51 protein-coding genes and 1 riboswitch (1 of these 52 only partly in view) are annotated in these 56,365 nt (G+C 71.9%); of the genes, 23 read left to right on the forward strand and 28 right to left on the reverse strand.

Features of this window, described 5'->3' with window-relative positions:
* On the reverse strand, positions 1 to 353 hold a 353-nt coding region (locus ABD073_RS04020), incomplete at its 3' end, for an ATP-binding protein (protein WP_343872544.1).
* Positions 354 to 1,088: 735 nt separating this feature from the next.
* On the opposite strand from ABD073_RS04020, the gene ABD073_RS04025 reads away from it, so the two are divergent.
* The 7 genes from ABD073_RS04025 to ABD073_RS04055 all read left to right on the forward strand — a co-directional run bounded on the left by ABD073_RS04025 (position 1,089) and on the right by ABD073_RS04055 (position 7,051).
* The gene (locus tag ABD073_RS04025) at positions 1,089 to 1,790 is read left to right on the forward strand and encodes a hypothetical protein (protein WP_343872545.1); all 702 of its coding nucleotides are present in this window, start codon (positions 1,089 to 1,091) and stop codon (positions 1,788 to 1,790) included.
* A 64-nt stretch (positions 1,791 to 1,854) separates the two neighbouring features.
* The gene (locus ABD073_RS04030; RefSeq protein ID WP_343872546.1) at positions 1,855 to 3,054 is read left to right on the forward strand and encodes an MFS transporter; all 1,200 of its coding nucleotides are present in this window, start codon (positions 1,855 to 1,857) and stop codon (positions 3,052 to 3,054) included.
* Positions 3,055 to 3,127: 73 nt separating this feature from the next.
* Positions 3,128 to 3,706, forward strand: a complete 579-nt coding sequence (locus ABD073_RS04035) for a sugar O-acetyltransferase (protein WP_343872547.1) — start codon at positions 3,128 to 3,130, stop codon at positions 3,704 to 3,706.
* A 388-nt stretch (positions 3,707 to 4,094) separates the two neighbouring features.
* Positions 4,095 to 4,604 carry a hypothetical protein gene (locus tag ABD073_RS04040; RefSeq protein WP_343872549.1) on the forward strand — a complete coding sequence of 170 codons (510 nt, stop codon included), beginning with the start codon at positions 4,095 to 4,097 and terminating at the stop codon, positions 4,602 to 4,604.
* A complete protein-coding gene (locus ABD073_RS04045) occupies positions 4,520 to 5,296 on the forward strand; it encodes a type 2 periplasmic-binding domain-containing protein (RefSeq protein ID WP_343872550.1) in 777 nt (258 codons plus the stop codon). Before ABD073_RS04040 ends, ABD073_RS04045 begins: the two co-directional genes overlap by 85 nt.
* Before the next feature lies 1 nt (position 5,297).
* Positions 5,298 to 6,215 carry a carbohydrate ABC transporter permease gene (locus ABD073_RS04050; protein WP_343872551.1) on the forward strand — a complete coding sequence of 306 codons (918 nt, stop codon included), beginning with the start codon at positions 5,298 to 5,300 and terminating at the stop codon, positions 6,213 to 6,215.
* Positions 6,212 to 7,051, forward strand: coding sequence for a carbohydrate ABC transporter permease (locus tag ABD073_RS04055; protein WP_343872553.1), 840 nt, complete (start codon positions 6,212 to 6,214; stop codon positions 7,049 to 7,051). The genes ABD073_RS04050 and ABD073_RS04055 overlap by 4 nt, the downstream gene beginning before the upstream one ends.
* Positions 7,052 to 7,367: 316 nt before the next feature.
* Here ABD073_RS04055 and ABD073_RS04060 read toward each other — a convergent pair whose 3' ends face one another.
* Together ABD073_RS04060 and ABD073_RS04065 are read right to left on the reverse strand one after the other, a co-directional pair.
* Positions 7,368 to 7,517 carry a hypothetical protein gene (locus ABD073_RS04060; RefSeq protein WP_343872554.1) on the reverse strand — a complete coding sequence of 50 codons (150 nt, stop codon included), beginning with the start codon at positions 7,515 to 7,517 and terminating at the stop codon, positions 7,368 to 7,370.
* Positions 7,518 to 7,559: 42 nt separating this feature from the next.
* On the reverse strand, positions 7,560 to 8,975 hold the full coding sequence (locus ABD073_RS04065) for a beta/alpha barrel domain-containing protein (RefSeq protein WP_343872555.1): 1,416 nt from the start codon (positions 8,973 to 8,975) through the stop codon (positions 7,560 to 7,562).
* Between the two features lie 195 nt (positions 8,976 to 9,170).
* Between ABD073_RS04065 and ABD073_RS04070 the strand changes: the two genes are divergently transcribed.
* Entirely contained in the window at positions 9,171 to 10,625 is a 1,455-nt protein-coding gene (locus ABD073_RS04070; protein ID WP_343872556.1) for a DUF2079 domain-containing protein, read from the forward strand.
* A 7-nt stretch (positions 10,626 to 10,632) separates the two neighbouring features.
* Here the strand turns inward: ABD073_RS04070 and ABD073_RS04075 are convergent, their stop codons facing one another.
* Positions 10,633 to 12,927 carry a 6-phosphofructokinase gene (locus ABD073_RS04075; RefSeq protein WP_417498563.1) on the reverse strand — a complete coding sequence of 765 codons (2,295 nt, stop codon included), beginning with the start codon at positions 12,925 to 12,927 and terminating at the stop codon, positions 10,633 to 10,635.
* Between the two features lie 171 nt (positions 12,928 to 13,098).
* On the opposite strand from ABD073_RS04075, the gene ABD073_RS04080 reads away from it, so the two are divergent.
* Positions 13,099 to 13,533: a hypothetical protein gene (locus ABD073_RS04080; protein WP_343872557.1), complete on the forward strand. Its 435-nt coding sequence runs from the start codon at positions 13,099 to 13,101 to the stop codon at positions 13,531 to 13,533.
* Here the strand turns inward: ABD073_RS04080 and ABD073_RS04085 are convergent.
* The 3 genes from ABD073_RS04085 to ABD073_RS04095 form a co-directional block, all read right to left on the reverse strand.
* Positions 13,527 to 13,916 (reverse strand): hypothetical protein, encoded by a 390-nt coding sequence (locus ABD073_RS04085; RefSeq protein ID WP_343872558.1) that lies wholly within the window; start codon positions 13,914 to 13,916, stop codon positions 13,527 to 13,529. The two genes, ABD073_RS04080 and ABD073_RS04085, sit on opposite strands and share 7 nt — an antisense overlap.
* 72 nt (positions 13,917 to 13,988) lie before the next feature.
* Positions 13,989 to 14,270 (reverse strand): hypothetical protein, encoded by a 282-nt coding sequence (locus tag ABD073_RS04090; RefSeq protein WP_343872559.1) that lies wholly within the window; start codon positions 14,268 to 14,270, stop codon positions 13,989 to 13,991.
* A gap of 67 nt (positions 14,271 to 14,337) precedes the next feature.
* Entirely contained in the window at positions 14,338 to 16,206 is a 1,869-nt protein-coding gene (locus ABD073_RS04095; protein ID WP_343872560.1) for a Na+/H+ antiporter, read from the reverse strand.
* Between the two features lie 168 nt (positions 16,207 to 16,374).
* Between ABD073_RS04095 and ABD073_RS04100 the strand changes: the two genes are divergently transcribed.
* Positions 16,375 to 16,797, forward strand: a complete 423-nt coding sequence (locus tag ABD073_RS04100; RefSeq protein ID WP_343872561.1) for a cupin domain-containing protein — start codon at positions 16,375 to 16,377, stop codon at positions 16,795 to 16,797.
* Between the two features lie 56 nt (positions 16,798 to 16,853).
* Here ABD073_RS04100 and ABD073_RS04105 read toward each other — a convergent pair whose 3' ends face one another.
* Positions 16,854 to 17,741, reverse strand: coding sequence for a diacylglycerol/lipid kinase family protein (locus ABD073_RS04105; RefSeq protein WP_343872562.1), 888 nt, complete (start codon positions 17,739 to 17,741; stop codon positions 16,854 to 16,856).
* Between the two features lie 222 nt (positions 17,742 to 17,963).
* On the opposite strand from ABD073_RS04105, the gene ABD073_RS04110 reads away from it, so the two are divergent.
* Positions 17,964 to 19,088: a PLP-dependent cysteine synthase family protein gene (locus ABD073_RS04110; protein ID WP_343872563.1), complete on the forward strand. Its 1,125-nt coding sequence runs from the start codon at positions 17,964 to 17,966 to the stop codon at positions 19,086 to 19,088.
* Positions 19,089 to 19,173: 85 nt separating this feature from the next.
* Here the strand turns inward: ABD073_RS04110 and ABD073_RS04115 are convergent, their stop codons facing one another.
* The 6 genes from ABD073_RS04115 to sbnA form a co-directional block, all read right to left on the reverse strand.
* Entirely contained in the window at positions 19,174 to 20,004 is an 831-nt protein-coding gene (locus tag ABD073_RS04115; protein ID WP_343872565.1) for a DUF3618 domain-containing protein, read from the reverse strand.
* The gene (locus ABD073_RS04120) at positions 20,001 to 20,453 is read right to left on the reverse strand and encodes a phage holin family protein (protein WP_343872566.1); all 453 of its coding nucleotides are present in this window, start codon (positions 20,451 to 20,453) and stop codon (positions 20,001 to 20,003) included. Before ABD073_RS04120 ends, ABD073_RS04115 begins: the two co-directional genes overlap by 4 nt.
* The gene (locus ABD073_RS04125) at positions 20,450 to 21,484 is read right to left on the reverse strand and encodes a hypothetical protein (protein ID WP_343872567.1); all 1,035 of its coding nucleotides are present in this window, start codon (positions 21,482 to 21,484) and stop codon (positions 20,450 to 20,452) included. The genes ABD073_RS04120 and ABD073_RS04125 overlap by 4 nt, the downstream gene beginning before the upstream one ends.
* A gap of 151 nt (positions 21,485 to 21,635) precedes the next feature.
* A complete protein-coding gene (locus ABD073_RS04130) occupies positions 21,636 to 23,021 on the reverse strand; it encodes a type III PLP-dependent enzyme domain-containing protein (protein WP_343872568.1) in 1,386 nt (461 codons plus the stop codon).
* Entirely contained in the window at positions 23,018 to 24,553 is a 1,536-nt protein-coding gene (locus ABD073_RS04135) for an FAD/NAD(P)-binding protein (protein WP_343872569.1), read from the reverse strand. Before ABD073_RS04135 ends, ABD073_RS04130 begins: the two co-directional genes overlap by 4 nt.
* Entirely contained in the window at positions 24,550 to 25,572 is a 1,023-nt protein-coding gene (sbnA, locus tag ABD073_RS04140) for a 2,3-diaminopropionate biosynthesis protein SbnA (protein WP_343872570.1), read from the reverse strand. Before sbnA ends, ABD073_RS04135 begins: the two co-directional genes overlap by 4 nt.
* A 388-nt stretch (positions 25,573 to 25,960) precedes the next feature.
* Between sbnA and ABD073_RS04145 the strand changes: the two genes are divergently transcribed.
* Complete coding sequence (locus ABD073_RS04145; protein WP_343872571.1) at positions 25,961 to 26,812, forward strand: PadR family transcriptional regulator; 852 nt, start codon at positions 25,961 to 25,963, stop codon at positions 26,810 to 26,812.
* 103 nt (positions 26,813 to 26,915) lie between these two features.
* Here the strand turns inward: ABD073_RS04145 and ABD073_RS04150 are convergent, their stop codons facing one another.
* The 3 genes from ABD073_RS04150 to ABD073_RS04160 all read right to left on the reverse strand — a co-directional run bounded on the left by ABD073_RS04150 (position 26,916) and on the right by ABD073_RS04160 (position 28,780).
* Positions 26,916 to 27,338: an NUDIX domain-containing protein gene (locus tag ABD073_RS04150; RefSeq protein ID WP_343872572.1), complete on the reverse strand. Its 423-nt coding sequence runs from the start codon at positions 27,336 to 27,338 to the stop codon at positions 26,916 to 26,918.
* The gene (gene pdxH / locus ABD073_RS04155) at positions 27,335 to 27,967 is read right to left on the reverse strand and encodes a pyridoxamine 5'-phosphate oxidase (protein WP_343872573.1); all 633 of its coding nucleotides are present in this window, start codon (positions 27,965 to 27,967) and stop codon (positions 27,335 to 27,337) included. Before pdxH ends, ABD073_RS04150 begins: the two co-directional genes overlap by 4 nt.
* 81 nt (positions 27,968 to 28,048) lie before the next feature.
* Positions 28,049 to 28,780: a DUF72 domain-containing protein gene (locus tag ABD073_RS04160; protein ID WP_343872795.1), complete on the reverse strand. Its 732-nt coding sequence runs from the start codon at positions 28,778 to 28,780 to the stop codon at positions 28,049 to 28,051.
* A gap of 131 nt (positions 28,781 to 28,911) precedes the next feature.
* Here ABD073_RS04160 and ABD073_RS04165 point away from each other — a divergent pair, with 131 nt between their 5' ends.
* Entirely contained in the window at positions 28,912 to 31,674 is a 2,763-nt protein-coding gene (locus tag ABD073_RS04165) for an MGH1-like glycoside hydrolase domain-containing protein (protein WP_343872574.1), read from the forward strand.
* Between the two features lie 130 nt (positions 31,675 to 31,804).
* On the opposite strand, the gene ABD073_RS04170 is transcribed toward ABD073_RS04165, so the two are convergent.
* Positions 31,805 to 32,449 (reverse strand): class I SAM-dependent methyltransferase, encoded by a 645-nt coding sequence (locus ABD073_RS04170; protein ID WP_343872576.1) that lies wholly within the window; start codon positions 32,447 to 32,449, stop codon positions 31,805 to 31,807.
* A gap of 154 nt (positions 32,450 to 32,603) precedes the next feature.
* On the opposite strand from ABD073_RS04170, the gene ABD073_RS04175 reads away from it, so the two are divergent.
* Together ABD073_RS04175 and ABD073_RS04180 are read left to right on the forward strand one after the other, a co-directional pair.
* A complete protein-coding gene (locus tag ABD073_RS04175; RefSeq protein WP_343872577.1) occupies positions 32,604 to 33,473 on the forward strand; it encodes a hypothetical protein in 870 nt (289 codons plus the stop codon).
* A gap of 171 nt (positions 33,474 to 33,644) precedes the next feature.
* Complete coding sequence (locus ABD073_RS04180) at positions 33,645 to 34,694, forward strand: NAD(P)-dependent alcohol dehydrogenase (protein WP_343872578.1); 1,050 nt, start codon at positions 33,645 to 33,647, stop codon at positions 34,692 to 34,694.
* A gap of 598 nt (positions 34,695 to 35,292) precedes the next feature.
* On the opposite strand, the gene ABD073_RS04185 is transcribed toward ABD073_RS04180, so the two are convergent.
* Positions 35,293 to 37,146, reverse strand: a complete 1,854-nt coding sequence (locus ABD073_RS04185) for an MBL fold metallo-hydrolase RNA specificity domain-containing protein (protein ID WP_343872579.1) — start codon at positions 37,144 to 37,146, stop codon at positions 35,293 to 35,295.
* 310 nt (positions 37,147 to 37,456) lie between these two features.
* On the opposite strand from ABD073_RS04185, the gene ABD073_RS04190 reads away from it, so the two are divergent.
* Genes ABD073_RS04190 through ABD073_RS04210 form a run of 5 tightly spaced genes read left to right on the forward strand, consistent with a single transcriptional unit; the run spans position 37,457 to position 42,241 of the window.
* Complete coding sequence (locus tag ABD073_RS04190; protein WP_343872581.1) at positions 37,457 to 38,140, forward strand: energy-coupling factor ABC transporter permease; 684 nt, start codon at positions 37,457 to 37,459, stop codon at positions 38,138 to 38,140.
* On the forward strand, positions 38,133 to 38,489 hold the full coding sequence (locus ABD073_RS04195; protein ID WP_343872582.1) for an energy-coupling factor ABC transporter substrate-binding protein: 357 nt from the start codon (positions 38,133 to 38,135) through the stop codon (positions 38,487 to 38,489). The genes ABD073_RS04190 and ABD073_RS04195 overlap by 8 nt, the downstream gene beginning before the upstream one ends.
* Positions 38,470 to 39,240 carry a cobalt ECF transporter T component CbiQ gene (gene cbiQ / locus ABD073_RS04200; RefSeq protein ID WP_343872583.1) on the forward strand — a complete coding sequence of 257 codons (771 nt, stop codon included), beginning with the start codon at positions 38,470 to 38,472 and terminating at the stop codon, positions 39,238 to 39,240. The genes ABD073_RS04195 and cbiQ overlap by 20 nt, the downstream gene beginning before the upstream one ends.
* Before the next feature lie 2 nt (positions 39,241 to 39,242).
* Entirely contained in the window at positions 39,243 to 40,097 is an 855-nt protein-coding gene (locus ABD073_RS04205; RefSeq protein WP_386751659.1) for an energy-coupling factor ABC transporter ATP-binding protein, read from the forward strand.
* Positions 40,097 to 42,241, forward strand: coding sequence for a VWA domain-containing protein (locus ABD073_RS04210; RefSeq protein ID WP_343872584.1), 2,145 nt, complete (start codon positions 40,097 to 40,099; stop codon positions 42,239 to 42,241). The genes ABD073_RS04205 and ABD073_RS04210 overlap by 1 nt, the downstream gene beginning before the upstream one ends.
* A gap of 43 nt (positions 42,242 to 42,284) precedes the next feature.
* Here the strand turns inward: ABD073_RS04210 and cobN are convergent, their stop codons facing one another.
* The 8 genes from cobN to ABD073_RS04250 form a co-directional block, all read right to left on the reverse strand.
* On the reverse strand, positions 42,285 to 45,953 hold the full coding sequence (gene cobN / locus ABD073_RS04215) for a cobaltochelatase subunit CobN (RefSeq protein WP_343872585.1): 3,669 nt from the start codon (positions 45,951 to 45,953) through the stop codon (positions 42,285 to 42,287).
* Between the two features lie 40 nt (positions 45,954 to 45,993).
* Positions 45,994 to 46,101, reverse strand: a riboswitch (cobalamin riboswitch).
* A gap of 39 nt (positions 46,102 to 46,140) precedes the next feature.
* Entirely contained in the window at positions 46,141 to 46,986 is an 846-nt protein-coding gene (locus ABD073_RS04220; protein ID WP_343872586.1) for a transglutaminase family protein, read from the reverse strand.
* Positions 46,983 to 47,927, reverse strand: a complete 945-nt coding sequence (locus tag ABD073_RS04225; RefSeq protein ID WP_343872587.1) for an alpha-E domain-containing protein — start codon at positions 47,925 to 47,927, stop codon at positions 46,983 to 46,985. Before ABD073_RS04225 ends, ABD073_RS04220 begins: the two co-directional genes overlap by 4 nt.
* A 1-nt stretch (position 47,928) precedes the next feature.
* The gene (locus ABD073_RS04230; RefSeq protein ID WP_343872588.1) at positions 47,929 to 49,527 is read right to left on the reverse strand and encodes a circularly permuted type 2 ATP-grasp protein; all 1,599 of its coding nucleotides are present in this window, start codon (positions 49,525 to 49,527) and stop codon (positions 47,929 to 47,931) included.
* Positions 49,528 to 49,580: 53 nt separating this feature from the next.
* Positions 49,581 to 49,955, reverse strand: coding sequence for a VanZ family protein (locus tag ABD073_RS04235; RefSeq protein ID WP_343872589.1), 375 nt, complete (start codon positions 49,953 to 49,955; stop codon positions 49,581 to 49,583).
* A 46-nt stretch (positions 49,956 to 50,001) separates the two neighbouring features.
* Positions 50,002 to 50,499 (reverse strand): MarR family winged helix-turn-helix transcriptional regulator, encoded by a 498-nt coding sequence (locus ABD073_RS04240; RefSeq protein WP_343872590.1) that lies wholly within the window; start codon positions 50,497 to 50,499, stop codon positions 50,002 to 50,004.
* Positions 50,500 to 50,640: 141 nt separating this feature from the next.
* On the reverse strand, positions 50,641 to 51,510 hold the full coding sequence (locus ABD073_RS04245) for a D-hexose-6-phosphate mutarotase (protein WP_343872591.1): 870 nt from the start codon (positions 51,508 to 51,510) through the stop codon (positions 50,641 to 50,643).
* A gap of 845 nt (positions 51,511 to 52,355) precedes the next feature.
* Positions 52,356 to 53,591: a cytochrome P450 gene (locus tag ABD073_RS04250; protein WP_343872592.1), complete on the reverse strand. Its 1,236-nt coding sequence runs from the start codon at positions 53,589 to 53,591 to the stop codon at positions 52,356 to 52,358.
* Positions 53,592 to 53,666: 75 nt separating this feature from the next.
* Here ABD073_RS04250 and ABD073_RS04255 point away from each other — a divergent pair, with 75 nt between their 5' ends.
* Entirely contained in the window at positions 53,667 to 54,518 is an 852-nt protein-coding gene (locus ABD073_RS04255) for a DNA-3-methyladenine glycosylase family protein (protein WP_343872593.1), read from the forward strand.
* A gap of 88 nt (positions 54,519 to 54,606) precedes the next feature.
* Here ABD073_RS04255 and ABD073_RS04260 read toward each other — a convergent pair whose 3' ends face one another.
* Entirely contained in the window at positions 54,607 to 55,098 is a 492-nt protein-coding gene (locus ABD073_RS04260) for a DUF456 domain-containing protein (RefSeq protein ID WP_343872594.1), read from the reverse strand.
* A 199-nt stretch (positions 55,099 to 55,297) separates the two neighbouring features.
* On the opposite strand from ABD073_RS04260, the gene ABD073_RS04265 reads away from it, so the two are divergent.
* On the forward strand, positions 55,298 to 56,098 hold the full coding sequence (locus tag ABD073_RS04265; RefSeq protein ID WP_343872595.1) for a PIG-L deacetylase family protein: 801 nt from the start codon (positions 55,298 to 55,300) through the stop codon (positions 56,096 to 56,098).
* Positions 56,099 to 56,189: 91 nt separating this feature from the next.
* On the forward strand, positions 56,190 to 56,365 hold the start of the coding sequence (locus tag ABD073_RS04270; RefSeq protein ID WP_343872596.1) for a thioesterase family protein. The gene runs 262 nt beyond the window's last position; the window shows 176 of its 438 coding nt (coding positions 1-176); the start codon lies at positions 56,190 to 56,192; its stop codon lies off the right edge, out of view.

Consider the following 56,365-nt stretch of genomic DNA (forward strand, 5'->3'; position numbering starts at 1 on the left):
TCGCGCTCGATGAAGGCCTTGATGGTGCCGAGCACGGCATCGGCATCGGGATGGCCCAGCTCGCGCACCGCCATGTGCAGGGCGGCGCCGAGCGGGCGACGGATGCCCTGGTCGGGACGGGCCTCGTACTTGCCGGTGCCCCACTTGGCGCGCACAGCCTGGCTGCGCAGGGCGTTGAGCAGCACGGTCTTGCCCACGCCCCGCAGGCCGGTGAGGATGATGGACCGCTCCGGGCGACCCTTGGCCGTGCGCTCCAGCACGACGTCGAAGGTGCGCAGCTGCTCGTCGCGACCGGCCAGCTCCGGCGGACGCTGGCCGGCGCCGGGGGCGTAGGGATTGCGGATCGGGTCCATGATCGCAGTGTATGGACTTGTCTAGGGAAAACCGGAGAAGTGGCTAGCGACGCGCAGAAGGGGGCGGGTTGCGGGGCGGTGCTCGGCTGGATGCGCTTGGTCGAGCCGTTGCTCCCGGGCCCTGGACGCAGGTCGCACCTCGTCGCGGAGTGCCCGCGGGATGGATCGCGGCTCGTCGCGCAGCTTCGCCCCCGGGCGGTGCGGATCGCGGCCGGTCGTGCCGCTTCGCCCCTGTTGCAACAGCCGCGAGGCGCAGCCAGCGGCCGTGATCTGCACGCAAGGGCCGTGATCTGCACTCAACTGCCGTGATCCGGAGCCAGTCGTTGCGGTCCACGGCCAGTCGTGGTGCTCGGAGGCGCGGGGGCCCGGATGGCGGATCGCGGCCGGTCGTGCTGCTTCGCCCCTGTTGCAACAGCCGCGAAGTGCAGCCAGCGGCCGTGATTGGCACGCAAGGGCCGTGATCTGCACTCAACTGCCGTGATCAGGAGCCGGCCGTTGCGGCCCCAGGTCCATCGCCGCGGCGTGAGGGCTCGCGCGCAGGACCACATGAGGAGTTGGGAGGGTGCAGGACCGGGATCTGGTCGGGGCGTCTGCCTGGCCAGTCTGGGGCCGTCAGCCCGATGAGCAGCTTGGCCTGGGCCGGATGGGCTGTGATCAAGGAGGAATTACGACGATTTGTAGGAATTGTCCGGCCCCGGCCTGTCGAACTGCCGGGGCACGGTCCAGAATGGGGCCATGAGCCAGAACGACGCCCGCCCGGTCAGCCGACGCCGCACCCATCCGCTGGTCCTCGCCCTGTTCGGGCTCGGCGCCCTCGTGGTGCTGGTCTCCGTGGCGCTGGCCTGGCGCTACCTCACCCCGTGGTTCGGCACCGCGCCCCGCTGTCTGGCCGAAGCCACCTGCACCCCGGCCGGGGTGGACCGTGGCCTGCGCAATGCGCTGCTGCTGGCTTGTGTGGCGGTGCTGCCGTGGATCATCGCCATGGGCCTCGACGCCGCGACCCGCGCTCCCAGCCCGGCGCGTCGCACCGACTGGTTCGCCATCACCTGCCTGATCGCCGCGCTCAGCCCCTTGGCCGTCTGCCTGGGCTTCCTGGTGATGTACGTGGCGGGTCTGGGTGCCGGCCTGATGGCGGCGCTGGCCGTCCTCCTGCTGCTGGCCCACCTGCTGATCAACCGGATGCCCGACGGGAACAACCCGCTGGTGCGTCGCCTGGTGCTCTGGTTCGGCACCCCGCTGGGCGCCGTGCTGGGTGGCCTGGTGGGCGTGGTCTTCACCCGTCCGGTGCTGCTGGGCGGCATCTGGACCATGCTGGTCTACGCGCTGTTCGCCATCGTCGGTCCCTTCGTGGTGGCTTGGTTCGCCCACCGGATCGGCGGCGACACCAACCGCGCGGCCTGGCGCATCCCGCGTCGCTTCCGCCCCGCCACCGACTGATCCCATCATCGGGGGGACTGGCAGCACCTGTCCCGACTGGTCGGTAGGTCGTAGGGTCGCCGACGTGCCCTCCCTCGCCGACCGACTGCAGCTGCCCACCGCCGCCCTGTTCTGGGGGCTGCAGTTCTCCTTCCTGTCGCCCTCGCTGGGCATCCTGCTGGCCGGCCTGTTCGGGGCTAGTGCCACCCAGATCGGCACCGTGCTGATGGTCTACAACCTGGCGGGTCTGGCCTGCTCGCTGGTGATCCCCACGATGGCCGACCGGCACGGCGACTACCTGCGCCCGCTGGGAACCTGCGCGCTGCTGACCGGCTCGCTGGCCGTGGCCCTGGCGCTGTCCGGCTCCCTGCGGGTGGCCGTGGTGGCACTGGTGCTGCTCGGGGCGCCCGCGAGCGTGGGCGGCACCCTCTTCTTCGCGCACCTGCGCGCCAGTGGCACCGGAACCCGTCGCATGATGGACATCCGCGCCATCATGAGCTTCGCCTGGGTCTTCGGGATGCCCCTGGCCACCTTCGTGCTGGGCCGCTTCGGCCCCCGCGGGCTGCTGGTGAGCCTGGCGCTGGTCGCGGTGATGAACATCGTGAACACCCTGGGGCTGCGCCGCAGTCATGCGGCGGCGCTGGCCCGGGCCGAGGCCGCCGGCCGGTCCAGGCCGCGTCTGGTCACCGTGCCGGCCTCACGACGACTGCTGGCGGTGATGGTGCTGGTCTTCGTGCTGCTGCAGGCCACCAATGTGGCGGCGGTGACGGTGACCTCGCTGCTGGTGACCGAGCGGCTGGAGCTGCGCGTCTTCTGGGCCGGCACCGCGCTGGGCCTGTCCGCCCTGCTGGAGATCCCGGCGCTGATGGCGGTGGGGCGGCTGGCGGAGCGCTACGGCAACAGCGCCCTGCTCTTCAGCGGCTGTCTGGCCGCGGTCGGCTACTACGCCGCGATGTCGCAGGCCCATCTGCCCTGGCAGCTGCTCGTGCTGCAGGTACTGAACGCCTGGGCAGTGGCCGTGGTCAGCGGGGTGGGGCTCACCTGGTTCCAGGAGTCGATCGCGCGGCCGGGGCTGGCGAGCGCCGTCTTCGGCAACACCCGGCTGGTGGGCGCGATCGTCTCGGGCCCCCTGGTGGCCTTCGGCGCGGCCACCTCCCTCGGTTATGCCGGGGTCTTCGCAGCCGCGGCTGTGGTCTGCGCCGTGGTGAGCGCGGTGGTGCTGCTGCTCTGGCTGGTGCGCAGCCGACGGGCCGGGGCTCGTCGAGCACAGTCTGCGGCTGTCTAGGCACAGAGCTAGAGATCCCAAGAAGAGGCGATCAACTGATCAACGCGGTGGCGCGGTTGGCTAGCGTGGAGTCATGAGCGAGCACTTCGCAGGAGATGACCGCAGCAACTTCCAGCGCATGGTCGACGGCGACCTCTACGTCGCCGACGACCCGGAGATCGCCCGTCGGGGGCGCCGGGCCGTCGAGCTCCAGGACGCCTACCACCGTGCCTACGTCGCGGGGGAGAAGGGTGCGCGCGAGATCCTGGCCGACCTGGTGGGGAGCCTGGGGGAGGGGGCCGACGTGAAGCCTCCCCTCTTCGTGGACTACGGGTCGAACCTGCACATCGGCGCGGGCAGCTTCGTGAACTACCACCTGACGGCGCTCGACGTGGCCCGCATCGAGATCGGCCGCGACTGCCAGATCGGCCCCAATGTGCAGCTCCTCACCCCGATCCACCCGCTCGAGCCGCAGGCGCGACGCGACAAGCTGGAGGGCGCCGAGCCGATCACCATCGGCGACAATGTCTGGCTCGGTGGCGGCGTGGTGGTCTGCCCCGGCGTGACCATCGGCGAGAACTCAGTGGTGGGTGCCGGTTCCGTGGTCACCAAGGACATCCCGGCCAATGTGGTGGCCGTGGGCAATCCGGCGCGGGTGCTGCGCGAGCTCTGACCGGCCGCAGGTGCGGCCACAGCTCCATCCCGCACGTCCGAGTCCCGCACTCCGTCCTCCGCGGTGCGCGGCTCGTGGCTGTGAGCCGGACCCCAGGCCCCGTGGCGGGTGACCGTGCGCGAGCGCGGGGCCACCACGGACATCGTGTGTGCATGGGGGTGTGGATGCACATCCCGTCCCGGAGACCACTTCCAGGGGAGCCGCCGATTGTCTCCTCTTGAGCCATCTAGGATGAATCCTAGAAACAGTGAGACAAGGTGATCGACCCGGGCCGGAGCATTGTGGCGACACCCTAGAGGTGTACCCGGCAGGGGGTGGTGAGCCGCTGGGGGTGGTGGATGAATGGTCCCGTCACGGCCGCGGGGGCTGTGGGGATCGGAGAACCACCGTGCTGAAGCACGTCCGAGCAGCCCTGGCCCTGGGGGCGGGCCTGTCCCTGCTGGCCGTCACCGGGTGCAATCCCGCCGGACCGGCTGCCGATCCGGCAGCGCCGAGCGCCAGCCAGGCGCAGGACTTCGCCGGCCCGGCCACCGGTGCGCTGCGCACCAGCGGCTTCAGCCCCTCCGACGAGGTGGGCAAGGCGCGTTCGGACCTGGCGCAGCAGAAGCTCGCCGACGTCACGGTCACCATGGACACCACCGACTTCGACACCCAGAAGTTCGCGGCCCAGGTGGCCTCCGGCTCCGCACCCGACCTGGTCCAGGTGGATCGGGAGATCATCGGAACGCTGGCCGACAAGGGACTCATCGTCCCGCTCGATGCCTGCTACACCCAGCACCAGGTGGAACCCGCCAGCGCTACTACCCGGCCGTCGTGCAGGACGTCACCTACGACCAGAAGGTCTACGGCATCCCGCAGTTCTTCCAGACCAGCCAGCTGCTGGCCAATTCCGAGGTGATGCAGCGTGCCGCCGAGAACGTCCAGGCCCTCACCTGGCTGAAGCAGCTGGTGGACGCCCAGGGCGGCTATGCCAAGGTCAAGTCCTTCAAGGACACCATGGACGTCTTCGGCGACCAGAACCAGTACGTGAAGGACCAGGTGGGCGTGCAGACCTGGGCCCAGTGGTACATCAACGTGCTGGCCAACACCTCCGACAAGGTCTCGGTCGAGGGAGTCCCGCTGCGCGACAAGGACGGCAAGGCCTTCGGCATGGCCGGCGGCAGCGCCTTCGCGGTCACCAAGGCGGCGAAGAATCCCACCGCTGCCTGCGCCTGGGCCCTCGAGGTGACCTCGCCCGAGGCCTGGAAGGCCGCCGGCGACGCCCGGGCCCAGACCGTCGAGCAGAAGAAGGCCATCAACACCGGCCTGTTCACCGGCTCGCCCGAGGCGGACCAAGAGGTGCGCACCAGCCACGTCAAGGCCAGCGGCAAGGCCGACTTCGACCAGCTCATCGAGACCTCCTACCAGGCGCTGGGAAACCCCGTGCCGCTCGGGGCCTCCCCGGTGGGCCAGCAGGTGGACAGCGCGCTCGGCAACGCCGTGATCATCGCGCTGGGTGGCGAGAAGAGTCCGCAGGTCGCGCTGGAGGAGGCCCAGGCCACCGCCATGCGCGCCTGGCAGCAGTCCGTCCTCGGCAAGAAGCTGGGCTGAGTTGGCCACCCGGCGGCCGATGAGCCCGGCCCGGCGTCGCGAGGCGCTGGCCGGGCTGGCCTTCATCTCCCCGTGGATCATCGGCCTGCTGGTCTTCACGGTGATCTCCATGTCCTGGAGCCTCAAGCTGTCCTTCCAGCACTACGACCTGGCCTCCGGCGTCGGGACCCCGGCCGGGATGGACAACTACCGCTTGCTCTTCGAGGACCCCAAGGTGGGCGTGGCCCTGCGCAACACCTTCGTCTACGCCCTGCTGGCCGTCCCGGTGGACCTGGCGCTCGCGCTGGGGCTGGCGTTGCTGCTGGCCGGCGTGCGACGCGGCAAGGGCCTGCTGCGCACCATCTGGTACCTGCCCAAGATGACCCCCAGCGTGGCCACCGCCGCCGTCTTCCTGCTGCTGCTCAACGGCAGCCATGGCGCCATCAACCGTGGTCTGGGGCTGCTCGGGATCCAGGGCCCGCAGTGGCTCTCCGACCCGGCCTGGGTCAAGCCCTCGATCGTGGTGATGGGGCTGTGGGGCGTCGGCGGCTCGATGGTGATCCTGCTGGCCGCGCTGCAGGGCGTCCCGCGTGAGCTCTACGAGGCGGCCATGGTGGACGGCGCCTCCGGCTGGCACCGCTTCCTCCACGTCACGCTGCCGATGATCTCGCCCACCCTGTTCTTCCTGGTGATCACCAACACCATCGCCGCGCTGCAGGTCTTCGACCAGGCCTTCCTGCTCTTCTACCGCGACGGCGGATCCAGTGCGCCGGATGCGGCGCTGTTCTACGGCGTCTACCTGTACCAGCAGGCCTTCCAGCAGTTCGACTTCGGCAGGGCCGCCGCCATGGCCTGGCTGCTCTTCGTGATCATCATGGCCATCACGGCGCTACAGATGAAGGTGGGCAACCGGACCGTCCACTACGGAGGTGGAGCATGAGGCGCTTGTGGCAGGTGCTGCGCTGGGCCGTCGTCGCGGCGGTCTCGGCAGCCTTCCTCTACCCCTTCTGCTGGCTGCTGGCGGCCTCCCTCAAGCCCCGCGGTGAGGTCTTCGACAACCGGCTGGTACCCCGCACCGTGCAGTGGAGCAACTATGCCCAGGTCTGGCGCGAGCTGCCGCTGCTGGACTGGCTGGGCAACTCGATCCTGATCGCCGTGCTCTCGGCCACCCTGGTGACGTTGACCAGCTCGATGGTGGCCTTCGGCTTCGCCTGGTTCCGCTTCCCCGGCCGGGACCTGCTCTTCCGGGTGCTGCTGGCCACCATGATGCTGCCCGGCGCCGTCACCCTGATCCCCAACTACCTGATCTGGAAGCACCTGGGCTGGTTGGGCACCAATGTGCCGCTGTGGGGCGGCACCCTGTTCGGCTCGGCCTTCTACATCTTCCTGATGCGCCAGTTCTTCCTGTCGCTGCCGCGTGACCTGTTCGAGGCCGCCCGGATCGACGGCTGCTCGTCGTGGGGCCTGTTCCGGCGCATCGCGATGCCGCTGGTGCTGCCCAGCGCGATCATCGTCTTCGTCTTCGAGTTCCAGGCCTCCTGGAACAACTTCACCGGCCCGCTGATCTACCTCAACTTCGCCGACCCGCACCAGTACACGGTGCCGCTGGGCATCAGCTATGCCATGACCCAGTACTCGCCCACGGCCGGCGGCCAGGGCGACTACCAGTACGTCATGGTGGCGGCGCTGCTGGTCACCCTGCCGGTGCTGGCGCTCTTCGCGGTGGGCCAGCGCTGGTTCATCGAGGGCATCGCCTCCGGCTCCGTGAAGGGCTGAGCGGGCCGACGGGTCTGCGGCAGGGACAGGTCAGCGCCCCGACGGCCTGACGGGCGATCCGGCGCGGGTGCGGCGCGAGTTCTGAGCCGGCCGGGCATCGGGCCGGCCGGGCGGCGCGGAGCACCGGGCTCGCAATGCTGGTGTGTATGGGGGTGTGGATACACACCTTTTACGACGGGGTGCTCTCCGGAGCCCAGAACGGTTGATCGCGGACTATCAGCTCTTCTAGCTCGTGCGCTAGAGATCAAGACGGACCAATCAACATCGCGGGGTCACGCCGACCAAGGGCGTGGAAGCGCGTCGCCACTGGAGCCGCTCAGGGGCGACGGCGATGAGCCCACATCGTGCCACCCATCAGCAGCACGAAGAGCAGCACCGGGCCGCCGCGCACCAGCAGGTTCGGGCCGTCTTCGGGCTCTGGCTCCGAGCTGCGAGCCGGGCCGGTCGAGGAGCTTGGAGGAAGCACGGACGAGCCGCCGCAGCGGCCGGCATCCGAGGTCGGGGCGGGTCAGCGCCCCATCAGGAAGTCGACGGCCTGGCGGGCGCTCCAGCCGCCGGGGTGCAGCTCCACCAGACGCTTCGCGCCCTCGAGGTCTTGGCCCAGGGTGATGCCCTTGGCCTCGACGTAGCCGTCCTTGCGCTCCTGGCCCAGGCCGATGTTGGCCATCAGGCAGTTGCACAGGCACTTGCGGCCCACGGTGTCCTCCAGCTTTCCGCCCTTCTTGAGGTAGGCGTCCACCGGCTCGGAGGGGCAGCGGTAGCCCACCGTCCCGTTCTCCCGCTTGTAGGGCTGGCGCAGGTAGGACAGGTCGCACAGCCGCGGCCGGGCCTGGTAGACCTCCGGCTCGCTGAGCGTGCCCGGGACCTGGGCGATCTTGAAGGGGAAGCCGGTGGGGGAGGCGCGCGGGTCGTTGCGCACGTCCAGCACCTCGCGCTCCAGCTCGTCGACCATCTGGTCGCGGATGTCGTCGGTGAAGCCGGACTCCTTGGCCAGCGCGAAGACGGTGCCGCACTGCACGCCCACCGCGCCGGCCTCGCGGGCCTCGCGCACCTTCTCCGGCGTCGCCCAGGCGCCGGCCACCCAGAAGGGCGAGCCGACGGCGGCCATCTTGGCCAGGTCGGCCAGGTCGCGGTCGTGGTAGATCGGGTCACCGGCCTCGTCGAGCTCCATCCGGCCGCGCGGCGGGGCGGAGTGGCCACCGGCCACCGGGCCCTCGACGACGAAGCCGAAGGGCTTGATCTTCTCGTCGCGGTTCAGGAAGTTGGCCAGCGAGTGCACCGAGATGATGGCCAGGAAGCGCGGCGTCTCCATCGGCTCCATGGCGAAGCCCAGCACCTCGGCCGGGTCCACGTGCGACCAGACCGGCTCGCCGCCGTCGACGTCGATGTGCACGCCGCCCTCGCGGCCGGCGGACAGGTCGCGCAGCAGCTGCGGGATCTCGCGCGGGATGCCCGCGCCCATCAGCACGTAGTCCACCCCGGCCAGCACCGCGCCCAGCGCCGCCGTCGGGGTGCCCATCTGGATCTTCTCCAGGAAGTTGATGCCCACCAGGCCGTCGTGGCCTTCCTTGGCCAGCCAGACCTCCACGAAGTTCGCCACCACGCACAGCTCGGCGGTGGCCTGGTTCGGCTGGATGGTCAGCGTCTGGTTGGGGCGGTAGGGGGCGCCCTGCCGGCCGCCCTCGCGGTAGTAGCGCTGCCAGATCCGCTCGGCCACCTCGGGCGCCGGGAAGTGGTCCATGGCGCGACGGCAGTGGCCGCCCGGGTCACCGTCCTGCAGCTTGCGGGCCAGCACGGCATCCAGCGCGGTGCCGGAGACGACGCCCAGCTCACCGGCCAGCGAGACCTCACGCGCCAGCTGCCAGGAGGAGACGGCCACGCCCATGCCGCCCTGGATCACGGTGGGAAGTGCTCGTTCGGTCATCGGGGTACCTCCGGGAAGCGGCAGCCGCAACCTACGACTCCGTAACCTACGTTAACGTAGGTTTGTTGGGTCTGCCGGTACGAATTCCCCCAGCAGGGCTCGGATATCTTGGAGGAATCCACAGTCGACGGTGCCCCGGACGGGCACCGGCCCCGGCCCCCTGCGGCCCTGCGAACCCCGTCGAAAGGACCGCCCGTGACGGCCCAGCCCAGCGCACGCCTGAGGGCCGTCGACCTCCGAGCCGGTCGTGCCTGGCTGCTGCCTGCCCTGGTCGGACTCGTGGTGGCCGCCCTCTTCGGCACAGTCAGCCTGGGCCTGCACGCCAACGGCCGCACCGGGATGGACCTGGCGATCTTCGACCAGGCGGTGCGCCACCTGAGCCGCTTCGAGCTGCCGGTCAGCTCCATGAAGTCGCCCGGCATGAACCTGTGGGGAGACCACTTCCACCCGCTGCTGGTGCTGGCCGCGCCCGCCTACTGGTTGTGGGACGACCCGGGCACCCTGCTGCTGGTGCAGGCCGCCTGCCTGGGACTGGGCGCGGCGCTGCTGGCGCACGAGGCCCGACGCCTGCTCGAGGGCCGAACCGGGATCGGCCGGGGAACGGCGCTGCTGGCCGGGCTGGCCGTCGGCTGCAGCTTCGCCGCCAACCCCGGCGTGCAGTACGCCGCCGTCTTCGACTTCCACGAGGTGGCGCTGGGTGTCCCGGTGCTGGCGATGGCCTGCCGCAGCCTGCTGCGCCGCCAGCCGCGCGCCTTCCTGGTCTGGAGCTGCCTGCTGCTGGCCGTCAAGGAGGACACCGGCCTGGTCGTGCTGGGCCTGGCGCTGTCCGCGGTCGTGATGGGCCTGCGCCGGATGGGCTCCCTAGTGGGCGTGCTGGCCGTGGCCTGGAGCGTGCTGGTGCTCAAGGTGGTGCTGCCGGCGCTCTCGCCCACCGGAGCCTGGCTCTATGCCACCGCGGTGCCGGGCATCGGTGGCCAGCTCCACAACGCCGCCTCCGCCTTCTTCGGCTCGGGCGGGCTGAGCCGGGTGCTGCTGGTGCTGCTCGGTTCGGGCCTCTTCCTGGCCCTGGGCTCACCGCTGGTGCTGGCGCTGCTGCCCACCCTGGGCAGCCGGGCGGTCACCGGCAATCCCGCCTACGAGGTGCTCTTCAACCACTACAACCTGTTGCCCTGCGTGGTGCTCGGCTTCGCCATGGTGCACGGCCTGGCCCACCTGCGCCGTCGCCCGGGGCTGCTGCGGGCCGCCTGCTGGCTGCTGCTGGTGCTCGCCCTGGTCAATGTGTGGCTGGGCCCGGCCCGCTCGCAGTACGCCGACCGGATGCCCGAGCCACGACGCCAGGCGCGCGCCCAGCTGCTGGCCCTGGTGCCCGTCGGGGCCTCGGTGGCGGCCGATCCCTACCTGACCCCGCACCTCACCCATGACCACCCGATCACCCAGCAGGTGCGCCCGATCCGCACCGAGCAGGGGGTCCGCTTCCTCGACGACCTGGGCAGGCCCCTGGTGGCGCGCTACCGACTGCTGGACCGCCAGTCCCATGCCAATGGCGACGACCCGGTCTGGGTGGGCCAGGCGTTGGAGCAGTTCCGGGCCCAGAGCTGCCGGCCGCTGGCCGAGCGCGAGGGCTTCGTGCTGCTGGACTGCGGCGCCTGAGCCGCGCTCAGAGCGTCGTGTGCTCCGGGGTGTCCGGCTCGTAGGAGACCTCGGCGAAGACCTCGCGCAGCATCATCCACCACTGGTCCAGCGGGCGCCGGAAGGTGGGGTCCACGTCCTCCATCATGTGCGCCAGCTGGCGGTGGGAGACGTCGCCGCCCACCAGGCCGATGTACCAGGAGGCGTCGGGCGTGCCCTTGGCCCAGCCCTCGTCGAACAGGTCGATGGCCCGCGAGACCAGGCGGGTGGCGTGCAGCCGGTCGAAGGGCGAGGGGGAGCCGCCCTGCTGGATGTGGCCCAGGATCGCCTCGCGCACGTCGTAGCTGCCCTTGCCCTCCTCCTGCAGCAGGCTGGCCAGGAACTTGGTGTCGTAGTGCTCGCTGGCCCGCTCGTTGCGCACCGCCAGGAACAGGCGGCGCCCCTTCTGGAAGGAGCCGCGCAGCCACTCCATGTCGCGGTACAGGTCGCCCAGGCTGATGCCGGTCTCGTGCAGGTAGACCCGCTCGGCGCCACCGGCCAGGCCGCTCATCAGCGCCAGGTAGCCGCAGTAGCGGCCCATGGTCTCCACCACGAAGGAGCGCTTGGTGGCCGAGCCGGACAGCTTGATCCGGTCGATGGCCTCCACGATCACGTTCAGCGCGGTGTCCGCGCCGATCGCCAGCTCCGTGCCGGGCACGTTGTTGTCGATGGTGGCGGGCACGCAGATGATCGGGATCTTGAAGGCGGGATAGCGGTCGCGCTCGGCGTGCAGGGTGTGCGCCGCCTGGTAGGCATTCCAGCCGCCGATCACCATCAGCGCCTCGACATTGGCCTCCTCCAGGGAGCGGCTGATGCCGTACAGGTGCTCCAACGGGGGGATGGTGCGACGGGTGCCCAGCTCGGCGCCGCCGTCGGCCACCCAGCCCTCCACCGCGTCCCAGCCCAGCTCCTCGATCTCGCCGTCGCGCATCCCGACGAAGCCGTTGCGCACGCCCAGCATGGTGTGGCCGCGGCTGATGCCCAGCCGCACCGCGGCCCGGGCCGCGGTGTTCATGCCCGGCGCCAGGCCACCGGCGTGCACCACCGCGATCCGTCGGGCGTCGCTCTCCGGATTCACCCGGGAGGGCTCGGCCATCTCGTGGAAGATGTTGCGCATCTCGGAGAAGGAGCCGCCGCGCAGCCGCATGGCGGCTTCGAAGTCGCCCGCGGCGATCAGCTTCGGCACCTCACGGGTCTGGCTCACCGCCTCCATCAGCGGCACCGGGATCACCCGGTTGCCGCGCAGGCCCATCACCATGCCCTCGCGCTCCGGCCCGGCCGCGAGCACCTCCTTGATCGCGGCATTGCCCAGCCAGGTGGAGGCCCAGCGGTCGTAGGCGCTGGGGGCGCCACCGCGCTGGACATGGCCCAGGATGGTCACCCGGGCGTCCTCGCCCAGCCGCTGCTCCAACGTGGAGCGCACGTACTCGCTGGTGATCGGGTTGCCGGCGCGGTCCTGTGCACCCTCGGCCACCAGCACGATGGAGTCACGCCGTCCCGCGTCGCGGCCGCGCTTCAGCTCGGCGCACATCCGCTCCTCCCAGCCCTCGGCGGGCGGGTTCTCCGGGATCAGGCAGTAGTCGCAGCCACCGGCGATGGCGGCCATCAGCGCCAGGTATCCGCAGTGGCGGCCCATCACCTCCACCACGAAGGAGCGCTGGTGGCTGGCCGCGGTGCTGGCCAGCGCGTCGATGGCGTCGACGATGCGGTGCAGCGCGGTGTCGGCGCCGATGGTCATGTCGGTGCCCACCAGGTCGTTGTCGATGCTGCCCACCAGGCCGGCGATCATCAGCACCGGGTGGGCGTCGGCCTCCGCCTGGCTGATCTCGCCGGTGGTGACCAGCTCGTCCAGCAGCCCGGGCCACTCCTGCCGGAAGGCGTCCAGGCCGGACAGCGACCCGTCGCCGCCGATCACGACGAGCCGGTCGATGCCGTGGTGCATCAGGTTGGCGGCGGCCCGCACCCGGCCGGCGCGCTCCCGGAAGTCCTTGGAGCGGAAGGTGCCGATGATGGTGCCGCCCTTGTGCAGGATGGAGCCGACGTCGTCCCAGTCGAACTTCTTGATCCCGTCGCCGCCGTCGATCATCCCCTGGTAGCCCTCGTAGATGGCATAGGGCTGGGCGCCCAGGCGGATGGCGGTGCGCACCACGGCCCGCACGGCGGCATTCATGCCCTGGGCGTCGCCGCCCGAGGTCAGGATGCCGATCTTGACCGGCTCGGTGCCCTCGGGCTGCTCGGGCGCAATGGGATCAGGGGCGGTCAGGGACTCGTCGGCGCTGCTCACCCCTCCATTCTTGCCCGGCGAGGGCAGCGCGGGGGAGGGCGGGGTGACAGTTGTCTTCGCGAGTTCACCCAGCCACCTGCTGCCGGCGCGACAAGTACGGCGGGGGCGGCACCCCGACGGTGGTCATCGTCTGCCTGCTTGGAATACTGGCCCGACGGGAGAGGAGCACCGATGGGCGGACGCTGGACCAAGGTCGTGGTGGTCGTGCTGGGCATCGCCCTGCTGGCCACCTTCGGGCTGAGCGCCCTGGGCGGACAGGTGGCGCAGACGGCTGACCGGACCGACGTGACGCCGCTGCTGCGCACTTATGACGCCAACTCGGCGCAGTACTGGAACACCGGCAGCTGTGACGATCCGGTGGTGGCGCAGACCCTCAAGGCCTCCCGCGAGGCCTTCGACGGGTACGCCCTGGGCGCGGTGCGGGTCGTCTCCACCGAGCAGGAGACCAGCACCGACGACGGACGGATCCGGGTGAGGGCCGAGGTCCGCACCAGCTGGACGGTCTCGGACGGCAGCGCCAGCAAGGACGGCGGCTCGGTGGACGTGCACCAGCTGGTCTTCGACCAGGGAACCGGCCGGCTGGTCTCCGACGACTTCGTTCAGTAGGAGGGCCCAGACCGGGCGCGGAACTCCGCGATCATCTGTTCGCGCTGCTCGATGGCGCTGAGCACCACCGGCCGGGGGTCCAGCTCGGTGGGCTCCCGGTCCCACTCCACCACCAACAGCTTCTGCTCGGCGCGGGTCTTGGCGCCGGCGAGGCTGTCGGACGACTCCCAGCTGGGCCAGAAGCCCTCCTCCAGCGGGCGGAGCTGGACGTAGAACCACCGGCCCCCGGGCGTCTGCTGGGCCTGCTCGCCCATCTCAACGCCGCCCTCACTGGCGGCCACCTCGTACCAGAAGTCGTAGTCGGCCTCGACGATCAGCACCGGCAGCCAGACCTCGGGCGCATACCGCCAGGCTCCCTGCGCCACCTGCCTCACCACGCTCATGGTTCGAGTCTGGCAGTGCTGGAGGTCGCGCGCAGGACTTTCTGCCCCTCATCAGGGTTGCCGGGAGCGTGCTCAGGGCTGGGGCGAGGACTCGCGGCCCCAGTCCACCGCCACCTTCTGCTCGACGGCCTGGCGCGCCTCGGCCAGGCTCGAGAAGCCAGGGCTGGCCGGCCAGAAGCCCTTCTTCTCCAGGGCGCGCAGCGCGTAGTAGTAGACCCGGCCCTCGGCGTTCAGCCGGGCCTCGCCGTGGCCCAGTTCGGCCCAGACGTCGCGGTCGCTCTCCAGCACCAGGGCCGGCAGCCAGACGCCCGGTGCGTACTCCCAGGCGCCCTGCGCCACCACGGTCACGTCCATGCCCCGATCCTGTCAGACCCGCCGTTCCACGTGGAACGGCCGGGCCCGCGGGGTGGGGGGGGGTGGCTCAGGCGCCGGCGCCCAGCACCTCGTCGACGAAGCACCAGCGCCAGTCCTCGCCGGGCTCGATGGATCGCATCACGGGATGGCCGGTCTCCTCGAAGTGGCGGGTGGAGTGGCGACCCACCGAGGAGTCGCAGCAGCCCACGTGTCCGCAGGTCAGGCAGAGCCGCAGGTGCACCGGGTCGGTGCCCTCCTCGCGACAGCCGGCGCAGTAGCCGGCCGTGCTCGGCTCCACCGCGCAGGGTGCCTGCGCCAGGTGCTCGCAGGGCTCGTCGGGCAGGTTGGGGCGCAGCGGGCTGTCGCGCAGCCTCTCGGCGGCCTCGGTGAAGCGCAGGATGCTCGCCTCCTCGGCGTCGAGTGCCGCGAGCACCCGGCTGAGCACCTCGTGCTCGGCCCGCCCGCTGTCGCGCATCGTCAGCACCTCGGCGCGCTCGCCCGCGATCGCCGCACCGCGGAGCCGTCGCCAGCTCTCGCTGGGCGTCTCCACGTCCGCCTCGGAGCGGCCCAGCCGCTCCCAGACCGAGTTGATGCGTCGCTCGCCCTGCTCCTGCAGCCGGGCCAGGGTGTCCTCGTCGCCGGGGCGGGCCGCCGCCACGGCCGCCCGGTGACCCGCCGCGACGGCGTGCTGGTAGATGGTGGCCTCCTGCAGGGTGTCCTCGCGGGGGTCAGGACCGTGGACGCCGGCCCGCCGCGCCAGCGCCGGCAGGGTGAGCCCCTGGATCAGCAGCGTGCCCAGGGTGACGGCCAGCGCCACCAGGATCAGCACCGAACGGTAGGGGGTCTCGGTGGGCAGGGTGAGCGCCGCCGCCAGTGTCACCACGCCGCGCATGCCCGCCCAGGAGGTGATCAGGCTCTCGCGCGCCGGGGTGGTGGACTGGGTGGGACCGATGTGCACCAGGATCCGGGTGGCGAAGATCCACACCACCCGCAGCACCATCACGGTCAGCAGCACGGCCAGGCAGAGGCCCACCACCTGCTGCCAGCCCAGGTCGCTGCCGCGGGCGTCGTCGACGATGTGGCGCACCTGCAGCCCGATCAGCAGGAAGACCGAGTTCTCCAGCAGGAACTGGATGGTGCTCCAGTTGACCCGCTGGGTGAGCCGGGTCTGGCCCGACTGGATGGTGGGCGACCGGTCACCCAGCACCAGACCTGCCACCACCACGGCCAGCACGCCCGAGCCGTGCAGCTCCTCGGCGGGCACATAGGCGGCGAAGGGGGCCAGCAGGCTGAGCGCGGTGGAGGTCAGCGGGTCGTCGAGCAGCTTGAAGCACAGCCCGATCACCTTGGCCACCAACAGGCCCACGACCACGGCCACCACCACGGCGAGCACGAAGTCGCGCAGCACGTGCGGCACCACCACGGCGGTGCCCATGGCGGCGATCGCGGTACGCAGCGTGACCAGGGCGGTGGCGTCGTTGACCAGGCTCTCCCCCTCCAGCACGGTCACCACGCGACGGGGCAGGCCGATGGAGCGGGCCACGGCGGTGGCGGCCACTGCATCCGGCGGGGCCACGACGGCGCCGATCGCCATGGCGGCGGGCCAGCCGATCCCCAGCATGGCGTTCACCACCGCGGCCACGCCCACGGCGGTGAAGAGCACCAGGCCGATGGACAGCCAGCCGATGGCCGAGATGTTGCGGCGGAAGTCCACCAGGGAGGTGTTGACCGCGGAGGCGTAGAGCAGCGGGGGTAGGGCGCCCACGATGATCAGCTCGGGCGACAGGTGCGGCTCGTGGATGAAGGGCAGGTAGCTGCCCAGCAGGCCCACCAGGATCAGGGCCAGCGGTGCGTTGACGTTGAGGCGTCGCGACAGGGTGGCGACGGCCAGCACCGTGAGGAGGAAGGCGGTGAGGCCGAGCACGAGATGTTCCATGCCGGGCATTGTGTCAGCCGCTGGCTGTGCCCCTGCTGGCGTCCGCGGGGCCGGACGTCCTCCCGGACGGCCGCGGCCGAGACAGCCTCGGCCGCGCCCGGTGCAGGGCCTGGAGCAGGGCTTGGGACGGCTGACTAGCGTGGGGGCAACCGAGGAGAGGAACAGGCGATGGAGCAGGAATCCGACCCCGGCGCGGAAGACCGCGTCTTCACCGACCCCACCGAGGGCCAGGTGGAGCAGTCGGCGCAACGACGCCGGGCCGGCACCGACCAGGGCACGGCCACCGAGGTGGCCGAGATCACGGGCCGCTCCACCACCCGGGGCGGGCGGCCGGGCGCCACCACGGTGCTCGACGTGGACACCGCCAAGATCGTCGCCTTCGAGTTCGAGACCGGCGACGAACTGCGTGAGCACGCCGCCCACCACCCGGTGCTGATCCAGGTGCTGCGTGGCCGGGTGGACTTCGAGCTGCCGGACCGGACCGTGCACCTGGTGCCTGGCCAGGTGCTGCACCTCACCCCGATGCTGCGCCATGCCGTCACGGCCCTGGAGCCCACCACGCTGACCGTGACCATGCTGCTGCCGCACTGACGGCGGCCCGCGGTGCGGCCTCGCGGTGGGCCGGCCGGGCCGGGTGTCCGGAGCCCTCAGACGCGCACCCGCAGCGCGGCCGGCTCCACGCGGAAGTCCATCCGCGAGCACTCGCCCACGGCGTCGCCGTCGAGCTGCACCAGCGCCGGGCGCTTCGAGACCACCGTGAAGCGCCGCCCCGCCTGGTGCAGCACCGAGGGGTGTCCGCCCCGACGCCGGGTGAGGATCATCCACAGCGCCGCCGTCCAGCCCAGCAGGCCGTGGGGCGCGAAGACCAGCAGGTCCAGCTGGTCATCGTCGACGGCGGCCTGCGGCATCAGCATCACGCCGCCCTGCACCTGGCCGCAGTTGCCCACCAGGACGCTACGGGCGTGCTGGCGCCAGCTGCCGGTCGCACTGGTGATCCGCACGTGCAGCCCCTTCGTGGCTACCCGCCGCAGGCCGGACAAGCCATAGGCCAGCCAGCCGATCCGCGCCTTGGTGGCCTCCGAGGCTCCGGCCATGGTCTCCGCGTCCAGGCCCATGCCGCTCATCACCAGGAAGATCTCCTCCGGCTGCGCGTCCAGCCGGACCCATCCCACGTCCACCGCCCGGTCGCTGCCCTCCAGCGCGGCGACGAAGGCCTCGTCCAGCGAGCTGGTGGGCAGGCCCAGGTTCAGCGCCAGCAGGTTGCCGGTGCCGCCGGGCAACAGGCCCAGGCTCGCCCGGCTGCCCAGCAGGCCGTGCGCAACCGAGCGCACCGTCCCGTCGCCGCCCAGGGCGCAGACCAGGCCGGCGCCCTGCTCCAGGGCCTGCCGGGTCTGTCCCCGGCCGGGGTCCTCGGCGCTGGTCTCCAGCCACAGCAGCCGGTGGTCGTGCTCGCTCGCCGTCCTGGACAGGGCCGCGCGCACCGCCTCGACATCATCCAGCTTGGTGGGGTTCGCCACCACGGCCACGGTCTGCATGGACAAACGGTAGTGCTGCCGCAACCCCGCCCACCATGCCGTAGAGGGGGTGCCGTCAGCCGATCGGCAGCCTGACGACCCGGCCTCGCATGCCAGCCGGGCGAGCCGATGACCCGGCCTCGCACGCGAGCCGGGCGAGCCGATGACCCGGCCTCGCACGCGAGCCGGGCGAGCCGATGACCCGGCCTCGCACGCGAGCCGGGCAGGAGCAAGAATGGCGCCATGACCGAAGCGTTGCAGCCCTCACCGGCACAGCTGTGGGACCAGTTGCGCGACCACGACCGCAGCGACCACGACCTGCGCGCCTGGGTGGCCGAACGGGTGCGGCGGCTGGAGGCCGACGCGCAGCGCTCGGCCGACACCCACCTGCTCAAGATGGACCTCCCCTCGGCCTGGGGCATCGACCTCTACGTCAAGGACGAGTCCACCCACACCACCGGCAGCCTGAAGCACCGGCTGGCCCGATCCCTGTTCACCTACGCCCTGGTCAACGGCTGGCTGCGCCCCGGCACCCTGGTGGTGGAGGCCTCCTCCGGCTCGACGGCGGTCAGCGAGGCGCACTTCGCCCGGATGCTGGACCTGCCCTTCGTCGCGGTACTGCCCCGGGGGACCAGCCAGGAGAAGATCCGGCTGATCGAGGCCGAGGGCGGGCGGGTGCACTTCGTGGAGCGCGCCAGCCAGATGTGCACCGAGAGCCGACGCCTGGCGGCCGAGCACGGCGGACACTTCCTGGACCAGTTCACCTACGCGGAGCGGGCCACGGACTGGCGCGGCAACAACAACATCGCGCAGTCGATCTTCCAGCAGATGGCCTTCGAGCCGCACCCGGTGCCGGCCTGGATCGTGGTGGGTGCGGGCACCGGCGGCAGCTCGGCCACCCTGGGCCGCTCATTGCGCTACCACAAGTTCAGCACCCGGCTGTGCGTGGCCGACGTCGAGGGTTCTGCCTTCTACGAGGCCTGGAGCACCGATGACCCGCAGGTCGACACCGGCCGCTCCTCTCGGATCGAGGGGATCGGACGACCTCGGCTGGAACCCAGCTTCGTGGGCAGCGTGGTGGACCGGATGATCAGCGTCCCCGACGAGGCATCTGTGGCGGGCTGCCGTTTCGGTTCGGCCCGGCTGGGCCGCCGGGTGGGGGCCTCCACCGGCACGAACCTGGTGGCCGTGGCCCGGCTGGTCACCGAGATGCGCCAGCGCGGCGAGCAGGGCAGCATCGTCACCCTGCTCTGCGACGCCGGGGAGCGCTATGCCAACACCTACTTCGACGACGACTGGGTGGCCGCGCAGGGCTGGCAGGTGGCGGGCTGGGTGGCCGCCCTGGAGGCAGCGCTGCCCCCGGCCTGAACCAGTCGGGACACGAAGGACCCCCGCACCGGTTGGTGCGGGGGTCCTGTCGTGCTGCCGTCCGGGCGGTGAGCCCGGGGGGCGATCACTTCTTGAGCTGGTCCTTCGACTGCTGGGCCTGGCCCTGGACGGTGTCCTTGGCCTGCTTGGCTTCGCCCTGGACGGTGTCCTTGGCCTGCTCGGCCTGCACCTTGACCTCTTCCTTGGCGAACTCGGCCTGGCCGGCCACCTCGTCCTTGGACAGCAGGGCCTGGCCCTGCACCTCGTCCTTGGCGTCCTTCGCGGTCTCGGTGACCACCTCGCGCTGCAGGTCGGCCTCGGCCTTGACGTTGTCGACCGCGGCGGCGGCGGTCTGCTTCACGCTCTCGGCGGCCTGGGTGGCCGGCTCGCGCAGGGCGCCAGCGGCCTCCTTGGCCACGTCCTGGGCCTGCTCGAGGTAGGGCTGCGCCTGGTCCTTGAGGTTGGACACGGCGCGCTTCTCGGCATCGCTGGCCGGCATCAGGCTGGACACCAGGGCGCCCAGGCCGAAGGCGGCCAGGCCGGCGGCCAGCGGGTTGCCGCGGGTGCGGCGCTTCACGGCGTGCGGGGCCTCGGCGACACCCTGACGGGCGGCGTCGACCTGCTCGCCGACGAAGCCACGGGCCTCGTCAGCCGCACCGGCCACGCGGTCACGGGCCTGCTCCGCGGTGCCGCGGGCATCGCCCACCAGGCCGTCGTCACGGAAGTCGTCCTCGCTGCCGAAGACCTTCTCCTTCAGGCCGGTCACCTTCTCACCCACCTGCTCCTTGACGGAGTCCACCTGGTTCTGCACGACGTTCTTCGGGTTGGCCTGGTCGGCCAGGGCATTGACGTCTTCGCTCAGCTGGGCACGGGTGCGCTCGATGTCGGCGCGGATCTTCTCGGGGTCGTTGCTCATCGGTTCTTCTCCTCATTGCCCTTGACGGCGTTCGGGATCTTGCTGACGGTCTCGGTGGTCTTCGGCATGCCGTTGACCTTCTGGAGTGCGGACTTGCCGGCGGAGGCCAGCACTGCGGCGACGATGCCCCACAGCACGGCCATGATCAGGCCGGCCCAGCCCAGGGCGGGATGGTCGTGGTTGCCGATCAGGATGGCCAGCGTCCACCACAGGCCCAGTGAGATGAAGAGCAGGGCCAGGTGGGCGGTGAGCGCAGCGCCCACCAGCATGCCGATGCCCTTGCCGGCGCGCTGGGCGCTCTGGGTGGCCTCGGCCTTCGCCAGATCCAGCTCTTGGCTCACCAGGGTGCTGAAGTTCTGGCTCAGGTCGGAGACGATCTCTGCGATGGAGCGCTCGTCCTCGGGGCCGCCGACGCGGCCGGTGACCGGCTCGTTGGGGGTGTGGCTCATCGGGCAGCACCACCGTTGTCGGGACGGCCCTGGGTCTGGCCGGGGACCTCGGTGGTGGTGTGCACGTAGCCCTCGGTCACGCGGGTGCCCTCGGGGGTGAACTCACCGGCATGGCCCGTGCCGGGCTGCGGGGTGTAGTTGGCCGGGTAGCCGGTCTCGTGGCCGCGACGCGGCTGGGCCACCTGCTGGCCGGTGGTGGCGTACTGGCCGGTCGGCGCGTACTGGCCACCGTTGTACTGCCCGGTGGCGTACTGGCCGGTGGGCACGTAGTCGGTGGGGTAGGTGAGCGGGTCCTGGCCGGCAATGCGATGCGGCTGCGACTCGTCGCGGGTGATCTCGCGGGTGCCACGGGCGACGCGGCCGGCGAGCATGCCGGCGCCGGCGGCCAGCGCGAGGAAGGCGACGGGGCGGCGGGCCGCGAAGCGACGGACCTCCACCAGCACGTCCTCGGGCTCGTGCCCCTGCAGCCAGCGGGTGAGGTTCTCGCCGCGGGAGGCGAGCTCACCGGCGAACTGGGCGACCGGGCCGTTGGTGGTCTCGCCGCGGGTGATGCGGCCCAGCTCGTCGGTCAGGCCGGCGAGCGTGCCGGTCAGGGCCTGCTGGCCCTCGGCGGCGCGGCTTCGCACCTCGGTGCGGGTGGTGTCCACCAGGGTGCGGATCTGGTCCACGGCCTCGGTGGCCACCTGCTGGGCCTCGGCCTTGGCGGTGCCACCCAGCTCGGCGGCCGCCTCGACGGTGGTCTCCTTGACGGCCTGGGCCTGGTCAGCGGCGGTCTGCTTCACCTGCTGGGCCTCGGCGGCCACGGTGTCCTTGACCTGGCCGGCCTGCTGCGCGGCGGTGTCCTTGACCTGGCCGGCCTGCTGGGCCGCGGTGTCCTTGACCTGCCCGGCCTGCTGGCTGGCGGTGTCCTTGACGGCGGCGGCCTCCTGCTTGCCGGTGCCGGCCAGCTTGTCGGCCTGCTGCTTGGCGGCCTCGGTACGGTTGTCCTGGTTCGAAGCGGTGCTGCGCTTCTCGTTGTTGGGCTGCGTCACGGGGTACTCCTCGATCTGCCGGTTGGTGACCGGGCATGTCCTGTCTGCCCCTCCACCTTCTCGATTGTCTCTCCTGCAGGAACAGCGAATTCACCGGCAGCGGAATCGAATGGCCCAATCCCACCCCTGCGGCTGTACCCCTAGGGCTAGGTCAGGTGTCCAGGTGAGGGAGGGCGTCGATCGGGTCCAGCTCGAAGCCCGACCGGCCAGCGGTTCGGGACAGGTTGCGCGCCAGCGGGATCTGGTGGGAGGCGCTCTCCAGGATGTGCATCAGGTAGCCCCCGGTGTTCGGGAAGACCACCAGGTCGCCGACGGCCACCCCCTCGGGGAAGGCCATCCGGCGCAGCGTCAGCAGTTCCGCCTCGATGCAGTAGGCGCCCACCAGGTAGGCCTCCACCGGCTCCGACGGCTCCCCGGCCGAGCCGGGCCGCAGCAGCAGCGGGTCCACCATGAAGTCGTCGGAGGTGGAACGGCACTGGGTGCGGTTCATCTCCAGACCCACCAGATGGGTGCCGTCGGAGGCCTGTTTGCGGAAGCAGACCCGCGCCAGTGTCATGCCGCAGCCGTCGAGCATGGCGCGGCCGGGCTCGCAGCGCAGCTCCAGGCCGCGGGCCACGAACTCCTCCGCCACCGTCGAGGTGCCGCAGGGCGAGGCCAGCAGTCCGGCCAGCCAGGCCCCGCGCACCGGGCTCTGGTGGTAGGGGTAGACCGTCTCCAGCCGATGGCCCCGCCAGGTGATCGGGTGGCCGGCGTCCAGTGCCTCGCGATGGGCCTGCCAGAAGGCCTCCCACTGCTGCGCGTCGTCCAGGTAGCTCATCGGCAGCCCGCCACCGATGTCGATGAAGTCGGCCCGGTGCCCGGCCTCGCGCAGGGCGTCCACCAGGGCCAGTGCCGGCTCCAGCATTCGCACCCGGTCCGCGGCGGCATAGCCGTGCAGGTGGAAGTGCACGCCGGCCACGTCGACCGCCTCGGTCGTGGCCAGCCAGGCGAGCCAGTCGGCCGGCAGCAGCCCGAAGCGCGAGGGCGGCAGGCCGGTGCCGGGCGCGGGGCAGATCCGCAGCGCCACGCGGGCCCGCACGCCCCGCTCGCTCGCCAGCGCGGCCAGTTCCCCGGCCTCGTCGAGGTTGTCCAGGGCCACCAGCACGTCGCGCTCCAGGCACAGCTGCAGCAGCCGGGTGGGCTTGACGGCCGCGGTGAGCACCAGCCGGTCGTGCGGCAGGCCGCGGCCCAGCACCTGGCGCAGCTCGCGCTCACTGCCCACGTCGACGCCCAGCCCCAGCCGGTGGGCCTCGTCCACCACGGCCAGCGCCTTGTTGGCCTTGCGCGCCACCTGCACCAGCAGCGGCACCCCGGCCCGCGCGGCCTGCTCGTGGAGCTCGCCGGCGTGGGCGGCCAACGGCGTGGTGTCCACCAGGTTCAGCGGGGAGCCGTGCTCGGCCAGCAGCGCGGCGCAGGCGTCGGGATCGGCCAGCAGGCTGTCCATCCACGGCTCTCGACGTGCGGTGAGCGGGCTGATGCCGCGCATGCCGACGGTCATCGGGCCTCCTCGGGTCGGGTGGCGTCCACCAGGCGGGTGGCCCACTGCTCGATCTCGTCGTGCAGGCCGTGGGAGAGGGTGTCGTGGCCGATCACCACGTCCTCCACCAGCCGTCCGACGGCGCTCAGTCCGGGCGTGGGCCGCCCGGAGGCGTCCAGGCACTGGGCGCGGGGGGTGACGTCCAGGCCGCGCAGCCCCGGCGCGGTGCGGGCCAGGCCGTCAGCCACCAGCCGGTCCACCAGCTGGTTGCGGGCGGTGGCGGCCCCGGGCGGGCTGAGCACGGCGTCCACCAGCACGTCGGGCGGGCCGTCACCGTCGGGCAGACCCTCGATCCGGTCGGTCACCCGGACGCCCGCCTCCAGCCAGGACAGGTCCACCTCGCCCCGCTGGCACAGCCCGGCCAGCCGGATGGCCTGGGACAGGGTGGGCCCGAAGGCGAACTTCTCCAGTACGGCCGCGGTGGCCAGGAAACGCTGCCAGGCCTCCGGGTCGGGTCTGCCGTGGGCCAGCCGGCGCACCACGGCCGGGTAGAGCGCCTGCCAGGCCCGACCCAGCATCGCGGCCGGTCCGGCGGGTGCGGCGCACTCCGCGACGGCGATCGAGACATGCAACTGGCGTACGGCGCGCCCGGGCCCGTCCAGCTCCGGCTCGCAGCCCCGGGCCAGCGTCACCGCCACCCGCTCCGCGGCGCTGCCGGCGGGCTCGCCGGCCAGCACCAGCATCTGGGTGGCCACGAGCCGAACCGCGTCCAGCGCACCGTCCGGGTCGGCCGGCAGGGTCTCGGAGAAGGCCTTGACCAGCTCCTGCTCGTCGGGCAACAGGTGCAGCGCGGTGGCCGGCTTGGAGGCCATCAGCATCCCGGTGCGCGCCAGCGGCCTGATCACCGAGGGGCGCTCGGCGGGAGCCCTGCCCTCGGTGAGGGCCAGGGCCACGTCGATGAAGGTGAGCGAGGCGCCGCGGAGGGCCACCACGCTGCCCGGGGGCACCGCCTCGAGCGAGAGCATCGTCTCGACCGGGTAGACGCCCGGCACCAGGCGCACCCGGGGATCGGCCCAGCGGTGGGCGAGCGCCAGGTCATGGTCGGGGGCGTGGCCGGTGGCCAGCAGCACCTCGTCGACCACCTGCGGCACCTCGGCCCCCACCAGCCAACCCTGGCCCGCCTGGTGGGAGAGGTAGTCGACGCGCGAGACGTGCGGCCGGACCGCGATCCCGGGGGCGGCGCGGCGCACCATCTCGTCGAGGGCCTCGGCCAGGTAGAGCCCCACCAGCCGACGCGGCACGTCGCCGTCGGGGGAGATGCCCCGCTCGCGCAGCCAGTCCACCAGGGGTGGCGCGGGCGGCTGGTGGACGATGCGCGGGTGGACGTTCAGGCGCAGGAAGTCGGGCTGGTCGACGCGGTAGGCGGCTCCGGCGCCCGGTGGGGAGGGGTCGTAGGAGTGCACCTCCAGCGGCTCACCGCCCGGCCAGCGGGAGAGCAGCTCACCCAGGGCCTGGATGCCGCGCGGGCCCTGCCCGATGATCGCGACCCTCATGCGCCGCCCGCCCGCGGCAGCTCGGCCACCAGCGCGTCCAGGGCAGGACGGTCGAGCCCGAGCTGCTCGTGCACCCAGGAGTCGTCGTAGACCGTCGGAAGATAGGCCATGCCACCATCGTGCAGCACGACGGCGACCTGCGCCCCCGCGTCCAGCTCCGGCAGCAGCGCTCCGAGCGCCCAGACCACCCCGCCGGCGGAGGCGCCGGCCAGGATGCCCTCGCGGGCGGCGAGCGCGCGGCAGCCCGCCACGCACTGCGCGTCCGAGACCCGCACCACGCGATCGGGCTGCACCTGCCCGGACAGCCTGGTCACCAGGCCTGCGCCCATGCCGGGCAACAGCCGGGGCCCGGCGGTGCCGTCGAACAGGACGCTGCCCTGGGCGTCGACCGCCACCAGCGTGGTGTCCATCTCGTGCTCGCGCAGGTAGGCCTGGCAGCCGCCGATGGTGCCGGTGGTGGAGGTGGCCACCAGCAGCACGTCGATGTCCTGGTCCAGGGCCTGCGCCAGCTCGGTCATGGTGCCGTCACGGTGGGCGCGGGGATTGGCGGGGTTGGCGTACTGGTCCAGGCTGATCGCGCCGTCGATGGTGGTCAGCAGCTTGCGGACCCGGGCATGGCGGGCGGTGAGCAGGTCACCGGTGACGGGGTCGGGCTCGCTCACCAGGCTGATCTCGCCGCCCAGCGCCTGGATGGTCTGGACCGTGGAGCGGTTGGCGCGGCTGTCCACGACGCAGACGAAGTGCACGCCGGCGATGGTGCAGGCCCGGGCCAGGGCAACGCCGAGGTTGCCCGAGCTGGACTCCACCACCGTGCCGCCGGGGCGCAGCCGGCCGGTGGCCAGCGCGTCGTCCAGCATCCCCTGGGCGGAGCGGTCCTTGGCGCTGCCACCGGGGTTGAGCGCCTCCAGCTTGGCGAACAGGCTCACGTCGCTCCGGTCGAAGAGCCTCGTCAGAGCGATGACGGGGGTGTTGCCGATGGCATCGGAGAGGGACGGATGGACCCGGGCAGAACTGGACACCCTTGCGACGCTACGCGCCGCTCCCGGCCCGCAGCACCCCCGCTGGTGTGGACGTGGAGGGGTCTCCACGTCGGCCGGATGGTGCCGCAGGGGGGCGAGGGCGAGGTGCTTGGTGGAGCGGGCGAGGGGGCTGGTGGCGCACACGAGGTGTGCAGGGACGTGTGCATGCCCATTTCCGCGGCGCACCCGTACCCGCCCTGCGTCCTCACCCGAACCGGGTCTGGCCGCCTCCTGGCTGGGCTGGCCGACTCCGCAGACTTGCATCGACGAATTGTTCTAGATACTATTTCGATATAACGATGACCTACCGAGATGAGCTGTGCAGAACCCGGCGGTCCGGGCCCGACGAGCGGGCGAGGTCATCACGACAGCTTTCAAGGAGCACACCATGAAGAACCACCACGATTTCGAGAACGTCGAACAGCGACGAGCCGACCGCAGCGGTCGACGTGGACACCAGGACGGCTGGCCCCGCCGGGGCGGTCGTCATGCCGGCCAGGGCGGCCAGCGCCCCGGCGGTGAGGGTTGGGGCGGTGACCGTCACGGCGGTCATCCCTTCGACGAGGGCCACGGGGGCTTCCCCGATGGTCGCGAGGATCGCCGTGACGAGCGTCGCGGCGAGGGTCGGGAGCAGCGCCGGGGCCGCGGACGCGGCCACCACGGTGGGCCCGGCTTCGGTGCCGAGGGCATGGGCCCCGGCTTCGGCGGCCCGATGGGCGGGCTGGACCTGGGCCCGATGGGCGAGGGGCGTGGCCCGCGGGGCGGCCGCGGCGGACGCCGTGGCCCCGGTCGCGGTCGTCGCGGCGACGTGCGCAATGCCGTGCTGGCCCTGCTCGCCGAGCAGGAGCTGAACGGCTACGGCATGATCAGCCAGATCGCGGAGAAGTCCAACGGGCTGTGGCGTCCCAGCGCGGGCTCCATCTACCCGGCCCTGGGGCTGCTGGAGGACGAAGGCCTGATCGAGCCCTCCGAGGCCGAGGGCAAGAAGGTCTTCCGCCTCACCGAGGCCGGTCGCCAGCACGTCGAGGAGCATGCCGAGCAGATCGGCAAGCCCTGGGAGAAGGTCGCCGAGCCGCACCGCGGCTTCCTGGACGTGCGCGGTGACATGCACCAGCTCGGCATGGCCGTGCAGCAGGTGGTCGTCACCGGCGATGCCGACCAGGTGGAGGCCGCCCGCAAGATCCTGGAGAAGGCCCGCAAGGACGTCTACCGGCTGCTGGCCGGCGACGCGGAGGCCTGAGATTGCCGCGTTCGACGCGAGCCATCACACAGCACGAGGCGCCCCTGTCGCAGGACGGGGGCGCCTCGCCATGTCTGCAAGGGCCGCGCCTGGTGTGGCGGGCTCAGTCCCCGGCGGCGCGCTCGATGATCCGGCGCGCCTCGCGCGGGCGCAGCTCGTGCTCGTCCAGTTCCGAGACCGGCACCCAGACCGGTTCGTAGCCGTTCTCCGCTCCGGCCCGCGCACGCTCCGGCCCATCGCCCAGCCGCACCCGGCCGCCGGTGCGGCGCACCCGGAAGAAGAACTGGGTGCGGCCCTCGTCGCGGAAGTCGTCCAGCAGCTCACCCACCTCGACGGTGAGGTTGACCTCCTCCAGCACCTCGCGACGGCACGCCTGCTCCGGACTCTCGCCCGGCTCCACCTTGCCGCCGGGCACCACCAGGTAGTCCTCACCCGGCTTGGTGCGGCGGATCAGCAGCACCCTGCCCTCGTCCAGCAGCACCGCCGCGGCGCGGTCCGGACGGTCCTCGCGCTTCTCGCGGCTCACGGGGCGAGCCGGTCGCGCTGCCAGGCGCCGTCGACGAGCTGGTAGCGCAGCCGGTCGTGCAGCCGGCTCGGTCGCCCCTGCCAGAACTCGACGCGATCGGGCACCAGGCGGAAACCGCCCCAGTGCGCCGGACGCGGCACCTCGTCGCCGAAGCGCTCCGCCGCGGCCCGCTCATTGGCCTCGAGCACCTCGCGACCGGCGATCACCTGGCTCTGCGGCGAGGCCCAGGCCCCGATCCGGGAGGCCACCGGGCGGGAGGCGAAGTACTCGTCGGAGACGGCGGCCTCCACCTGCTCCACCCGGCCCTCGATGCGCACCTGGCGGTCCAGCTCGCGCCAGTGGAAGAGCAGTGCGGCGAACGGGTCACCGGCCAGTTCGCGGCCCTTGCGGGAGTCGTAGTTGGTGAAGAAGACCACGCCGTCGGCGTCGAACTGCTTGACCAGCACGATCCGCGCCGACGGGCGGCCGTCGGCCCCCACCGTGGCCAGGGTCATCGCATTGGCGTCGACCACCTGGCTCTCGGTGGCCTGCGTGAACCACCGGTCGAAGAGCTCGAGCGGCTCTGCCGGGGCGGCCGACTCCTCCAGCGGGCCGGCCATGTAGTCGCGACGCATGTCTCGGATGTCCATGAGCCGATCCTAGGACCGTGCCTCGTGGCGGAGCTGGGCAGGGGAGTGGCGCCCGAACCGGGCTGAGGGGTCGCCGCCGGCTCACATGCCCAGCATCCACTTCAGGGTGCGGGCATTGCGCACCGCATTCCCGTCGCCGTCGTTGTTGAAGTAGGCGTGCACCGAACGGCTCTGCCAGGTCCACTCCCGGATCCGGTCGGCCCACCAGCCCAGCGACTCGTCGGAATAGCTGCCGCCGTAGAGCCAGTGCTCGTCGGGCCCGTGCAGCCGCAGGTAGACCAGCTGGTGGGTGGCGCGCAGCACGCACGGCAGGCCGGCGCCGCTGGTCACCACGTGCACCGCGCCGCGTCGCTCCAGCAGCCCGTAGACCTCCTCGCAGTTCCACGAGGCGTGGCGGAACTCCACCGCAGCGGTGATCCACGGCGGCAGCCCCGCCAGGAACCAGTCCAGCCGTGCGTCGTCGCGCTCCAGCGTGGGCGGCAGCTGCACCAGCAGGGTGCCGCGCCGATCGCCCAGCGCGTGCATCCCCGCCTCGATCCGGCCGGTCCAGGTCTCCGGGGCGAAGAGCCGCTTGGCGTGGCTGAGCCCCCGCGGTGCCTTCACCGTCATCAGGAAACCCGGCGGCAGCCGGCGGTGCCAGGAGGCGAAGGAGGCCTCTCGGGGCCAGCGGTAGAAGGAGGCGTTCAGCTCCACGGTGTCGAACTCGGCGCAGTAGGCCGCCAACCGCTCCCGGGCGGGCAGTCCGGGCCGGTAGAGCACGTGCTCCCAGTGGTCATAGCTCCACCCCGACGTGCCGATCCGGACCTCCACCATGGCCACCACGCTGCCACCTCGCCCGGCACGGCGCACAGGGCCGCCAGTGATTCGTCGGCGGGCTTTCCCCTGATGGCTGAACTTGCCGCAGGCATTGGCATCGAGGCCACAGCGGTTGAGAGGCTCGAGACATGCTCGAGAGCGTTGCGAAGACCGCGGAGGGCCAGCGGCTGGCCACCTCCTCCTCCCAGGACTCGGCCTGGCGCCGCTGGGGTCCCTACCTGAGCGCCCGGCAGTGGGGCACCGTCCGCGAGGACTACAGCGCCGACGGCGACGCCTGGAATGCCTTCGGTTTCGACCAGGCGCACACCCGGGGCTACCGCTGGGGCGAGGACGGCATCGCCGGCCTGACCGATCGCTACGGCTTCCTCAACCTGGCCGTCGCGCTGTGGAACACCCACGACGACCGGCTCAAGGAGCGCTGGTTCGGCCTCACCGGACCGGAGGGCAACCACGGCGAGGACGTCAAGGAGTACTACTGGGCGCTGGACGCCACCCCCACCCACTCCTGGGCCCAGCACCTCTACCGCTACCCGCAGGCCGCCTTCCCCTACCAGCAGCTGCGCGAGGCCAACCGCGAGCGGGGCTACGACGTCGACGAGTTCGAGCTGGCCGACACCGGCGTGCTGGACGAGAACCGCTTCTTCGACGTGGTGACCACCCACGCCAAGGTGGACTCCGGCGACATCTGCATCACCTACTCCGCCACCAACCACGGCCCCGAGGCCGCGCCGCTGCACCTGGTGCCGCAGCTGTGGTTCCGCAACACCTGGGTCTGGGGCCGCGACAAGCGCCGTGCCTCGATGCAGCAGACCCAGACCGAGCAGGAGCGCAACTTCGTCCAGGTGGTGGCCGAGCACGCCTGGCTGAACCGCCACACCCTGTCCGCCGAGGGCGCCCCGCGGGTGCTCTGGTGCGACAACGAGACCGACGAGGTGGCCGCCTTCGGTGCCGCCGAGAACACCGCCCCCTTCCCGAAGTCGGCGGTGGACCGGGCGATCGTGCACGGCGACGACAGCCTGCTCAGCCCGGACCCGAACGGCACCAAGGTGGCCTTCGACTACTTCTTCGAGGCGGTCCAGCCCGGCGAGACCGTGACGGTGCGGCTGCGGCTGTCCGACGGCGACGGGCCCTCCGAGCCCTTCGGCCCGGACTTCCAGGCCACCCTGGACAAGCGCCGCGCCGAGGCCGACGAGTTCTACGCCGCGGTGATCCCCGCCGAGACCAACGAGGTGGACCGCCACATCGCCCGTCGCGCCTTCGCGGGCCTGAACTGGAACAAGCAGATCTACCGCTACAGCGTCACCGAATGGCTGGAGGGCGACCCGGCCGGGCCGGTGCCGCCGCCGGAGCGTCGCGAGCCCTGGGCCCGCAATGCCGGCTGGAGCCACCTGGACCTGGCCGACGTGATCTCCATGCCCGACGACTGGGAGTACCCCTGGTTCGCCACCTGGGACCTGGCCTTCCACTGCGTGGCGATCGCCCACATCGACCCGGCCTTCGCCAAGCAACAGCTGCTGCTGCTCTGCCGCGAGTGGGCCCAGCACCCCGACGGCCAGCTGCCCGCCTACGAGTGGAAGTTCAGCGACGTGAACCCGCCGGTGCACGCCTGGGCGGCCTGGCTGGTCTACGTCGCCGACGGGCGCACCGACACCGACTTCCTGACCCGGATCATGAGCAAGCTGCTGCTCAACTTCGGCTGGTGGGTCAACCGCAAGGACGAGGCCGGCAACGAGCTCTTCGAGGGCGGCTTCCTGGGCATGGACAACATCAGCGTCTTCGACCGCTCGAACCAGGTGCCCGACGGCCAGCGGCTGGAGCAGTCGGATGCCACCAGCTGGATCGCCTTCACCTGCCTGTGCATGCTGCGGATCGCGCAGGAGCTCGCGGTGACCCAGCCGGCCTGGGGCGATGCGGCCACCACCTTCCTGGAGCGCTTCCTGTCCATCACCCAGGCGGTGGAGAACTTCGGCGGCCGCCACGAGAGCCTGTGGAACGAGGCCGACGGCTTCTTCTACGACATCCTGGTGGACGACCAGGACGCGGTGACGCCGGTGACGGTCCGCTCGCTGGTGGGCTTCGTGCCGCTGCTGGCGGTGGCCAACTCGCCGCGGCAGCTGCCCGGCCGGGTGCCGGAGCTGCAGGAGCGGCGTGCCTGGCTCAAGCGCAACCGTCCCGAGATGATGCGCTACATGCTCACCGAGGCCGGCCAGGGCAAGGACGACCTCGGCGAGCTCACCCTCAGCCTGGTGGACCTGGACCGCTACCCGCGCCTGCTGGAGCGGCTCTTCGACGAGGACGAGTTCCTCGCGCCCTACGGCATCCGCTCCCTCTCGGCCGCCTACCGCGACGGGATGACCCTGCAGCTGGCCGGCCAGGACATGCACATCCGCTACACCCCCGGCTGGAGCGAGGACGGCATGTTCGGCGGCAACTCCAACTGGCGCGGCCCGATCTGGTTCCCGCTGAACACGCTGATCGCCGACGCCCTGCGCCACCGCGCCCTGGGCGTGGGCGGCGACAAGCTGCAGGTGGAGTTCCCCACCCGCTCGGGTCACCGGATCAGCCTGCTGGAGGCCGCCGAGCGGTTGGAGCAGCGGATGCTGGACCTCTTCCGTCCCGGCCCCGACGGCCGTCGCCCCGGCCAGCAGCGCGACATCCCCACCGGGCCGCTGTGGGACGAGCACCCCACCTTCAGTGAGTACTTCGACGGCGACGTGGGCACCGGCCTGGGCGCCTCCCACCAGACCGGCTGGACCGCGATGGTGGCCCACCTGATCTGCCGCCCGGCCAGCGACTCGAAGCGCCCGGCCGACCCGGACCAGCCCGCCGACCAGGCCGTGGCCTCGACGCCCGTGGCCCACGACCAGCCCACCGACGCCTCGCAGCACTGAGGCATCGCAGCACTGAGCGCCGACCCGGATCCGCCAGGGTCTGCGCCCCAGGGCCCCGTTCCGGACCCTGGCGGCGCGATCGTGGCGGATCCGGGTTGATCTGCCGCCGAGCCTGGACGGTCGGGGCGGATCAGGCGGGCAGTCGTCGCGCCCGCACGACCAGGTCGACGTGGTGGCCGGCGCCGTTCCCGCTGCTGACATGGCGGTCGCGGCGCTCCTCGCGCTCGAGCGTGAACTGCGGGTGCGCGCTCACCAGGGCAGCCACGTCGGCGGGCTGCAGGAAGGCCTCCGGGTCCCAGCCGCCGGCGCGGGCGTGCTCGGGGTCGATGTCGGCATGGTGCACGAAGAGCAGGGTGCCGCCCGGCGCCACCAGGTCCAGCAGCTTCTCCTCGGTGCTGCCGTCGGCGGTGCGGGCCAGCACCGGGTACTGACAGCTGACCAGGTCATAGGGGCCGTCCAGCAGGGCCTCGGCGAAGGGTGCGATCACGCCGCCCACCTGCTGCCCGCGCTCGCGCGCCGCGGCCAGGGTGCGGTGCACCGCATTGCCGGCGATGTCCAGGGCGGTGACCTCCCACCCGTGCTCAGCCAGCCAGACGGCATCGGCTCCCTCGCCGCAACCGACGTCCAGGGCCCGACCGGGCGTCATGCCGGTGACCTCGGCCACCAGGGCCCCGTTGGGGTTGCCGCTCCACACCGGCTCGTCGGCATAGCGGGCTTCCCAGCCGGCGGCGGAGTGCGGGTCGTGGACGGGTCCGGAGTGCTGGTGCTCGCTCATGCAGGCGAGGGTAGGCGATGGGCCGACGCCGCGTCCGCGAGTCCCGAGCGAGCCCTCAAGGGCGGGTGCAGACGAGGGCCGCCGGTTTGGTTTCGGCCGTTCTGCCTGAGAAACTGCTCAACGCAGCACTTCTCGGCATCGTCAGGAGGGGCCCGTGGCTCGCAGCGCAATCCGTGTCACCACGGCGATTGCCGCGCTCACCGCCGGCCTGTCCGCAGTGCTCCCGACGGCCGGGGCACTGCCCACCGAGCAGCCGACCAAGGCCGCGCGCGCCGCGACCACCGGCAACCCGGTCACCGGCATCCCCACGCCCTGCAGGGCCAACCACGCCTACCCCGAGGGCGCTACGCCCGCCGAGGTGCGACGCCAGCTGCAGGCCTTCAGCGGCATGAAGCTGGTGGGCGGCGGCTGGGATGCGGGTGCCAATGCCGGGATCGTGCGGATCGTCTGGGAGACCCTCGACGGGCTCAACTGCACCGACTACCTCGACGTGATCCGTCGCAACAACCCGAAGATCGATCTGAACGCCGCCCCCACCCGCAGCTGGGCCTGGGGCGACTGGGGCCTGACCCGCCCCGGGGCGCTCACCCTCGACTTCGCGAAGTGGCAGCAGGCCTACCAGGGCGGAGACAAGGGACGCCTGGTGCGGATCCTGGTGCACGAGCTGGGCCATGCCTACTCCCGTAGCCCGCAGGCGCAGGCCTCCTACAACGGCTTCAACCGGCTCTACGCGCGGGGCGGCAACTTCGGCCCCTATGCCTACAACCTGAACGAGAACTTTTCCGAGGTGATCGGCTACTACGTGGCCCGCTGCGCCAAGGACAATCCCTACCAGGACAAGAAGTTCGCGCCCTACTACCAGCACGTGAAGAGCACCGTCTTCAAGGGCAAGGAGTTCGGCCCGGCTCCCGGCGCGAAGCCGAACTGCTCGCTGGCCACCCCGGCGCCCGCCCGCACGACGCCGCAGGCGCCCGTCCGACTGCCCAAGGACGACCTCGAGCCGCAGCCCGACGTCGAGCGCTGAGGCCCTGCCGCCAGGTGCTGGTCGGGTCTTGGGTTGCCGCTCCCGCCGGGCCGTAGCACGTCCGTGGGCGGACTCGTGGCCCGGGCGGAGTACTGGCAGGCCCTGTCGGGCCGGCGTCGCGGCGCGCAACAATGGGGGACAGACAGATTCCTTTCCCTCAAGGAGAAGCACATGCCCGAGGTCCTCGCCTACGCGACCGACGACAAGAACTGCCAGTTCCACAAGACCACCATCACCCGCCGCGAGCCCGGACCCACCGAGGTCTTCTTCCAGGTGAAGTACGCCGGCATCTGCCACTCCGACATCCACACCGCCCGCGAGGAGTGGGGCCCGGTCAACTTCCCGCTGGTCCCCGGCCACGAGCTGGCCGGCATCGTCACCCAGGTGGGCTCCGAGGTCACCAAGTTCCAGGTGGGCGACAAGGTCGGCGTCGGCTGCTTCGTCGACTCCTGCGGCGAGTGCGAGTACTGCCAGCAGGGTGAGGAGCAGTTCTGCACCTCCACCGAGAAGCCCGTCGTCATGACCTACGCCTCCACCGGCCGCGACGGCAAGCCCACCGACGGCGGCTACAGCCAGGGCATCACCGTGGAGCAGGACTACGTGCTGCGCATCCCGGACTCCATCCCCTTCGAGAAGGCGGCGCCGCTGCTGTGCGCCGGCATCACCACCTACTCCCCGCTGAAGCGATGGGGTGCCGGTGAGGGCAAGAAGGTGGCCGTGGTCGGCATGGGTGGCCTGGGGCACATGGCCGTGCAGATCGCCGCTGCCATGGGCGCCGAGGTCAGCGTCATCAGCCAGACCATGAGCAAGGAGGCCGACGGCAAGAAGTTCGGCGCCAGCCACTACTACGCCACCAGCGAGGAGGGCACCCTCAAGAAGCTCAGGGGCACCTTCGACATGGTGCTGTCCACCATCAGTGCGGACTACGACGTCGACGCCCTGCTCGGCACCCTCAAGGTGGGTGGCGCGCTGGTCAACGTCGGCGCGCCCGAGAAGCCGGTCGACGTCGCCGTCTTCAGCCTGATCATCGGCAACAAGATCTTCGCCGGCTCCAACATCGGCGGCATCGCCGAGACCCAGGAGATGCTCGACTTCTGCGGCGAGCACGGCATCGCCCCCGTCGTCGAGGTCATCTCCGGCGACCAGATCACCGAGGCCTACGACAAGGTCGTGGAGTCCAAGGTCCGCTACCGCTACGTGATCGACACCAGCACGTTCTGATCGCGAGGGGGACGACCCCCTCGGACCCCCGGGCACTCGCGCGCCTCGCTCCTCGCTGGCTCGGAGCGGCGCTCGTGTCAGGAAGGGCTCGGGGGGCGACCCCCTCGGACCCCCGGGCACTCGCGCGCCCCGCTCCTCGCAGGCTCGGAGCGGCGCTCGTGTCAGGAAGGGCTCGGGGGGCGACCCCCTCGGACCCCCGGGCACTCGCGCGCCCCGCTCCTCGCAGGCTCGGAGCTGCGCTCGTGTCAGGAAGGGCTCGGGAGACGACCCCCTCGGACCCCCGGGCACTCGCGCGCCTCGCTCCTCGCTGGCTCGGAGCTGCGCTCGTGTCAGGAAGGGCTCGGGAGACGACCCCCTCGGACCCCCGGGCACTCGCCATCGCGGCGCCTGCCTCGGGATCACGGCCTGACGGTGCTCATCACGGCTGCTGCAACAGGGGCGATGACGAGCGAACGGCCGTGATCAGCCGCGGGTGCCGCTGCTGCGGTGAGGCCACCGATCAAGACGAATGAAAAATCAGGCCCAAAACGGGGGTCGGATTGGATAATCCAATCCGACCCCCGTTTTCGTCGCGATTTTTCACCAGCCCCGGGGAGCCTCAGTCCTCCTGCCCCGCGGGCGCCCGGTCCACAGGTGAGTCCGGTGCCTGCGGCGCTGGCTGGGGCGCCGATCCCCCAAGGACCGACGAGCCGGGGGAGGCGGGCCTCGGGCCGCCCACCTGTTCGACGCCGGTGATCCGGCCGCCGTCGAGCGAGAGGAAGAGCACCACCTCGCGGCCGGCGGCCAGTCCCCGGGCCACCGCCCGTCGGCCGGCGTCCACCAGGTCCACCAGCTCGAAGCCGCGCAGCTCCTGCGCCCAGACGGAGGTGTCCGCCGTCGCGCCGTCCACCAGCACCGGCCCGGCCAGCACCTGCGCCAGGGCAGCACCGTCGCCGGACTCGAGCGCCCGCGCCATCCGGTTGGCCAGCTGCAGCGTGGTCAGCCCGCCGCTCGCCGACGGGGCAGGCGTCGTCGTGGCCGGCGGCACCACCACCGGGCTGCCGACGTGGTCCGGGGTGGGCACCTCGGGGGCCGGCTGCGCCGCCCCGGCCTCCACCGAGACCACCTCGCCGTGTCGCGGGACCACGCAGGTGATGCCGAACTCGGTCACGATGCGCTGCTTGAGCGCCTCGGCGGAGTCCGGCTCGCCGTGCACCAGGTAGACGGTGCGCGGCTTGCGGGGCAGGTCGCGCAGCCAGTCGAGCAGGTCGGAGCAGTCGGCGTGGACACTGAACTCCTTGTCCTGCACGATCGTGGCCCGCACCGGCACGTAGCGGCCGTGCATCTTCAGTTCCTTGGCGCCGTCCAGCAGCATCCGTCCGCGGGTGCCCGCGCCCTGGTAGCCGGTCAGCACCACCGAGTGCCGCGGGTCGGGCAGCATGTGCTCCAGGTGGTGCACCACCCGGCCGCCGGTGGCCATGCCCGAGGAGCTGATGATGATGCAGGGGAACTTCGGGTCGTTCAGCGCCATCGACTCCTCCGCCGAGGTCACCTCACGCAGCCCCTTCAGGTCGGTGAAGTCGTCGACGTGGATGTCGGGACGCAGCTCCTCGGAGCTGCGGTAGACCTTCAGCGCGGCCAGCGCCATCGGGGAGTTCACGAAGACCGGCACCTCCGGGATCCGCCCGGCCTTGCGCATCTCGGTGACCACCTTGAGCACCGCCTCGGTGCGGTCCACCGCGAAGGCGGGCACCAGCACCGAGCCGCCGCGGGCCACGGTGCGTCGGATGGTCTCGGCGAACTCCTCGTGGGGCAGCCCCTCGGGCTCCGGGTGCTCCCGGTCGCCGTAGGTGGACTCCATCAGCACGTGGTCGGCACCCTGCGGCACCCCGCGCGGCTTCAGCACCGGATGGTCGTGGCGGCCCAGGTCTCCGGAGAAGAGGATGGAGCGGCCCTCGTGGGTCAGGTTCACGCAGGCCGAGCCCAGGATGTGCCCCGCCCGGGTGAGCCGCACCATGAGGCCCTCGCGCAGGTCCACGTCGACGTCGAAGTCGATCGGCCGGAACAGCCGCATGGTGGTCTGCACGTCCTCCTGCGTGTACAGCGCCAGCGGCGGGTTGTGCTTGGACCAGCCGCCCTCGGCGGCATCCTTCGCGTCCTGCTCCTGCAGGTGGGCGGAGTCCATCAGCACGATCTCGGCCAGCTCGATGGTGTCCGGTGTGCACCAGATGGTGCCCCGGAAACCGGCCTTGACCAGCGCCGGGATGTAGCCGCAGTGGTCCAGGTGGGCGTGGGTGAGCAGCAGGTCGCTGATCGATCCGGGATCCACCGGGAACTTCGCCCAGTTCATCTCCCGCCACCGCTTCTCGCCCTGGAACAGGCCTGCGTCGACCAGCACCCTGCGATCCCCGATGGTGACCAGGTGCTTGGATCCGGTGACGGTGCCCGCGGCACCAAGGAACGTCAGTGTCATCTGTGCCATGCCACCACTGTGACCCTCCCGGGGCGTGCGGGGAAGGGAATGCGAGAAGGTTCACCAGCTTGCCAGCTTCACGTCGACGGACCGGCCGCCCGGCCTGCAGCCGGCCACCGGAGCCTGTGGCAGGATGGGCGGCAGACGCCCCGGCGTCACAACTGCACAACGACACCCCGACGGGTGCGAGGAAGCCGGATGAGCCGGCACGGTCGCGCCACTGTGATCGTCGCCCACGGGCGACGGGAGTCAGGAACTCCCCCGTCGAGGTTCCGACCAACGAGACGCGCCATCTCGTGAAGGAGACTCCATGCACATCGCAGAAGGCTTTCTGCCGCCCGTCCAGTGCGCCATCTGGTACGCCGCCTCCGCACCCTTCGTCGTCCACGGTGCCCGCGCCGTGATCGCCGAGTCGCGCAGGAATCCCGAGAACAAGCTGCTGCTGGCCGCCGCCGGCGCCTTCACCTTCGTCCTCTCGGCCATCAAGCTGCCCTCGGTCACCGGCTCCTCCTCGCACCCCACCGGCACCGGCCTGGGCGCGATCCTCTTCCGACCACCCGTGATGGCCTTCCTCGGCACGGTGGTGCTGCTCTTCCAGGCCCTGCTGCTGGCCCACGGCGGCATCACCACGCTCGGCGCCAATGTCTTCTCGATGGCCGTCGCCGGACCCTGGCTGGGCTACGGCGCCTACCGGCTGTCCCAGCGGCTCCACCTGCCCGGTTGGGCCGCCGTCTTCGCGGCCATGTTCGTCGCCGACCTGGCCACCTACTGCGTCACCTCGCTGCAGCTGGCGTTGGCCTACCCCGACGCCTCCACCGGCATCGCGGGCTCCGCCGCCAAGTTCCTCTCCCTCTTCGCGCTGACCCAGATCCCGCTGGCCGTGATGGAGGGCCTGCTCGGCATCCTGGTGATGGGCTTCCTGGCCCGCGTCGCCCCCGAGGACCTGCGCCGGCTCGGCGTGACCGCCACCCAGCAGGGGGTGGCCCATGTCTGAGCGCACTGCCTCCCGATGGAAGGTGGTCGGCCTGCTGCTGGCCATCGTCGCCATCTTCGCCCTCTGCCTCGCCCTGGCCCCCAAGCCCTCCGGCGACGGGGAATCCTTCGGTGGCACGGATGCCGCGGTCACCGAGGTGCTCGAGGAGCAGGGGGTCGAGCCCTGGTTCAGCTCGGTCTTCCAGCCCGGCAGCAGCGAGATCGAGTCCGGACTGTTCGCCCTCCAGGCCGCCCTCGGCGGCGGGGTGCTCGGCTACGCCCTGGGCAACCTGCGGGGCCGTCGCAGCGCCCGACGCCCTGCCCCCGTCGTGCCGGAGCAGGTGGACGACGGTGCACGCGAGCGTCCTTGACGACGCGGCCTGGGCCTCGTCCTGGCGTCGCCACCAGGTGGGGGAGAAGGTGGTGCTGAGCCTCGGGCTGGTGCTCACCGCCCTGCTCGCCCCCGCCTGGCCCGGCTGCCTGCTGGTGGCGCTGGCCGCGCTCGGCCTGATGCTGTTGTCCGCCCGGGTCAGACCGCGCGTGCTGGCGCTGGTGGTGGCCGCACCGCTGGCCTTCGTCGCGGTGGGCGTGCTGCCCGTCGCGGTCCAGGTGGGCGGGACTCCCGTCGACGCCTGGTGGCAGCGCGGCCCCTTCTCGGTGGGTGGGGCCAGCCTGCGACGTGCCGCCGAGCTGGCCGCCCACTCCGTCGCCGGCGCCCTGGCGATGGTGCTGCTGGCCACCACCACCCCGATCAGCGACCTGCTGGCCTGGGCCCGCCGCTGTCACCTGCCCGCCCCGCTGGTGGAGGTGGCCGGGCTCACCTACCGGCTGCTGTGGGTGCTGCTGGCCAGCGTCCTGACCATCCGCGAGGCGCAGCACGCCCGGCTGGGTGATGCCGCCCCGCTGGGTCGGCGGCTGGCCACCAGCGGTGCGACCGTCGGTTCCGTGCTGGTGCGCTCCTGGGAGGGGGCGCGACGGCTCGAGGACGGCCTGGCGGGACGCGGCTACACCGGTCCGCTGCCCACGTTGCAGCAGGCGCCGGCCGCCTCACACCCGCTGCGGCTCGGCGTCGTGGCGGTGCTGGCCGCCATCTGGGCCTGCTGCTGGGTGGTCGCCCGGTGAGCGTGTTCCCGACGACGGCGCCCGCGGTGCTCGCCGCCCGCGGCCTGGTGGCCGGCCACGGCAGCCATCGGGTGCTGGACGGCGCCGACCTGCAGCTGCCGCGCGGTCGCCGCACCGCCCTGCTGGGCGCCAACGGCTCCGGCAAGACCACCCTGCTGCGCTGCCTGTCCGGCGCGCACCGGCCCTGGCCGGGAAGCGTGCAGCGCCCCGACGCGGCCCTGGAGCACTCCCGCGCCGGGCTGCGGGAGCACCGTCGCCGGGTTCAGCTGGTGCTGCAGGATCCCGACGACCAGCTCTTCAGCGCCGACGTGCGCGCCGACATCTCCTTCGGCCCAATGAACCTGGGCCTGCCCGAGTCCGAGGTGCGCGAACGGGTGGCCGAGGCGCTGGCGCTGCTGGGTCTGGAGGCCCTGGCCGACCGCCCCACCCACCAGCTCTCCCACGGCGAGCGCAAGCGGGTGGCCACCGCCGGCGCCGTGGCGATGCGGCCCGAGGTGCTGCTGCTCGACGAGCCCACCGCCGGCCTCGACCCGGTGGGCGTCCACGAGCTGCTGGCCGCCCTGGAGCGGCTGCACACCGCCGGCACCACCGTCCTGCTCTCCACCCACGACGTCGACCTGGCCCTGGCCTGGGCCGACGAGGTGGCCGTGGTGCTGGACGGCCGGGTGCACCAAGGGGCGCCCACCGACCTGCTGGCCGACGGCGAGCTGCTGCAGCGCGCCCGGCTGCACCGGCCCTGGCCGCTGGAGCTCGCCGCCCGGCTGCACCTGCCCGGTGCGCCCCGCACCCTCGACGACCTGTACCACCTGCTGGCCGGCTCCCCGGCCGGCGCCGACCCCACCCCCAGGAGGGCCTGATGAGCTATCCCTTCACCGCCATCGTCGGCTGCGAGAGCGACGACCTGGAACCGATGGGCCTGGCCCTGGTGCTCACCACCATCAGCCCCGCCATCGGCGGCGTGCTGGTGCGCGGTGAGAAGGGCACCGCCAAGTCCACCGCCGTGCGCGCCCTGGCCGCCGTGCTGCCCCCGCTCGAGGTCTACGAGGGCGACCGGTTCAGCATCGACCCGGCCGATCCGCGGGCCAGTTCCCCCGACGGTCCCTTCGACGCCACCACGCCCCGCGCCCGTCGAGCCGTGCGGCTGGTGGAGCTGCCGGTGGGGGCCACCGAGGACCGGGTGCTCGGCTCGATCCAGCTGCAGAGCGCGCTGGCGGCCGGCCGCGTCGAGTACGAGCCCGGCCTGCTGGCCCGCGCCCACCGCGGCATCCTCTACGTCGACGAGGTGAACCTGCTGCACGACCACCTGGTCGACCTGCTGCTCGACGCCGCCGCCATGGGCACCTCCACCGTGGAGCGCGACGGCATCTCCATCACCCATGCCGCCCGCTTCGTGCTGATCGGCACCATGAACCCCGAGGAGGGCGAGCTGCGGCCCCAGCTGCTGGACCGCTTCGGCCTCACCGTCGAGGTGGCCGCCCCGCGTGACTGGGAGCGTCGCGCGGAGGTGGTGCGCCGCCGGATGGCCCACGACGACGACCCCGAGGCCTTCGCCGAGCGCTACCGCGCCAGCGACGAGGAACTCACCCGACGGGTCACCGAGGCCATGGACCGGGTGCACCGGGTGCGGCTGGGCAGTGCCGCGCTGCGCAAGATCGCCGAGGTCTGCGCCGCCTTCGAGGTGGACGGGCTGCGCGCCGACATCGTCACCGCCCGCACCGCCGTCGCCCACGCCGCCTGGCAGGGCCGCGAGGAGGTGACCCGCGCCGACATCCGGCAGGCCGCCCTGCTCGCCCTGCCGCACCGGCGCCGCCGCAATCCCTTCGACGCCCCCGGCCTGGACACCGACCTGCTGGACCAGCTGCTGGGCGACGAGCTGCCGCCCGATGACGACCCCAGCGACCCCGAGCCCCCGGAGCAGGGCCCGGACGGCGGCCCCGAGGACGGTCCCGACCAGGGCCCGGAGCAGCCCGCCGAGCCCGACGACGCTCAGGAGCAGACCTCGGGCGAGCCCCAGGACCCTTCTGCTGCCCACGACCCCGGAAATCGACCGCTCGACGGGCGCGACCAGCCCGAGGCCCGCGAGGAGCCGGGCGAGCCGCAGGATCGAGAGGTCGAAAACCGGGGCGAGCAGGAGCGGCCCGCCGTGGGGCTGGCCCCGGAACGGGTGGACCGGGCCGGCCGCCCCAGCCCGCGGCCCCGGCTGCTGACCGTTCGGGGACTGGGGGAGGGGGCCTCGGGGCGTCGCAGCCGCGCGGTCACCAGTGACGGCCGACGGGTCGGTGCCCGCCGCCCCGACACCGGCCCCGGTTCGCTGCACCTGGTGGAGACGCTGCGCGCCGCGGCCGGTGAGCAGGGCAACCGCCGCGCTCCCGGCCCCGGCCGGCTGGAGCTGCGGGGCGAGGACCTGCGGCTGGCGGTGCGCGAGGGGCGCGAGGCCAACCTGGTGCTCTTCTGCGTCGACGCCTCCGGCTCGATGGCCGCCCGCAAGCGGATGGTGCAGGTGAAGACCGCCATCCTCAGCTTGCTGCTGGACGCCTACCGCCGCCGCGACCGGGTGGGCCTGGTCACCTTCCGCGGCCAGGGCGCCGACCTGGCGCTGCCGCCCACCCGCAGCATCGACATCGCCGCCACCCGGCTCGACGAACTGCCCGCCGGCGGCCGCACCCCGCTGGCCGAGGGGCTGCTGGAGGCCGCTCGGGTGCTGCGCCGGGAGAAACTGCGCGATCCCCGCACCCGTCCGCTGCTGGTGGTGGTCACCGACGGCCGCGCCAACAGCGGCACGGAGGCGGTGGCCCGTGCCCTGCAGGCTGCCGACCACCTGGCCGGCACCGGCATCACCAGCGTCGTGGTGGACGGCGAGGCCGGCCCGATGCGGCTGGGCCTGGCGCGCCGGCTCGCCGCCCACCTGGGCGCCGAGCACCTGGCCGTGGCCGAGGTCACCGCCGACGCGCTGACCAGCACCGTCGGGCGCCACACCCGGCCGGTGCCGGCCGCCGGCTGACCCCGGCCTGAGGCCGGGGCCGGGGCCAGGGCCGGGCCGCCTCTCAGACCTGGTCGTCCTCCAGGTCGCCCTCGACGTCCAGGTAGACCTGCTGCATGGCGGCCATCACCTCGGGATCGGGCTTCTCCCACAGGCCGCGCTCGGCGGCCTCGGACAGCTTCTCGACGATCCCCTGGAGCGCCCACGGGTTGGCATGGCGCATGAAGGCCTGGTTGTCGGCGTCGAGCACGTACTCGTGGGCGAGCTTGTCGTACATCCAGTCGGGGACCACGCCGGCGGTCGCGTCGAAGCCGAACAGGTAGTCGACGGTGGCCGCCAGCTCGAAGGCCCCCTTGTAGCCGTGCCGCTGCATCGCCGCGATCCAGCGCGGGTTCACCACCCGGGCGCGGAAGATGCGGTTCGTTTCCTCGCCCAGGGTGCGGGTGCGCACCGCCTCCGGGGCGGTGGAGTCGCCCACATAGGCCTTCGGCTCCGCCCCGGTCAGCGCACGCACCGTGGCCACCATGCCGCCGTGGTACTGGAAGTAGTCGTCGGAGTCGAGGATGTCGCTCTCGCGGTTGTCGATGTTCTTCGCCGCCACCTGGATGCGACGGTAGTTGCGCTGCATGTCGTCCTTGGCGGGCGCCCCGTCCAGGTCGCGGCCGTAGGCGAAGCCGCCCCATTCGGTGTAGACCTCGGCCAGGTCAGCGTCGTCGCGCCAGCCTCCCGACTCCACCAGCTGCAGGATGCCGGCGCCGTAGCTGCCCGGCTTCGAGCCGAAGATCCGGGTGCGGGCGCGCCGCTCGTCGCCGTGCTCGGCCGCATCGGCCAGCATGTGGGCCCGCACGTGGTTCTGCTCGACGGGCTCGTCCAGCTCGGCGACCATCCGCACCGCGTCGTCCAGCAGGGCGATGACATGGGGGAAGGCATCGCGGAAGAAGCCCGAGATGCGCACCGTCACGTCGATGCGGGGGCGTCCCAGCTCCTCCAGGGAGAGCACCTCCAGCCCGATCACACGCCGTGACTGCTCGTCCCAGACCGGCATCACCCCCAGCAGGGCCAGCACCTCGCCGATGTCGTCGCCGCTGGTGCGCATCGCGCTGGTGCCCCAGACGCTCAGCCCCACCGAGGTGGGGTAGGCGCCGGTCTCGTCCAGGTGGCGCTGCAGCAGCGAGTCGGCCATCGCCTGGCCGGTCTGGTGGGCCAGCCGGGAGGGGATCGCCTTCGGGTCGACGGAGTAGAAGTTGCGGCCGGTGGGCAGCACGTTCACCAGCCCGCGCAGCGGCGAGCCCGAGGGGCCGGCCTCGATGTAGCCGCCGTCGAGGGCGTGCAGCACCTGCCCGATCTCGCGGGTGGTGGCGGCCAGGCGCGGCACCACCTCCGTGCAGGCGAAGCCCAGCGAGGCCGCGGCACCGGTATTGGGGGCACCGGTGACGGCCTGCACCACCTCCTCGACGCGGGAGGCGTCCCAGCCGGTGTCGGCGATGCGCTGCACCAGCTCGTGGGCGAGGGCCTCCACCCGGTCGGTCTCCTGGGTGCCGGCGTCGTCGGCCAGGCCGAGTGCGCTGCGGAGCCCGGGCACACCGTCGGTGCGGCCGCCGAACATCTGTCCGGCGCGCAGCATGGCGAGCACCAGGTTCACCAGGCCCTCGCCCTCGGGCGCCTGGCCGAGCACGTGCAGGCCGTCGCGGATCTGCACGTCCTTGATGGCGCACAGGTGGTAGTCGATCTGGCCCACCATGTCGTCGAAGGCCTCGCCCTCGGGGCGGTTCTCGACGCCCAGGTCCTGGTCCATCCTGGCGGCCCGCAGCAGGGTCCAGATCTCGCCCTGCAGCGCGGGGGCCTTGGCGGGGTCCATGGCGGAGACGTTGCCGTACTCGTCGAGCAGCTGCTCCAGCCGGGCGATGTCGCCATAGCTCTCGGCGCGCGCCATCGGCGGCACCAGGTGGTCGACGATCGTGGCGTGCGCCCGACGCTTGGCCTGGGTGCCCTCGCCGGGATCGTTGACCAGGAAGGGGTAGACCAGCGGCATCGAACCCAGCGCCGCGTCCGTGCCGCAGCCGGCCGACAGGGCCGCCTTCTTGCCGGGCAACCATTCCAGGTTGCCGTGCTTGCCGACGTGGACCACGGCATGGGCGCCGAAGGTCTGCTCCAGCCAGCGGTAGGTGGCGATGTAGTGGTGCGTGGGGGCCAGGTCCGGGTCGTGGTAGATGGCGATCGCGTTCTCCCCGAAGCCGCGGGGCGGCTGCACCAGGATCGCCACATTGCCGCTCACCAGCGCGGCGCACACGATGTGCGGCTCGTTGCCGGAGTCGTCGACGTAGAGGGTGCCGGGCGCCTCGCCCCAGGCCTCGGTCATCTGCTCGCGCAGCTGTTCGGGCAGCTCGCCGAACCACTGCCGGTAGGTGCTGGCCGGGATCCGGACCTGGAAGCCCTCGACCTGCTGCTGGCTCAACCAGTCCGGATCCTGCCCTCCGGCGGCGATCAGCGCGTGGATGAAGGCATTGCCGGCGGTGGTGTCCGGGTCCTCACCGTCGACGGGCTCCAGCTCGCCCAGGCCGGGGATGGCGCCGGGCTCGCCCAGGTCATAGCCGGCCTCGGCCATGGCGCGCAGCAGGCGAATGGTGGACACCGGCGTGTCGAGGCCCACCGCATTGCCGATCCGGGAGTGCTTGGTGGGGTAGGCGGACAGCACCAGGGCGATGCGTCGTTCGGCGGGCGGGATCTGGCGCAGGCGTGCGTGGTTGACGGCCGTGCGGGCCACCCGGGCGCAGCGTTCCGGATCGGCGACGTAGTGGGGCAGGCCGTCCTCGCCGGTCTCCTTGAAGGAGAAGACGGTGGAGATCAGGCGACCGTCGAATTCGGGCACCGCCACCTGCGTGGCGACGTCGAGCGGGCTCATGCCGTCCTCGGAGGCCTCCCAGTCGGCACGGCTCCAGGTCAGGCACAGGCCCTGGATGATGGGGATGTCGAGGTTGGCCAGCTGGTGCACGTCCCAGGCCTCGTCGTCACCGCCGGCCTGCGCCGCGGCGGGCCGGGTGCCGCCCGCGGCCAGCACGGTGGTGACCAGCGCGTCGAGGCTGCCGAGGTGGGCGAGCAGGTCGTCGGGAGCATCACGCAGGGAGGTGGCGAAGATGGCGACACCGATGCCACCGGCCTGGTCGATCGCCTCGCACAGGGACTGCACGTAGGCGGTGTTCCCGGCCGCCTGCTGGGCGCGGTAGAAGAGCACGCCGACGCGGGGTCGCACCGGGCTGCCGTCGGCCAGCGTCGCCGCGGGCGCGGTGGAGGGGTCGGGCGCCGGGCGCTCCAGCTCACCCCAGACGGGCAGCTCGACGGGCGGCTCGAAGCCCTCGCCGGTGAGCAGCAGGGTGTCGCAGAGGAAGCGGTGCAGGTTGTCGAGGTTCTCGGCCCCGCCCTGGGCCAGGTAGCGGTGGGCCTCGGCGACGACCCGCGGCGGCACATTGCGGCTGAGTTCCATGAGCTCCGGGTTGGGGGCCTGCTCACCGCCCAGGACCAGCAGGGGCAGGCCGCTGCCGGCGATCTGCTCGAAGCCCGGGCACAGGTCCTGCGGGCCGCCCAGCAGGCGCACCACGACGATGCTGCAGGCGGCCACCTGCTCGAGGAGCTGCTGGTGGGCAGGCCGGCCCGGGTTGGCCAGCAGCCAGTCGGCGCCGCTGGCGCGGGCGCTCAGCAGGTCGGTGTCGGACGTGGACAGCAGGGCGATGCGCACGGCGGCGTCTCCTCCCCCGGGGTTCTCGCCCCGGTACGTGGGTCAGGGATCACCCACGGCCAGTGTCTGGCTGCCCCTCGCGGGGTCACAGTGGCGGAACCGCCCCGGACTCTCACCGGGTTCCTGCACCGTGGGCTGGCCCCACCCTAGCGGGCAGGGACGTCCCCTCGTCGAGCCGTCGGCCTGCTCAGGAGACCTTGGTGAGCTCCACCTCGACGAAGGTCTCCGAGGTCTGGCCGCCGGTGAAGATGCCGAACAGCGGCATCACGTCGGCATAGTCGCGGCCGTAGCCCACCTCGATGTGCTCCTCGCCGGGCGGGCAGGCGTTGAGCGGGTCGAGGCCCACCCACTCGCCGTCCCAGAACTGCAGCCAGGCGTGCAGGTTGGCCGGCTGGGAGACGCCCAGCGGCGGGTCCAGGCTGGGCAGCACGTAGCCGGCGACATAGCGCGCCGGGATGCCCACGTGGCGCAGCGCCCCGATCACCAGGTGCACCACGTCCTGCACCGACCCGGCGCCCTCCTGCCAGGCCTCGCGGGCCTGTTGGCGGGGACGCCCGGCGCCCCAGACGCGGTCGATCCGCTCGCGCACCATCGCCGAGACCACGCGGACGTAGTCGGCAGGATGGTCGTAGACCTCACGCATCTCGGGCAGCCGCTGGGCCACATCGCCCAGCGTCGTGTACTCGGTGGGCTGCAGGAATTCGCACCAGCGGTCGGCGAGCACCGGGTCGGCCAGGTCCTGCCAGGTCAGCTGCGGCACGTGCTCCACGACGGGACGGTGCACGTCGACATCGCTGGAGGCGGTGATCATCAGCTGCTCGTGCTGCTCGTGCACCTCGAAGCTGAGCACCTGGGTGCCCCAGTAGTCGGTGTGGGCGTGCTGCCAGGCGGTGGGGCTGATGTCCACCTTGTTGCTCATCACCAGCTGCTCGTGGCTGCTCAGCGGCGTCATGCGCACCTCGTTGAAGGAGGCCTTGGCGCCCAGCGTGCCGTAGCGGTAGCCGGTGCGGTGGACGATGCGGATCCTGCTCATGCCTGGCCTCCCTGCCACTCGGCGACGTCCGAGACCTCGAAGTAGCGCTTGGTGACCGCCTCGCTGATCTGGCGGCAGGCCACCTGCACCAGCTCCATCCGGGCCGGCAGGTCGGTCAGCAGTGAGTCGGCGGTCTGGAACTCCAGCTCGGCGCGGGCCCGTCCGGCCAGCAGGCTGGCCCGGTCGGTGATGGTGGAGCGGGCCACCTCGGCGCGGTCCAGCTCGGTCAGCGCCTCCAGCGCGATCCCCAGCGAGTGCACCACCGAGCGCGGGAAGAGCCGGTCCAGCAGCAGGAACTCCGCCGCCGTCACGTCCACCTCGTCGCCGCCGTAGTTGCGGATGAAGGCGTGGTGGGCACCGCAGGCGCGCAGCGCATTGCTCCAGGCCACCGTGCTCGACGGGTTCAGCGCCGCCGAGGCCACCAGGCGGGCGGTCATGTCGGCGCGCTCCAGGCTGCGGCCCAGCCGCAGGAACTGCCAGCCCTCGTCGTGCACCATCGTCTGGTCGGCGATGCCGGAGATGGTGGCGCAGCGCTCACGGACCTGCTTCAGCGCGGACGTGGGCCGGATCAGCCGGAAGCGGTGCCCGGTGGCCTCCAGGTAGGTGGTGTTGATGCCCTCCCACATCTCCACGCTCACCGTCTCGCGGGCGCGACGGGCGCTCTCCCGGGCCCCGCCCAGCGCGTAGACGATGGAGCTGACGGTCTGGGGGTCGTAGCAGAGCTGGGCCAGCACGTACTTCTGGGTCACCCGGTTCTCGCGGATGGCCTCGGAGGCGTCGATGCCCATCACGCCCAGCAGGCCCAGTGCGGTCAGGTACTCGTCGGCGGTGGGATCCTCCACCATCTGCTGGATGTGGACGTCCAGGATCCGGCAGGTGTCCTCGGCCCGCTCCAGGTAGCGGCCGATCCAGAACAGGTTCTCGGCGATCCGGCTCAACATGTCAGGCCTCCCCGAAGGGCGTGAGGGTCTGGCTCATCGAGCCCATGGTCTGCGTCATGCCTCCGGCCCCGGCGGCCTGCTGGGCCTGCTGCACGCTCTGCGCCTGCTTGGCCACCAGGGGGTGGTGCGGGCCCTGCGGGGCGGCGATGGGGCGGGGTGGCTCGACGTCCTCGCCGGTGCCCAGCACCCAGGTGTCCTTGGAGCCGCCGCCCTGCGAGGAGTTCACGATCATCTCGCCCTCGGGCAGCGCGACGCGGGTCAGGCCGCCGGGCAGCACCCAGACCTCCTCGCCGTCGTTGACCGCGAAGGGGCGCAGGTCCACGTGGCGGGGGCGCATGGCACCGTCGATCATGGTGGGCACGGTGGACAGCTGCACCATGGGCTGTGCGATCCAGCCGCGCGGGTCGGCCAGGATCTTGGCGCGCACCGCATCCACCTCGGAACGCTCCACCAGCGGGCCGATCACGATGCCCTTGCCGCCGGAGCCGTCCACCGGCTTGACCACCAGCTCCTCCAGCCGGTCCATCACCTCGGCGCGGTGCTCCGGCTCCTCCAGCCGCCAGGTGTCCACCTGCTTGAGCAGCGGCTCCTCGGCCAGGTAGTAGCGCACCAGGTCCGGCACATAGGTGTAGACCAGCTTGTCATCGGCCACGCCGTTGCCGATCCCGTTGGCGATGGTGACATTGCCGGCGCGGGCGGCGTTCACCAGCCCGGCGATGCCCAGCATGGAGTCGCGGCGGAAGTGCACCGGGTCCAGGAAGTCGTCGTCGACGCGGCGGTAGATCACGTGTACCCGACGCAGGCCGCGGGTGGTGCGCGCCTTGATCTGGCCGTTCTGGCAGACCAGGTCGCGGCCCTCCACCAGCTCGACGCCCATCTGACGCGCCAGCAGGGCGTGCTCGAAGTAGGCGGAGTTGTAGACGCCGGGGGTGAGCACCACGATGTTCGGGTCGCTGATGCCGCTGGGAGCGGCGGCGCGCAGGGCGGCCAGCAGCCGCGAGGCGTAGGAGTGCACCGAGCGCACCGTGTAGTGGCCGAAGACCTCCGGCAGGGCGGCGCTCATGGCGCGCCGGTTGGTGAGCACGTAGGAGACGCCCGAGGGCACCCGCACGTTGTCCTCCAGGACGCGGAAGGTGCCCTCCCGGTCGCGCACCAGGTCGATGCCGGCCACGTGCACCCGCACCCCGTTGGCAGGGCGCAGCCCGGCCACCACGCGGTGGAAGTGGGGCGAGGAGGTGACCACGTGGCGCGGGATGACGCCGTCGTCGAAGACGTGACCGGCGCCGTAGACGTCGGACAGGAAGGCCTCCAGGGCTCGCACCCGCTGGGCCACGCCCGCCGAGGTGGCCGCCCAGTCCGCCTCCGGGACGATGCGCGGCACGATGTCCAGCGGGAAGGGCCGCTCCTCGCCGCCGACGTCGAAGGTCACGCCCTGGTCCAGGTAGGTGCTCTTCAGGTACTCGGAGCGGCTGCGCATCTCGTCGGCACCCAGCTGGGAGACCGCCTGCTCCAGGCCCTGGTAGGCCTGTCGCGTGCCGGAGCCGTCGAACATCTCGTCGAAGACCTCGGCACGGGTGGGATAGCCGTCGAAGTGGTTCACCCTCGACACTGTGCCAGAAGCCTGTTGCGTCCATGTTTCGGCCACGTCTCCCCCTACCTGCCGCGGCGGCCCGCGACGCCGCGCGCGAGCAGCCATCCCCCGATGATCCCTGCCAGGTCGGTGATTGCGTCCGCCGGGGAGCCCGACCTCCCGGCGACGAAGCGGTACTGCACCAGTTCGCTCACCACCGCGTGCACGGCAAATGCGCCGGCCACCAGAACAGGGCGCAATTGTGCCAGGCAGAAGAATGTCACCGGCATGAAGAACAGGGCGAAATGCACCAGCTTGTCGGCATGGGTGAAATTCACGCCGCCGGGCGGACTGGGGGTGTAGAGCGCCCACGCCTGGAAAGCCACCGCCAGCAGGCCCAGGACCAGCCACGCCCGCCTCGACCACGTCTGGTGGCGGGCGGGCGTGGCAGTTCTCATGGGGGAACTGTGTCACATCGGGCCGGACGGGCCCGGGGGCTGGTGCTCAGGCCCCCTGTCCGGGCTCGCGGGTGCGGACCACCTCGACGCGGTGCTGGAGGGCGTCGCGCAGCAGGCGCATGGCACGCAGCGAGGTCTCGGCATCGTCCTGGCTGAGCTCCGACAGGACCTGCTTGATCACCTCGTGGTTGTTCTTGCGGGCGGTGTATGCCAGCTCGTAGCCCTTGGCGGTGGGCTTGAGCAGCACCTTCCTGCGGTCCTGCGGATCGCTGTCGCGCTCCACCAGGGCCGCCGAGGCCAGGCGCTCCACCAGGTAGGTCACGGCACCGCTGGACAGGTCCAGTCGGGTGGCCAGGTCACCGGCGGTCAGCGCATTGCCCTCGTCCTTGGCGCGCTGGATCATGCCCAGCGCCTTGAAGTCGGTCGGATGGAGACCGCAGGCGTGGGCGCAGGCCTGGCGCAGCTGCTCACCGACGTCGGTGAGCTCGCGCAGGGTCTGGCCGACGTCGATGACCATCGGGTTCGTATTCGGGGAATCAGGCACCAGTCAAGGCTAACTGGGGCAAATCACATCCCCTGCCATCCGCACAAGAAACTTGTTCACTTGACGCAAATTTCTTCTGGATCCGTAAGATTTGCACCCCCAAGGGGGTAGTGACGAAATGAAGCCAAAGTTGGTGAATTGTCACGTCAGTGAAATGGTGGCGCTCATGGTGTGGGAGGCCCCCGGGGAGAGCTGGGTGGCGTCTCCCAGCGCGTTGACCGTCTCGACGCAGCACATGCCGGTCCACTCCTCGTCGCCGAAGTCGGCCATCGCCTCCGACTTGTCCACCCACGGGTTCCAGACCACGGTGTTGGCGCTGCAGGCCTTCTCCACCACGATGGTGCGGCCCAGCTGCTCGTCCACGATCCGGGTGGTGGCCTCGGAGAAGTAGACCCGGTCGGTCTCGGCGGTGAAGGTCACGTCGCCGGACTGGGTGCGACGGTCGCCGGCCACCTTGTCCAGGTAGTCCGCGCCGTCCAGCCCCTCGATCCGCACCTGGCGGGCGTCGCCCACCGCGAAGTAGGTGTGCAGCGCCTCCTCCACCTCCAGCGGCTGCTCGCCCGCCCGCACCGTGAGCGCCAGCTGCATGGCCGTGCCCATGGTGACCGCATAGCTGGCCTCGAAGTCCGCCGGGAAGCCACCCAGGTCTGCGACGTCGTCCCCGGTGAGGGTGAAGACCAGCCGCACCAGGCCGTTGGGGCTGAGCTCGGCGCTGGTCAGGTTCCACGGCGAGAGCCGCGCGAAGCCGTGGGCGGGGGTCCGGTCGCCGTCGCGGCCGGGTCCGAACCAGGGGAAGCACAACGGGATCCCGCCGCGGATCGCCGTGCCGTCGGTGAAGTGCGACGAGCCGCTCATCCACAGCACCGGCTCGGAGCCCTTGGGGGTCCACTCGGCCACGTGCGCCCCGTTGCGGTAGACCAGTCCGGTGCACAGCTCGGTGTCGATGCGCACCGCCTCCAGGCCGTTCTCCGTGACGATGCTGACGCCCTGCGGCAGGTTCTTCTCGCTCATGGGGAGAACCTAGACCCGCCCGCCGCCCCCGCGAAAGGTCCGCCGCCCGAAGACGCCGCTCCGCGGCCGAAGTCTGCACCTTCGGCCGCCCATGGACCGGGCCAGCTTCCGCCGCAGCATCCGGTCGCGCTGTCCGCCCGGTTCGGGCGAGGAATCCACCCGGTGCGCGGATCACGGCCCGGAGGTCTCCGTCGCCCCCGTTGCTGCAGGGGCGATGTGGCGGTACCGGCCGCGATGAGGGTGGCTCGGCCGTGATGAGAGTGGTGCGGACGCGATCCGCCGGAGGATGGGACAGCGGCGGCGTCGGGCTATCGGGGCGGCGGCTGGACCGTGCTGATCGCCCCTGTTGCCGCAGGGGTGATGCTGACATTGGCGGGTGTGTGGCACTGCGCGTCGTGTTGAGGGTGGCTCGGCCGCGATCCGCCGGAGGATGGGACAGCGGCGGCGCCGGGCTGTCGGGGCGTCGACGGCGCCGATTGCGGCGCAAGTGGCCGGCTTGCTTGTGGTGTTCGACGGGTACGGGCGTCGGCCCCCTCTCTCACTCCTCGACCCCTTCACGATCGCCTCGACCCCTTCACGATCGCCTCGACCCCTTCACGATCGCCTCGACCCCTTCACGATCGCCTCGACCCCTTCACGACCGGGTCGGAGCGTATGGGGCGGGGTCGGAGCGCGTGGGGCGGGGCCAGGGCGCATAGAGCGGGGTCGGAGTGCGTGGGGCGGGGTCGGAGCGCGTGGGGCGGGGTCAGAGCGCCTGGACCGAGGTGAACCATCGCGACGGGCTGCCTGCGTCGCGCGAACCGTCGCGACGGGCCGCCTACGTCGCGTGAACTGCCGCGAGGGCCTCAGCCGGGCGAGCCGGCCGGTGCCTCCTCGCGGTCCAGCGCCAGGTGGATGCTGCGCACCGAGTAGCCGCGGATCAGCTCGTCCCAGCCCAGCACCGGGGTGGTGGTCAGCCGCACCGGCAGGGCCAGCAGACGGGTGAGCAGCACGTCGGCCTCCTGGATGGCCAGGGCGTTGCCGGGGCACTTGTGGGGCCCGTCGCCGAAGCTCATCACCTCCTCACCCACCCGGGGCGGCAGCTCGCGGCCCGGGCACAGGTCGTAGGCGGCCTCGCCCACCACCTCGGGATCGGTGTTGGCATTGCGGATGAACAGGTCCAGCAGCGCGCCGGCGGGGATGTGGTGCGTGGTGCCGTCCAGTTCCACCTCCACCGGCTCGGTGGTGCGCCGGTAGAGGTGCCCGACGATCGGCTCCAGACGCAGGATCTCGTGCAGGATCGTGTAGCGCTCGGCCTTGTCGGCGGCCAGGTAGCGACGACGCAGCGGCTCGTCGCCGAGCAGGTGCCAGGTGGCCATCGAGATGTACTCGCGGGTGGTGACCATCCCCGCGGCACCGTAGGTGATGCACTCGATGAGGATCTCGGGGTCCTTGTAGCCGGCATCCACCAGGTGGCTGATCACGTCGGCCGGCCGCTCGGTGCCCGGCGCCGGGTTGCGACGGGCGCGGATGGCGGGGCGGACGTCCTTGAGGAAGAAGGCGGCCATGGTGGCATGGCTGCGGGTGGCCATCGCGATGGTGTCGAAACGGCTGGCGGTGCCCTTCGCGTCGGCCGGCACCACCGGGATGTCGAAGAAGCGCTCCAACCGACGGGCCATCGCGGCGGTGTCGGAACTGGTCAGCCCCACCACCTCGCCGGCCACCACCACGGAGTAGTGCAGCGACAGCTGCGAGAGGTCCACCTCGCCACGCTGCACCAGGCCCGCCACCAGCTCGTCGGCGCTGCGCTCCATCACCCCGTGGTAGCGCGAGTCCACCGTCTTCGGCGCGAAGTAGCGCGCGATCGCGGAGCGCTGGCTGCGGTGGCCCTCCCCGTCGGCGAACAGGATCGGCTTGCGCAGGCCGCGCATGGTGACCGACTCGGCATTGAAACCGGCCTGGGTGGTGGCGCGGCTGCGCAGCACCTGGCGCACCGCCTCCATGCTGCGCACCTGCCAGGTGCCGTCCACCAGCTCGATGCCGTGGGCGCGGCTCTCGCCCGGGTAGTTGGTCTTGCGACGGTCGACCGGACAGCTGCTCATGGTGGTTCCCTCCAGGGCTCGTGCCCCCATCATCCCCTGCCGCACGAGCATCCGCGCTGCTGCCAGACTGTTTTCATGTCCTCCGCCCTGCTGCCGGCCCATGGCACCCTCGACGCCGAGGCCGCGCTGGCGCTGCTGGTGGCGCACACCGTCGCGCCGGCCGAGGAGACGCTCGACGGGGTGCACCGACGGTTGCTGCGCCTCGACGGCGAGCTGGTGCCGGTGGCCGTCGAGCCGAGGCCGGAGGGAGTGCTGCTGGAGGTGGCGCCGCGTCACGCGGAGCAGGCCGCTGCGGTGGTGCGTCGCTGGTTCGAGCTCGACGTGGACCAGGCCGCCCGCAACGCCCGCTTCGCCGCCGACCCGACGCTGGGCCCGCTGGTGGCGGCCCGCCCCGGGCTGCGGGTCACCGGCCACCCCGACCCCTTCGAGGCGCTGCTGTGCACCGTCGTGGGCCAGCAGATCTCGCTGGCCGCGGCCCGCACCGTGACCGGCCGCCTGGTGCGCGCCCACGGTGCTCCTGGCCCCGGGGGTCTGGTCGCCTTCCCGCGGCCGCAGGACCTGGCCGGCCTGGAGGTCGACGCGCTGCGCGCCTCCTGCGGCTTCATGGCCTCGCGGGCGCGGACCATCCTGGCGGTGAGCCGAGCCGTCGCCGAGGGCCTGGACCTGTCGGTGGGGCAGTCGCCCGAGCAGCTGGCCGACACGCGACGTGACCTGCTGGCGCTACCGGGAATCGGGCCGTGGACCGTCGACTTCCTGTGCCTGCGAGCCCTGGGCGACCCGGACGCCTTCCCCGCCGGGGACCTGGTGCTCAAGAAGGCACTGGACGTGACCACCGACGCGGCCTGCCGGCGGCTCGGCGAGGCCTGGCGCCCGGAGCGCTCCTTCGCCGCCCTGCACCTGTGGACCCGGGCGGCCTACCTGGCCTGAGCAGCGCCAGGCGCGGTGCCACCGGCACCCGGTCCCGACGGGCCTGCGCGCCCGGCTGCGGCAGCCGACACCCCGCAGGGGCTGGGGATCAGAAGACGGCGGTGAGCACGCTGGTGGACAGCACCGCGGTGGCCGCCATGGCGCAGCCCAGCTCGACGGCCATGCCCAGCCCGATCGTCTTCACCGCGGCGACGCTGGTCTCCAGCGCCAGGCGGGCGTCCTTGAGGCGCACCAGCTCGGCCAGGAAGAGGCCGAGCACGAAGCCGATCGGCAGACCCAGCGCCGGCAGCACGAAGGCGCCCACGAGGCCGCAGACCAGGCCCACGACCACCGGCCACTGCGGGATCTCGCGGCGGCCCAGGTCACGCCGGGTGAGCAGCAGCGAGGCGGTCATCCCGATGGCCAGCAGCACCGCGGCCACGCCGAAGGCCACCCAGCCCCACGACGAGGTGCCCCAGATGGCCCAGACCAGGGCGGCGAGGGCCACCGTCAGGCTTCCCGGGAGCATCGGGACCACGATGCCGCACAGCCCCACCAGGGCCAGCAGGGCCACGACCACGGCAATCACTCCAACGCTCATGGCCCCAAGGCTACGGCCCCCGGAAACCGACCGCTCGATGACGCCCGGGCCCGCATCGGTGCCCGACGGGGTGGTCGAGCGGTCGATTTCCGGGGCCGGACGGCGGATCTGGCACCGCGAGCCGGGAGGGGTGAGGCCCGTGGGAGGACCCGCCCGCCGTTGAATTGTTGAGCCGTCAACGGCGTGGAAGCATGGAGCCATGGCCACCATCGTCTTCCTGCACGCCCATCCCGACGACGAGGCGTCGTCGACCTCGGGCTCCATGACCCGCGCCTCCCAGCAGGGCGATCGGGTGGTGGTGGTCTATGCCACCAATGGCTGTCACGGCGAGGTTCCCGAGGACCTGGCCGAGGGGGAGACGCTGGTGGAGCGCCGCCGCGCCGAGGCCGAGGCCTCCGCCCGCGTGACGGGCACCGCGCGCGTCGAGTGGCTGGGCTATGACGACTCCGGCATGACCGGCTGGGAGTCCAACACCGTCCCCGGCGCCTTCTGCTCGGCCGACCTGGACGAGGCCGCCGGGCGCTTGGCCCGGATCCTCGACGAGGAGCAGGCCGACGTGCTGGTGGGCTACGACTGGCACGGCAACTACGGCCACCCGGACCACGTCAAGGTGCACCCGGTGGCCTATCGCGCCGCCCAGCTCGCCGAGCGTCGTCCCCGCGTGCTGGAGGTCACCACCAATCGCGACCTGTTCGCCCGCACCATGGGCGCCGCCCGCGAGGCCGGGATGGAGATGGACTTCGACCCCAGCGGCCCCGCCGACGACGGCAACCCGATGGGAACCCCGGAGCAGGAGATCCACTGGGCCGTCGACGTGACCGGCCAGCTGGTGGCCAAGCGTGAGGCGCTGCTCTGCCACGCCTCGCAGACCACCGACATCGGCATGCTGACCAGCATCCCCGCCGAGGCCTTCGAGGTGGGCTTCGGCCGCGAGTTCTACCGCGAGCACGGCCGCCCCAACGGCCTGCAGGAGGGCTGGCCCTTCACCCCGCTCGACTGAGCCCACGACGCGGCGGGCGGCCCGGGGCATGACGGGTCGGTCACGCCGAACCCCTTCCCAAGGGCAGCCCGGTTCAGCACAATCGTTTTCCATGAGCCAGATCGCCGTGGGTGAGCGCCACACCATGACCTACCGGGTGCCCGAGAACCGGTGCGTGCCCGATGTCTTCCCCGAGTCGCCGGAATTCCAGACCGTGCCGCGGGTCTTCGCCACCGCCTACATGGTGGGCGCCATGGAGTGGGCCTGCATGGAGGCGCTGCGCCCCCA

This window comes from Luteococcus peritonei (genome assembly GCF_039526385.1).
Classification (GTDB): domain Bacteria; phylum Actinomycetota; class Actinomycetes; order Propionibacteriales; family Propionibacteriaceae; genus Luteococcus; species Luteococcus peritonei.

Bases quoted from the DNA above. Each gene is read 5' to 3' on its own strand.
- ABD073_RS04255 (WP_343872593.1), top strand. From the start codon at position 53,667: ATGTCCTCCGCCCTGCTGCCGGCCCATGGCACCCTCGACGCCGAGGCC.
- ABD073_RS04250 (WP_343872592.1), bottom strand. From the start codon at position 53,591: ATGAGCAGCTGTCCGGTCGACCGTCGCAAGACCAACTACCCGGGCGAG.
- ABD073_RS04095 (WP_343872560.1), bottom strand. From the start codon at position 16,206: ATGGAACATCTCGTGCTCGGCCTCACCGCCTTCCTCCTCACGGTGCTG.
- ABD073_RS04170 (WP_343872576.1), bottom strand. From the start codon at position 32,449: ATGAGCGAGCACCAGCACTCCGGACCCGTCCACGACCCGCACTCCGCC.
- ABD073_RS04195 (WP_343872582.1), top strand. From the start codon at position 38,133: ATGTCTGAGCGCACTGCCTCCCGATGGAAGGTGGTCGGCCTGCTGCTG.
- ABD073_RS04165 (WP_343872574.1), top strand. From the start codon at position 28,912: ATGCTCGAGAGCGTTGCGAAGACCGCGGAGGGCCAGCGGCTGGCCACC.
- ABD073_RS04220 (WP_343872586.1), bottom strand. From the start codon at position 46,986: ATGAGCAGGATCCGCATCGTCCACCGCACCGGCTACCGCTACGGCACG.
- ABD073_RS04110 (WP_343872563.1), top strand. From the start codon at position 17,964: ATGACCGAAGCGTTGCAGCCCTCACCGGCACAGCTGTGGGACCAGTTG.
- ABD073_RS04115 (WP_343872565.1), bottom strand. From the start codon at position 20,004: ATGAGCAACGACCCCGAGAAGATCCGCGCCGACATCGAGCGCACCCGT.
- ABD073_RS04135 (WP_343872569.1), bottom strand. From the start codon at position 24,553: ATGAGGGTCGCGATCATCGGGCAGGGCCCGCGCGGCATCCAGGCCCTG.
- ABD073_RS04235 (WP_343872589.1), bottom strand. From the start codon at position 49,955: ATGAGAACTGCCACGCCCGCCCGCCACCAGACGTGGTCGAGGCGGGCG.
- ABD073_RS04245 (WP_343872591.1), bottom strand. From the start codon at position 51,510: ATGAGCGAGAAGAACCTGCCGCAGGGCGTCAGCATCGTCACGGAGAAC.
- ABD073_RS04185 (WP_343872579.1), bottom strand. From the start codon at position 37,146: ATGACACTGACGTTCCTTGGTGCCGCGGGCACCGTCACCGGATCCAAG.
- ABD073_RS04080 (WP_343872557.1), top strand. From the start codon at position 13,099: ATGGGCGGACGCTGGACCAAGGTCGTGGTGGTCGTGCTGGGCATCGCC.
- ABD073_RS04085 (WP_343872558.1), bottom strand. From the start codon at position 13,916: ATGAGCGTGGTGAGGCAGGTGGCGCAGGGAGCCTGGCGGTATGCGCCC.
- ABD073_RS04055 (WP_343872553.1), top strand. From the start codon at position 6,212: ATGAGGCGCTTGTGGCAGGTGCTGCGCTGGGCCGTCGTCGCGGCGGTC.
- ABD073_RS04160 (WP_343872795.1), bottom strand. From the start codon at position 28,780: ATGGTGGAGGTCCGGATCGGCACGTCGGGGTGGAGCTATGACCACTGG.
- ABD073_RS04065 (WP_343872555.1), bottom strand. From the start codon at position 8,975: ATGACCGAACGAGCACTTCCCACCGTGATCCAGGGCGGCATGGGCGTG.
- ABD073_RS04090 (WP_343872559.1), bottom strand. From the start codon at position 14,270: ATGGACGTGACCGTGGTGGCGCAGGGCGCCTGGGAGTACGCACCGGGC.
- ABD073_RS04210 (WP_343872584.1), top strand. From the start codon at position 40,097: ATGAGCTATCCCTTCACCGCCATCGTCGGCTGCGAGAGCGACGACCTG.
- ABD073_RS04145 (WP_343872571.1), top strand. From the start codon at position 25,961: ATGAAGAACCACCACGATTTCGAGAACGTCGAACAGCGACGAGCCGAC.
- ABD073_RS04190 (WP_343872581.1), top strand. From the start codon at position 37,457: ATGCACATCGCAGAAGGCTTTCTGCCGCCCGTCCAGTGCGCCATCTGG.
- ABD073_RS04100 (WP_343872561.1), top strand. From the start codon at position 16,375: ATGGAGCAGGAATCCGACCCCGGCGCGGAAGACCGCGTCTTCACCGAC.
- ABD073_RS04035 (WP_343872547.1), top strand. From the start codon at position 3,128: ATGAGCGAGCACTTCGCAGGAGATGACCGCAGCAACTTCCAGCGCATG.
- ABD073_RS04225 (WP_343872587.1), bottom strand. From the start codon at position 47,927: ATGTTGAGCCGGATCGCCGAGAACCTGTTCTGGATCGGCCGCTACCTG.
- ABD073_RS04130 (WP_343872568.1), bottom strand. From the start codon at position 23,021: ATGACCGTCGGCATGCGCGGCATCAGCCCGCTCACCGCACGTCGAGAG.
- ABD073_RS04025 (WP_343872545.1), top strand. From the start codon at position 1,089: ATGAGCCAGAACGACGCCCGCCCGGTCAGCCGACGCCGCACCCATCCG.
- ABD073_RS04260 (WP_343872594.1), bottom strand. From the start codon at position 55,098: ATGAGCGTTGGAGTGATTGCCGTGGTCGTGGCCCTGCTGGCCCTGGTG.
- ABD073_RS04105 (WP_343872562.1), bottom strand. From the start codon at position 17,741: ATGCAGACCGTGGCCGTGGTGGCGAACCCCACCAAGCTGGATGATGTC.
- ABD073_RS04120 (WP_343872566.1), bottom strand. From the start codon at position 20,453: ATGAGCCACACCCCCAACGAGCCGGTCACCGGCCGCGTCGGCGGCCCC.
- ABD073_RS04265 (WP_343872595.1), top strand. From the start codon at position 55,298: ATGGCCACCATCGTCTTCCTGCACGCCCATCCCGACGACGAGGCGTCG.
- ABD073_RS04180 (WP_343872578.1), top strand. From the start codon at position 33,645: ATGCCCGAGGTCCTCGCCTACGCGACCGACGACAAGAACTGCCAGTTC.
- pdxH (WP_343872573.1), bottom strand. From the start codon at position 27,967: ATGGACATCCGAGACATGCGTCGCGACTACATGGCCGGCCCGCTGGAG.